The 57,671-nt window shown below is 45.7% G+C and carries 50 protein-coding genes (1 of these 50 running past the window's edge); 21 read left to right on the top strand and 29 right to left on the bottom strand.

The window, feature by feature from the left end; all coding sequences use genetic code 11:
* On the top strand, positions 1 to 940 hold the end of the coding sequence (locus MHN09_RS05680) for a hybrid sensor histidine kinase/response regulator (RefSeq protein WP_014975470.1). Its footprint begins 2,189 nt before the window's first position; only the last 940 of its 3,129 coding nucleotides appear in the window; its start codon lies off the left edge, out of view; it ends in the stop codon at positions 938 to 940.
* Positions 941 to 969: 29 nt separating this feature from the next.
* On the opposite strand, the gene MHN09_RS05675 is transcribed toward MHN09_RS05680, so the two are convergent.
* From MHN09_RS05675 to MHN09_RS05665, 3 genes are all read right to left on the bottom strand, one after another.
* Complete coding sequence (locus tag MHN09_RS05675) at positions 970 to 1,665, bottom strand: DUF2982 domain-containing protein (RefSeq protein WP_014948013.1); 696 nt, start codon at positions 1,663 to 1,665, stop codon at positions 970 to 972.
* A gap of 165 nt (positions 1,666 to 1,830) precedes the next feature.
* Positions 1,831 to 4,977, bottom strand: coding sequence for an efflux RND transporter permease subunit (locus MHN09_RS05670; RefSeq protein WP_239239553.1), 3,147 nt, complete (start codon positions 4,975 to 4,977; stop codon positions 1,831 to 1,833).
* Positions 4,977 to 6,116 carry an efflux RND transporter periplasmic adaptor subunit gene (locus tag MHN09_RS05665; RefSeq protein WP_014975468.1) on the bottom strand — a complete coding sequence of 380 codons (1,140 nt, stop codon included), beginning with the start codon at positions 6,114 to 6,116 and terminating at the stop codon, positions 4,977 to 4,979. Before MHN09_RS05665 ends, MHN09_RS05670 begins: the two co-directional genes overlap by 1 nt.
* Before the next feature lie 129 nt (positions 6,117 to 6,245).
* Between MHN09_RS05665 and MHN09_RS05660 the strand changes: the two genes are divergently transcribed.
* The 4 genes from MHN09_RS05660 to MHN09_RS05645 all read left to right on the top strand — a co-directional run bounded on the left by MHN09_RS05660 (position 6,246) and on the right by MHN09_RS05645 (position 10,583).
* Positions 6,246 to 6,893, top strand: coding sequence for a TetR/AcrR family transcriptional regulator (locus MHN09_RS05660; RefSeq protein WP_014975467.1), 648 nt, complete (start codon positions 6,246 to 6,248; stop codon positions 6,891 to 6,893).
* Between the two features lie 163 nt (positions 6,894 to 7,056).
* A complete protein-coding gene (locus MHN09_RS05655; RefSeq protein WP_239239550.1) occupies positions 7,057 to 8,070 on the top strand; it encodes an aspartate carbamoyltransferase in 1,014 nt (337 codons plus the stop codon).
* 4 nt (positions 8,071 to 8,074) lie between these two features.
* Positions 8,075 to 9,355 (top strand): glutamate-1-semialdehyde 2,1-aminomutase, encoded by a 1,281-nt coding sequence (hemL, locus tag MHN09_RS05650; protein WP_239239547.1) that lies wholly within the window; start codon positions 8,075 to 8,077, stop codon positions 9,353 to 9,355.
* 154 nt (positions 9,356 to 9,509) lie between these two features.
* On the top strand, positions 9,510 to 10,583 hold the full coding sequence (locus MHN09_RS05645) for an adenylate/guanylate cyclase domain-containing protein (RefSeq protein WP_239239544.1): 1,074 nt from the start codon (positions 9,510 to 9,512) through the stop codon (positions 10,581 to 10,583).
* A 28-nt stretch (positions 10,584 to 10,611) separates the two neighbouring features.
* Here MHN09_RS05645 and MHN09_RS05640 read toward each other — a convergent pair whose 3' ends face one another.
* The 4 genes from MHN09_RS05640 to glnK form a co-directional block, all read right to left on the bottom strand.
* Positions 10,612 to 11,538 carry a Dyp-type peroxidase gene (locus MHN09_RS05640; protein WP_014948006.1) on the bottom strand — a complete coding sequence of 309 codons (927 nt, stop codon included), beginning with the start codon at positions 11,536 to 11,538 and terminating at the stop codon, positions 10,612 to 10,614.
* 184 nt (positions 11,539 to 11,722) lie between these two features.
* Complete coding sequence (gene ggt, locus MHN09_RS05635) at positions 11,723 to 13,414, bottom strand: gamma-glutamyltransferase (RefSeq protein WP_239239541.1); 1,692 nt, start codon at positions 13,412 to 13,414, stop codon at positions 11,723 to 11,725.
* A 221-nt stretch (positions 13,415 to 13,635) separates the two neighbouring features.
* The gene (locus MHN09_RS05630; RefSeq protein ID WP_014948004.1) at positions 13,636 to 14,883 is read right to left on the bottom strand and encodes an ammonium transporter; all 1,248 of its coding nucleotides are present in this window, start codon (positions 14,881 to 14,883) and stop codon (positions 13,636 to 13,638) included.
* Between the two features lie 32 nt (positions 14,884 to 14,915).
* Positions 14,916 to 15,254 carry a P-II family nitrogen regulator gene (glnK, locus tag MHN09_RS05625; RefSeq protein ID WP_012516988.1) on the bottom strand — a complete coding sequence of 113 codons (339 nt, stop codon included), beginning with the start codon at positions 15,252 to 15,254 and terminating at the stop codon, positions 14,916 to 14,918.
* Between the two features lie 242 nt (positions 15,255 to 15,496).
* Here glnK and MHN09_RS05620 point away from each other — a divergent pair, with 242 nt between their 5' ends.
* A complete protein-coding gene (locus MHN09_RS05620; protein WP_239239538.1) occupies positions 15,497 to 16,351 on the top strand; it encodes a hypothetical protein in 855 nt (284 codons plus the stop codon).
* Positions 16,352 to 16,388: 37 nt separating this feature from the next.
* On the opposite strand, the gene MHN09_RS05615 is transcribed toward MHN09_RS05620, so the two are convergent.
* A complete protein-coding gene (locus MHN09_RS05615) occupies positions 16,389 to 17,108 on the bottom strand; it encodes an AraC family transcriptional regulator (protein WP_239239535.1) in 720 nt (239 codons plus the stop codon).
* Between the two features lie 228 nt (positions 17,109 to 17,336).
* Here MHN09_RS05615 and MHN09_RS05610 point away from each other — a divergent pair, with 228 nt between their 5' ends.
* The 3 genes from MHN09_RS05610 (at position 17,337) to MHN09_RS05600 (ending at position 20,773) form a co-directional block, all read left to right on the top strand.
* Positions 17,337 to 18,980 (top strand): endonuclease, encoded by a 1,644-nt coding sequence (locus MHN09_RS05610; RefSeq protein WP_069943606.1) that lies wholly within the window; start codon positions 17,337 to 17,339, stop codon positions 18,978 to 18,980.
* Between the two features lie 212 nt (positions 18,981 to 19,192).
* On the top strand, positions 19,193 to 20,116 hold the full coding sequence (locus tag MHN09_RS05605; RefSeq protein ID WP_014948000.1) for a DUF808 domain-containing protein: 924 nt from the start codon (positions 19,193 to 19,195) through the stop codon (positions 20,114 to 20,116).
* Positions 20,117 to 20,488: 372 nt separating this feature from the next.
* Complete coding sequence (locus tag MHN09_RS05600; protein WP_014975460.1) at positions 20,489 to 20,773, top strand: hypothetical protein; 285 nt, start codon at positions 20,489 to 20,491, stop codon at positions 20,771 to 20,773.
* A gap of 267 nt (positions 20,774 to 21,040) precedes the next feature.
* On the opposite strand, the gene mrcB is transcribed toward MHN09_RS05600, so the two are convergent.
* The gene (mrcB, locus tag MHN09_RS05595) at positions 21,041 to 23,392 is read right to left on the bottom strand and encodes a penicillin-binding protein 1B (protein ID WP_014975459.1); all 2,352 of its coding nucleotides are present in this window, start codon (positions 23,390 to 23,392) and stop codon (positions 21,041 to 21,043) included.
* Between the two features lie 267 nt (positions 23,393 to 23,659).
* On the opposite strand from mrcB, the gene MHN09_RS05590 reads away from it, so the two are divergent.
* A complete protein-coding gene (locus MHN09_RS05590; protein ID WP_039225117.1) occupies positions 23,660 to 24,943 on the top strand; it encodes a lytic murein transglycosylase in 1,284 nt (427 codons plus the stop codon).
* Between the two features lie 88 nt (positions 24,944 to 25,031).
* Here MHN09_RS05590 and MHN09_RS05585 read toward each other — a convergent pair whose 3' ends face one another.
* Positions 25,032 to 25,844: a DUF4198 domain-containing protein gene (locus tag MHN09_RS05585; protein WP_039225118.1), complete on the bottom strand. Its 813-nt coding sequence runs from the start codon at positions 25,842 to 25,844 to the stop codon at positions 25,032 to 25,034.
* A 194-nt stretch (positions 25,845 to 26,038) separates the two neighbouring features.
* Positions 26,039 to 28,735, bottom strand: coding sequence for an ATP-dependent helicase HrpB (gene hrpB, locus MHN09_RS05580; RefSeq protein WP_343300027.1), 2,697 nt, complete (start codon positions 28,733 to 28,735; stop codon positions 26,039 to 26,041).
* A 156-nt stretch (positions 28,736 to 28,891) separates the two neighbouring features.
* On the opposite strand from hrpB, the gene thpR reads away from it, so the two are divergent.
* Both thpR and purU read left to right on the top strand, forming a co-directional pair.
* Positions 28,892 to 29,545 carry an RNA 2',3'-cyclic phosphodiesterase gene (gene thpR, locus MHN09_RS05575; RefSeq protein WP_168463228.1) on the top strand — a complete coding sequence of 218 codons (654 nt, stop codon included), beginning with the start codon at positions 28,892 to 28,894 and terminating at the stop codon, positions 29,543 to 29,545.
* 185 nt (positions 29,546 to 29,730) lie between these two features.
* A complete protein-coding gene (purU, locus tag MHN09_RS05570) occupies positions 29,731 to 30,585 on the top strand; it encodes a formyltetrahydrofolate deformylase (RefSeq protein WP_014947992.1) in 855 nt (284 codons plus the stop codon).
* 111 nt (positions 30,586 to 30,696) lie between these two features.
* Here purU and MHN09_RS05565 read toward each other — a convergent pair whose 3' ends face one another.
* Positions 30,697 to 31,137, bottom strand: coding sequence for a hypothetical protein (locus MHN09_RS05565; RefSeq protein ID WP_168463229.1), 441 nt, complete (start codon positions 31,135 to 31,137; stop codon positions 30,697 to 30,699).
* A 148-nt stretch (positions 31,138 to 31,285) separates the two neighbouring features.
* On the bottom strand, positions 31,286 to 31,804 hold the full coding sequence (locus MHN09_RS05560) for a YgjV family protein (RefSeq protein WP_014947990.1): 519 nt from the start codon (positions 31,802 to 31,804) through the stop codon (positions 31,286 to 31,288).
* Between MHN09_RS05560 and MHN09_RS05555 the strand changes: the two genes are divergently transcribed.
* From MHN09_RS05555 to MHN09_RS05545, 3 genes are all read left to right on the top strand, one after another.
* Positions 31,803 to 31,988: a hypothetical protein gene (locus tag MHN09_RS05555; RefSeq protein WP_014975451.1), complete on the top strand. Its 186-nt coding sequence runs from the start codon at positions 31,803 to 31,805 to the stop codon at positions 31,986 to 31,988. The two genes, MHN09_RS05560 and MHN09_RS05555, sit on opposite strands and share 2 nt — an antisense overlap.
* A gap of 69 nt (positions 31,989 to 32,057) precedes the next feature.
* Complete coding sequence (locus tag MHN09_RS05550) at positions 32,058 to 34,247, top strand: M3 family metallopeptidase (RefSeq protein WP_039225122.1); 2,190 nt, start codon at positions 32,058 to 32,060, stop codon at positions 34,245 to 34,247.
* Between the two features lie 408 nt (positions 34,248 to 34,655).
* Positions 34,656 to 36,566, top strand: a complete 1,911-nt coding sequence (locus MHN09_RS05545) for a methyl-accepting chemotaxis protein (RefSeq protein WP_239239529.1) — start codon at positions 34,656 to 34,658, stop codon at positions 36,564 to 36,566.
* Between the two features lie 58 nt (positions 36,567 to 36,624).
* Here MHN09_RS05545 and MHN09_RS05540 read toward each other — a convergent pair whose 3' ends face one another.
* Entirely contained in the window at positions 36,625 to 37,158 is a 534-nt protein-coding gene (locus MHN09_RS05540) for a hypothetical protein (RefSeq protein WP_239239526.1), read from the bottom strand.
* A 312-nt stretch (positions 37,159 to 37,470) separates the two neighbouring features.
* Entirely contained in the window at positions 37,471 to 38,322 is an 852-nt protein-coding gene (locus MHN09_RS05535; protein ID WP_014975448.1) for a hypothetical protein, read from the bottom strand.
* Between the two features lie 209 nt (positions 38,323 to 38,531).
* On the opposite strand from MHN09_RS05535, the gene MHN09_RS05530 reads away from it, so the two are divergent.
* Entirely contained in the window at positions 38,532 to 40,349 is a 1,818-nt protein-coding gene (locus MHN09_RS05530) for a sodium:proton antiporter (RefSeq protein WP_239239524.1), read from the top strand.
* 294 nt (positions 40,350 to 40,643) lie between these two features.
* On the opposite strand, the gene MHN09_RS05525 is transcribed toward MHN09_RS05530, so the two are convergent.
* Positions 40,644 to 41,954, bottom strand: coding sequence for a 3-deoxy-D-manno-octulosonic acid transferase (locus MHN09_RS05525; RefSeq protein ID WP_239239519.1), 1,311 nt, complete (start codon positions 41,952 to 41,954; stop codon positions 40,644 to 40,646).
* A 396-nt stretch (positions 41,955 to 42,350) separates the two neighbouring features.
* On the opposite strand from MHN09_RS05525, the gene MHN09_RS05520 reads away from it, so the two are divergent.
* Positions 42,351 to 43,460, top strand: coding sequence for a glycosyltransferase family 4 protein (locus MHN09_RS05520; protein WP_239239516.1), 1,110 nt, complete (start codon positions 42,351 to 42,353; stop codon positions 43,458 to 43,460).
* Positions 43,461 to 43,541: 81 nt separating this feature from the next.
* On the opposite strand, the gene rpsQ is transcribed toward MHN09_RS05520, so the two are convergent.
* The 11 genes from rpsQ to rpsJ are packed head-to-tail and all read right to left on the bottom strand — an operon-like array spanning position 43,542 to position 48,480.
* Positions 43,542 to 43,799: a 30S ribosomal protein S17 gene (rpsQ, locus tag MHN09_RS05515; protein ID WP_014975444.1), complete on the bottom strand. Its 258-nt coding sequence runs from the start codon at positions 43,797 to 43,799 to the stop codon at positions 43,542 to 43,544.
* Entirely contained in the window at positions 43,799 to 43,990 is a 192-nt protein-coding gene (rpmC, locus tag MHN09_RS05510; protein WP_014947980.1) for a 50S ribosomal protein L29, read from the bottom strand. Before rpmC ends, rpsQ begins: the two co-directional genes overlap by 1 nt.
* The gene (gene rplP / locus MHN09_RS05505; RefSeq protein WP_014997065.1) at positions 43,990 to 44,400 is read right to left on the bottom strand and encodes a 50S ribosomal protein L16; all 411 of its coding nucleotides are present in this window, start codon (positions 44,398 to 44,400) and stop codon (positions 43,990 to 43,992) included. Before rplP ends, rpmC begins: the two co-directional genes overlap by 1 nt.
* Before the next feature lie 2 nt (positions 44,401 to 44,402).
* On the bottom strand, positions 44,403 to 45,107 hold the full coding sequence (rpsC, locus tag MHN09_RS05500; RefSeq protein WP_014947978.1) for a 30S ribosomal protein S3: 705 nt from the start codon (positions 45,105 to 45,107) through the stop codon (positions 44,403 to 44,405).
* 9 nt (positions 45,108 to 45,116) lie between these two features.
* Positions 45,117 to 45,449, bottom strand: coding sequence for a 50S ribosomal protein L22 (rplV, locus tag MHN09_RS05495; protein WP_014947977.1), 333 nt, complete (start codon positions 45,447 to 45,449; stop codon positions 45,117 to 45,119).
* An 11-nt stretch (positions 45,450 to 45,460) separates the two neighbouring features.
* Positions 45,461 to 45,736 carry a 30S ribosomal protein S19 gene (gene rpsS / locus MHN09_RS05490; RefSeq protein WP_012516961.1) on the bottom strand — a complete coding sequence of 92 codons (276 nt, stop codon included), beginning with the start codon at positions 45,734 to 45,736 and terminating at the stop codon, positions 45,461 to 45,463.
* A gap of 15 nt (positions 45,737 to 45,751) precedes the next feature.
* Positions 45,752 to 46,576 carry a 50S ribosomal protein L2 gene (gene rplB / locus MHN09_RS05485; RefSeq protein WP_014947976.1) on the bottom strand — a complete coding sequence of 275 codons (825 nt, stop codon included), beginning with the start codon at positions 46,574 to 46,576 and terminating at the stop codon, positions 45,752 to 45,754.
* A gap of 14 nt (positions 46,577 to 46,590) precedes the next feature.
* The gene (gene rplW, locus MHN09_RS05480; RefSeq protein ID WP_012516959.1) at positions 46,591 to 46,890 is read right to left on the bottom strand and encodes a 50S ribosomal protein L23; all 300 of its coding nucleotides are present in this window, start codon (positions 46,888 to 46,890) and stop codon (positions 46,591 to 46,593) included.
* Complete coding sequence (rplD, locus tag MHN09_RS05475; protein WP_012516958.1) at positions 46,887 to 47,492, bottom strand: 50S ribosomal protein L4; 606 nt, start codon at positions 47,490 to 47,492, stop codon at positions 46,887 to 46,889. The genes rplW and rplD overlap by 4 nt, the downstream gene beginning before the upstream one ends.
* 19 nt (positions 47,493 to 47,511) lie before the next feature.
* The gene (gene rplC / locus MHN09_RS05470; RefSeq protein ID WP_014947975.1) at positions 47,512 to 48,150 is read right to left on the bottom strand and encodes a 50S ribosomal protein L3; all 639 of its coding nucleotides are present in this window, start codon (positions 48,148 to 48,150) and stop codon (positions 47,512 to 47,514) included.
* 18 nt (positions 48,151 to 48,168) lie between these two features.
* Positions 48,169 to 48,480: a 30S ribosomal protein S10 gene (rpsJ, locus tag MHN09_RS05465; protein WP_010179497.1), complete on the bottom strand. Its 312-nt coding sequence runs from the start codon at positions 48,478 to 48,480 to the stop codon at positions 48,169 to 48,171.
* A gap of 430 nt (positions 48,481 to 48,910) precedes the next feature.
* Here rpsJ and MHN09_RS05460 point away from each other — a divergent pair, with 430 nt between their 5' ends.
* Both MHN09_RS05460 and MHN09_RS05455 read left to right on the top strand, forming a co-directional pair.
* The gene (locus MHN09_RS05460; protein WP_080986449.1) at positions 48,911 to 51,127 is read left to right on the top strand and encodes a GspE/PulE family protein; all 2,217 of its coding nucleotides are present in this window, start codon (positions 48,911 to 48,913) and stop codon (positions 51,125 to 51,127) included.
* Between the two features lie 109 nt (positions 51,128 to 51,236).
* Positions 51,237 to 51,731: a sel1 repeat family protein gene (locus MHN09_RS05455; RefSeq protein WP_014947973.1), complete on the top strand. Its 495-nt coding sequence runs from the start codon at positions 51,237 to 51,239 to the stop codon at positions 51,729 to 51,731.
* A 61-nt stretch (positions 51,732 to 51,792) separates the two neighbouring features.
* On the opposite strand, the gene acnA is transcribed toward MHN09_RS05455, so the two are convergent.
* A complete protein-coding gene (gene acnA / locus MHN09_RS05450) occupies positions 51,793 to 54,510 on the bottom strand; it encodes an aconitate hydratase AcnA (protein ID WP_239239513.1) in 2,718 nt (905 codons plus the stop codon).
* A 450-nt stretch (positions 54,511 to 54,960) separates the two neighbouring features.
* Between acnA and MHN09_RS05445 the strand changes: the two genes are divergently transcribed.
* A complete protein-coding gene (locus tag MHN09_RS05445) occupies positions 54,961 to 55,422 on the top strand; it encodes a cupin domain-containing protein (RefSeq protein ID WP_014947971.1) in 462 nt (153 codons plus the stop codon).
* A 177-nt stretch (positions 55,423 to 55,599) separates the two neighbouring features.
* Positions 55,600 to 56,346 (top strand): 2,3-diphosphoglycerate-dependent phosphoglycerate mutase, encoded by a 747-nt coding sequence (gpmA, locus tag MHN09_RS05440; RefSeq protein ID WP_014947970.1) that lies wholly within the window; start codon positions 55,600 to 55,602, stop codon positions 56,344 to 56,346.
* Positions 56,347 to 56,412: 66 nt separating this feature from the next.
* On the opposite strand, the gene MHN09_RS05435 is transcribed toward gpmA, so the two are convergent.
* A complete protein-coding gene (locus MHN09_RS05435; protein ID WP_049588570.1) occupies positions 56,413 to 57,414 on the bottom strand; it encodes a branched-chain amino acid aminotransferase in 1,002 nt (333 codons plus the stop codon).
* Between the last annotated feature and the right edge of the window lie 257 nt (positions 57,415 to 57,671).

Raw genomic sequence — 57,671 nt, 5'->3', positions numbered from 1 at the left:
GGATACCTATTTAAGTCGTTTTGTACAGTTCCCTGCGCAAAAGCGCATACTTTGGTATTCCGGCCCTGAACCTTTTGCCCAATACCCAAGCCTGTCGCAACATTTCCATTCACAAGCGCGTATGCCGATGACGCTTACCAAGTTAGATAGCCTGGTGCACCACCATACAACGCCAGCTAAAAATGCGATGCAAGAGAAAATAGGCACGCTACCAAAAGCTAAAATTCTTGCCGTTGATGACATGGAAATGAATCTTAAACTGCTGCATACGTGGCTCGATCATTCTCCTGTCGAGCTAACCACAACGATCAGTGGACAAGACGCCGTCAATCAGTGCCAGACTCAAGAGTTTGACTTAATTCTCATGGACGTGCAGATGCCAGGCATGGACGGACTGCAGGCCACCCGAGAAATTCGTAAATCACCGTTGAATATGGGTACCCCAATAGTGGCAGTGACAGCCCACGCGTTTAAAGAAGAGCAAGAAAGATTGCTTGCCTCTGGCATGGACGATTACTTACCTAAGCCTATTGAGGTTGAGCTACTTATTACGCTTATCAATTCGTGGTGCCACAATGTTGAGCCCGGTGAAATCGTCTTTCCCTCTATCGACTGGCAGCTAGCACTTAAACGAGCGAATCAAAATCAAGATACAGCAAAAGAAATGTTAGACAGTTTTATTGCGTTACTGCCCGAAACTATCGAGACACTTTCGGCGCTTTGGGACGATCAAGATTACAATGGGCTTAAGACCGAAGTTCACAAACTACACGGTGCGTGTTGCTATACAGGTCTGCCGCGCATGCAGCATTTAGCCAACGAAACAGAGAGCTCACTTAAACTTGGTCAGCACAAGCTAGTCGAGGAAAACTTACCAGCCCTTATTGCCGAAGCCAAGAAAGTGCTTAACGAGAGTAAATTGAAGGACAGCCGCAGCTAGGCAAATAAAGTCTAATTGCTACGATGAGCTTAGCTGGCTTCAGAAGACTGCCTAGCTTTCTGGCACTGAGCAATAAGTCCTGCAAACTCGCTGGCATCCCTATCTAGCTCTGAGCTCGCGATAAAAATATCATACCCAAGGCGCTTTCTTAGCTCTACCATACGATGTGCCAGCATAGCTTTAATGCCTTTAATGATGGTCCCGTCTTCCATAACGTACTGCTTATCGTCAAACATAGATTGCTCATAACAGCTTCCAGAGGCGCAATTCTCATCTGTGTTCTGCATTAGCAATGGCCGCTGCTCCATTAACAAGTGCGTTGCAAGCCGTGGTGAAATCGTATTGAGGAAATCCGTGTAACTTTTGATTTTGAAACCGATGGTTTCAAGGGGAATATGCTCCAGCCCATGACGAACACGGGGGCAATCTGCGCGCAGCAGGTTATCCCAGTGAATACGCCAACTGCCCAGACGGTGGCGATAAGTAATATAGTCTTTGGCTATTTCCAAACTATAGTCGGGCTCACGAATTTTGAAGTACCCTACGAGCAAGCACACTAACGCGGCACTGGTGATGAAAATCCCCGCTAAGAACAGCCAATCGGGAAGAAAGGCTAACCACAGTGCCGCAACACACAAACCGATACAGCCCAGCACCAGGCTGGTAATACCGTTACTTTTCGAGGCTGCTCGGATATAGATTGGTTCGACACTAGTACCAGACATAAAAATACACCACCAACATGATTACGGCCCAAACGATATAAAGTCTCATGCGTTTACACTTAACGCAGTCGGTTTGCCACCAACGCAAAAGAGGATTTGATTTTCGCATACGCTAAGTAAGCCAAATTTATACGTGGGTTAAAAAGGGATAGTTTAACCGTAAAATTATGCCAATGTGTGATTTCTATAACGGTATCGTTGAAAAGCAGCCACTACAGTTGGCGTAAAGACTAACGACAAGATTACCGAGAATCCTACTCCACCAGCCAGCACCACGGCCAACGGCGGCCAAAAGCTACCTTCACTGAACAATAGCAAAGGAATCAATCCACCTACCGTTGTGAAAGTAGTCGATAAAATATGGCGGCTACAGCTCATGGTTTCTTCAACAATGGCTTTCGTGTCTCCCTGCTTTGCTTTGGGGTTCGCGTTGATAGCGGCAATGACCACTATAGATCCGTTGATTGCTACGCCAATAAGGCCAGCACAACCTAGCAGCGGATTAAACCCAACCGGCAATCCAGATATCCAAAGACTGAACATACCCAGCCCTACAGAAAGTATTGCCACTAATCCGATTACACCCGCCATGCGCAAGCTGGTAAAAGTCAGAATGAGCGTGGTTACCATAAGAACCAACAGCACCGGCGCATAGGTCGCTAATTTACCTAATGCTTGCTGCTGTTCATCAGCGTCTCCCGCTAAATGAATACGATATCCTTCGGGAAGAATTAATCGACTTTCGAGCAGATCTCGCAAATGATTACTTGCATCAATGGCCGGGACACCAGGAAGCAAAAACGCCTGAATACGGTTGAGCCTTTCGCCATCAAGGCGCGTAATACTGCTGGTTGCAGGCTGAAGCGTTAAGTTTGTTACAGCAGCAAGTGGCGACCAAGAAATAGCATTGTCTCCTGCAACCGGAATTGGCATGGCGTCTACGCCCGTTACATTTTGTCTATACGCCTCGTCTAGCCTTACGCGTACAGGAATTTCTTCTGTGCTTTCCAAAACAGAACCACCAGTAATACCTGAAAAGTTTATCTGCATTTGATTGGCAAGCTCGGAAAGCGTAAGCCCCAAGTAAGACAGGTTATCGCTGTCCGCGTTTATTTTAAGCTCGGGTTCTCCCATTGAAACGCTGGTTATAGACTGAGAAATGCCGTCGACTTCAGACATTAACATGCGTACTTTGTCGCCTAGGTCGTTCAACACATTCAGATCAGGGCCGAAAATCTCTACCTCAACAGGCGCCGCAATAGGCGGACCCTGCCCAAAGGCTCGCACTACAATTTGTACTTCTGGATACGCGCTATCAAGCTCTTGTTGTAGTTTGCCCACTAGCGCAACAGCGTCATCCACTGTATCTGTCGACACCACAGCATTTGCGAAATAAGGCATGTTGTCACGTGTCATCATCTGGTTGTAGTACACCGAAGGCGCAGAGCCCCCGACTAACCAACTTACTTGTTTCACGCCTTGCTCACTGCGAATAGCACTATCTATTTTTTTAACATAGCTCGTTGTGTTGTCGATGCTGCTCCCTTCTTTGGTCCACAGGTACACTTCGAACTGGTCTCTATCTGCACTTGGGAAAAACACATTGGCCAAGGTGCCCGACAATACAAAACCCGATAAACAAAGGATAGCAATAACCGGTAACACCAAAATTGGCTGTTTAACCCATCTACCCAATTGCTTTTTAAAAGCGAGACTGAGCTCTGGCGCTTGTAACCCCACTTTCCACCACGCCTTCGATGCTATTTCATGTTGCGAACTATTGTCGTGCTTTGGCAAAAATCGGGCAGCGAGGGCTGCAATGATAGTAAGAGAAATAAACAGCGAGCCAATAAGTGCCATCACCACGCTAATGGCAATCGGGCCAACAAAGTCACCAATGTTTCCATCTAAAAGAAAGATGGGCATAAAGCCTAAAATGGTCGTCAGCGTTGAAGCCAGCAGCGGTACAAATAGATGTGAAACGCTTTTGGCCATAGCACCTACTCGCGTTAAATTAGGATCTTGTAAATTAATGCGAATTTCATCGGTAATAACAATGGCATTATCGATTAGTAAACCAATGGCGATGATCATGCCAAAGATAGACATTTGGTGAATTTGCTCGTCGTAAAAACTTAAAGAGAACAGGGCAAAAGCGGCGCATAAGGGAAGTGCCAGGCCCACAATCCACGCAGCACGAAACCCCATGAAAAGTAGAATAACCATCATGACCACGGCGCACCCCATAAGCAGGTTCATCGATAAGTCAGCAAGGCGAGTAGCGGTATATTCGTTTTGCTCAAATGCAACGGTCGCGGTTAAGGTTCCGCTGAAGTCTTTATTGAACTGTTCCACTACTGCTAATGCATTTTCTGTCCATACATCAGAACGCAGTGAGGGCTGCATACGCGCTGCCACAAAGATAGACTCTTCACCATTTAGAAATGCCACTTCGTTGCGAGGGGTAGTGAAACTGCGCTCAACTGTAGCGACGTCTTCTACCCGTAAGTAGCGGCCTTGCTCGTTAACTAAGGGAATTGAAGCAATCATGTTCACGCCATTTAAGCCCTCTCCCACTGTAAAGCGCAAATTACTTTGCTGGGAGTTAAGCATACCCGCAGGTAATTTGGGGTCGGCGCGGCTTATCAAATTGCTTACTTGCTGTAAGGTAAGACCCGTTGCAGCAAGCTTAATAGGGTCGATATTGACGCTAATTTCTTCCTGCGGTGCGCCGTATACACGCACTAGCTCAGTGCCGTTAACGTTTCGCAGCCTGTCTGTAAGTTCTTGGGCTAAACGCGCGGTGAGTGTAATAGGGGTATTTTCAAAGTGGTCTGCTCGCACAGATAGCAATAAAGTGAACGCTGTCGCGCCGCGCTTTTCATCGAAAACTGGCGCCATTGCACCTTCAGGGAATGACTCAGCGGCAGCGCCAATGGCGTCGCGAATTTCGCTGAATAATTGTTCGTTACTTGAATTGTTTATCCAGTCTTGCGTTTCTATAAGGATAATGGAGATACCAGCACGCGACGTGGACTTCACTTCCTTTATTTCAAATATTTCTCTAAGCCTGTCTTCAAGCACATCACTAACCAAAGCCTCTACCCGTTCCGCCGATGCGCCTGGGTATTGAGTGATGATTAATGCGTTTCGCGTATCTATTCGCGGGTCTTCAATACGCGGCAGAGAGCCTAATGCTGACAACCCTGCTGTGACTAGCACCAGAAGACTCAGTATGAGTAAATGCCCTCGTCGGTAAAATAAGGTATACCATGGATAAGATTTATCTGAGCCGAAGTTAAATGACTTCATTAGCGTGCCCCAGCTTGATGTTGACTGGGGATTGATACCATTTGGCCAGGTGCGAGTTTGTGTGTACCTTCGCTTACGTAAACCTCTCCATCTTTAAGCGCTCCGCGCACAAACGCGTTGTTTCCGTCGGTATATACAACTTCCACTACACGGGCTTCAAGGGTGGCGTTTTGCTCGTTTGATAAAACAAATACACGCCACAAACCGCGCAAGCCGTTGCTTAGCGCGTTAACCGGCAGCCAACTTCCGGTCTCAGAGTGAGAACGAAAGCCAGACAAAATGGCCATGTCACCGGGGCGTACCCGCTCATTACTATTTAATGTCACTAAAATATCAATGGTTCGCGTTTGCACGTTGCGAACAGGTAAGCGTTGCGTAACAGTACCCGCCACATCAATATCCCCGACGCTAACCAGCACCGGCTCATTAAGGTCAAACTGATCCACAACATCGGCAGGTACCGCGAAACGTGCCTGATAATTCTCTATGCCCGTAATTCCAAACACGGGGGTTCCAGCGCTAACTACACTGCCTTCATCAAAAAATCGTCGATTGACTACGCCATCGAAGGGAGAAATAAGGGTCGTTTTTTCTATTTCTACATTCAGTGATTCAAGGGCGGCCTGCATTTCACTAACTTGGGCCTTAGCGACATTGAGACTTGCCTTGGTTTCGTCTAGTCGCTGCGCTGATTCTAGCTTTTTCTCAACCAACGACGTGGTTCTTTCGCTGTTTACTCTAGCAAGTTCAAGGTCGGCGTTCGCACGCTCAAGTGAGGCTTGAAGCTCACGTTTTCTGGCGTTGAGACGCTGAATATCTTGACGGGCTAGAACATCTCCCTTGCTTACTACATCGCCCTCTTCAACAAGTAATGTATTGACTTGCCCTGCCATATCGAATGAAAGCGAAGTGGCCCGCGGGGATTCGATTAGCCCAAAAACATTGATTGGAGTTTCAAAGCCCGATTGAATTTTGACTGTTCCAGTGGACACTGCAACGGGAACTCTTGCCTCTGGCGTTTGTGTCGCATTGCCAAGACCTGCTGTCATCAAAAGAATGACCAACGCTGCAGTAAAAACGGCAATAGCGATAATAAGTGAGAGTTTGCCACTTTTAGAAGGCGTCGTTGCAGCAGTCATAACATTTCCTTTAACCAGTTTAGCGTTTGCTCTGGGCTATATTTGCATACTTATTGTGCTATGCTAGTATATAAATACTAGACCGTCCAGTTTGATATTTAAATATTCGTCAATAAAGTGAGAACGAACGTGGCTACCACTCGAAAGCAAGGCCGACCTAAAAGCGAAGAGAAATACCATCTTATATTGCATGCAGCGTCTTGCCTGTTCTTAAAAGAGGGTTTTGCCAACACATCTATGGACACTGTGGCTAAAGCCTCAGGAGTGTCTAAACAAACGGTCTATTCTCATTTCGAAGGAAAAGATGCTCTCTTTAAAGCAGCAATCTCATCGAAATGCAGATCATACCAACTCGACACCCAGCAACTTATCGACGCCACTTCAGGCTCACTCTCACTATTAGAATGTTTACGAAAAGTTGGCTGTCAGTTTGTGCGACTATTACAAGATCCTGAAGCCATTGCTATCTTTCGAGTAATTATAGCTGAAGCGGTAAATAGCCCTCATGTGGCAACACTTTTTTATCAGGCTGGGCCCGAAGCTTCCCTATCTACATTGAGTGATGTCATAGAGAAGTTCGGAGAAGGTAGCTTAAGCCGTGATATCGCCCAACAGCTGGCAGTAGATTATTGCGCCCTGCTTAAGGGGGAATATCACACCATGATGCTGTGCGGCATACAGTCTCCGCTTCAAGACGAAGCGATTACAGCCCACGTAAATAGCGCAGCTGAAAAGATCCTTTTACTCTTTACCCATTATACTCAGCAACACAATTAGCCGACATATGCGCACATGCACACTTGCATTTTGATTTTTGGAAAGTCCTTTTCAATAAAACGCCAAACTGAGAAAAACGTAAGGCAAGATTAACGTTGCGCTAATGACTTAACCCCAGCGGTATTATAAACTAGCGCCGTTTTCGTTGATGATTGAGAAGCGCATGTCTGACTTTACCGGTAACCACATTCTTTCGGTTAATCAATTCGATCGCGAGGCCATTGAGAAAGTGTTCTCAGTTGCCAATTCCATGCAACCCTATGCCAAACGACAAAAGCGCACAACCGTGCTAGATGGCGCCATTCTCGGTAACCTTTTCTTTGAGCCAAGTACCCGTACGCGAGTTAGCTTTGGTACCGCATTCAACCTTTTAGGTGGTGAAGTTAGAGAAACCACCGGCATGTCAAGCTCTGCGCTGGCTAAAGGTGAGTCGTTGTACGACACAGCCCGTGTGCTGAGCGGCTATTCCGACATTATTGCAATGCGACATCCTGCGGCGGGTTCAGTGGCAGAATTTGCCGAAGGTAGTCGTGTACCTGTTATCAACGGTGGTGATGGTGCAAACGAACACCCAACCCAAGCACTGTTGGACTTGTTCACGATTAAACGTGAACTGGAATACAATGGTCACGGCATTGACGGCTTACACATCGCCATGATTGGTGATTTGCGTTACGGCCGAACAGTACACTCTTTATCTCGCTTGTTATGTTTGTTTAAAAACATTCGCTTTACGCTCATTTCGCCAAAAGAGCTGGCCATGCCTCAGCCCATCGTAGACGCCATCGAAAATGCGGGGCACCAGCTTACGATTACCGATACCCTTGAAGGGAATATGGATGCGGACATATGCTATCAAACACGCATTCAGGAAGAGCGCTTTCCTTCTCAAGAAGAAGCCAACAAATACCGAGGTAAGTTCCGCCTTAATCAGTCGATTTACACGAAACACTTTCAGTCGAAGACCGTTATCATGCATCCACTTCCACGAGATTCACGTATGGAAGCCAACGAATTAGATAACGATCTAAACCTCAATCCAAACCTCGCCATTTTTAGACAAACCGACAATGGTGTACTTGTCAGAATGGCATTGTTTGCGCTTACTCTGGGTGTAGAAAACCTTCTCACTAAGTACGAGCGTGACGTGGTTTGGTACAGCAATAAGAGTAAGTAATTACATGCAAAAATCTGAAGCCCTATTTACCCGCGCCCAAAAAACCATTCCTGGTGGCGTAAATTCACCCGTTCGCGCTTTTAAAGCGGTAGGCGGTACACCTCGCTTCATCACGAACGCTGATGGCGCTTACATGTGGGATGCGGATGGTAAGCAATATATTGACTATATTCAGTCTTGGGGCCCTATGGTTCTAGGTCACAATAACGCCCAAATTCGCGAAGCGGTTATTGAAGCGTCATATAACGGCCTGTCTTTCGGTGCACCTACCGAAGCTGAAGTGATCATGGCTGAGTTGGTTAGCGAACTGGTTCCATCTATGGAAATGGTACGCATGGTGAACTCTGGTACAGAGGCCACCATGTCAGCTATTCGCCTGGCTCGCGGCTACACCAGCAGAAACAAAATTGTTAAGTTTGAAGGTTGCTACCACGGGCACGCCGACTCTCTGCTAGTGAAAGCGGGCTCAGGTGCCCTAACCTTAGGTGTACCAAGTTCACCAGGTGTTCCAGCAAATGTTGCTGAGCATACGCTTACCGTTGAATACAACAACCTAGACAGCGTAAAAGAAATCTTCGAAGCCCATGGCGATGATATTGCGTGCATTATCGTTGAACCTGTCGCAGGTAACATGAACTGTATCCCTCCTGTGGAAGGCTTCCTTGAAGGACTTCGCGCTATTTGTGACCAATATGGCAGCGTATTGATTTTTGATGAAGTAATGACAGGCTTCCGCGTATCTCGCGGCGGGGCGCAAGAGCGTTATAACATCAAACCAGACCTGACTTGCTTGGGTAAAGTCATTGGCGGCGGCATGCCAGTGGGCTGTTTTGGTGGCCGTCGTGACATTATTACTCACATAGCACCGACAGGGCCAATTTACCAAGCGGGTACGCTTTCTGGTAACCCGGTAGCAATGGCTGCAGGTCTTGCTGCTTTAACGCAAATAAAGCAGCCTGGACTTTACGATTCAATTTTCGAAAATACGCAAACACTAGTGGATGGTTTCCAAGCCCTTGCTGACAAACACAATATTAGTCTAACTACTAATATTGCCGGCAGTATGTTTGGGATATTCTTTACTGACGTAGAGAAAGTCACGAACTACAAGCAAGCAATTAACTGTAATACCGAGCAATTCAACAAGTTCTATCACGGTATGCTAGAGCAAGGCGTTTACTTAGCACCTGCATCTTATGAAGCGGGCTTTGTTTCTAAAGCGCATGACGCTGCAGTCATTGAGCAAACCCTTGCTGCAGCAGATAAAGTGTTCTCAACGCTTTAAGTTAATTCCTTTCTGGTAATTTTTGCACTAATACGCCCACCGTGGCGTATTAGTGCCTCTTCTTCATTGCTTCTCTCATACGTAACGCTTGAATTCCTCGCGGGCTAGATTATTAGCCTTCATTTAAAAGCAGTTTATAGGTGTGGTGTTATCAATGGATTGGCAGTTTGGCGCTATTTGCGCACTTTTTCTCTACAGTGTCGCTATCACAACTTTGCACGTAAGGCGCAGCCGTCGGTTTGCATACAGAGCTAGCCAATTTAAACGTCGGCGTCATGTCTCCACCACTGTCGCAAAAAACGACGATGAAACGCACTTTCACACAGCTGCCGATGAGGCCCAAAGGCTTACACAAACCTTTCAAAAATTCATTCCAAAGCAGTTTGTGGAGCACATTTCGAATTCTGACGTAGACGCGCTGGGTCTTGGCTATGCAGCAGAAAACGACGTTGCGATTATGTTTTGCGATATCAGAGGCTTTACTGGTTTTTCTGAACGTATTACGCCACAAGAGTTGATGAACTTTCTTAATTCTTATTTCACCAGAATGAACGATCCTATTCATCAAAATCACGGTTTTATTGATAAGTTCATGGGCGACGCCATTATGGCGCTGTTCGATCATCGCGAAGGATCTTCACAACAAAAAGCTATGGATGCGGTTAATGCTGCGCTCGACTTACGCAAAGCGCTGACAATATATAACGGCCATAGAAAGAACAGTAACTACGAACCAATTAATATGGGAATAGGTATCCACTTTGGCCCTGTTATTATGGGTACGGTAGGTTCAGAAGATAGGATGGATACCACCGTCATTGGCGATAGCGTAAACATTGCTTCTCGCTTAGAAGCTTTAACCCCCAAATACGAGGCGGATATTATCGTAAGTGCCCAAGTTCTTCAGACCATAGGGTCTGGCTTCCCAATTAAAACCCGCTTGCTTGACTGGGTAAGAGTGAAAGGACGAAAAGCGCCAATTGAAATATACGAGGTGTTAAGCCACCTTTCAGAGAGTGAGCAGGAAAAGAAGTTGGCGGTTCAGACCAAGATTGCCGCAGGTATCGCATGCCGTATAAATCAGCAGTGGGACGAGGCCATTTCTTTTTTTGAGACCGCTGTCGCTATGAGCCCAAACGATTCGCTAGCGCATCATCACATAGATGTTTGTCGAATTTACAAAAGCGTCGATTTTAAGGAGGATTGGGATGGTGCGCTAGTCTACTAATCCCAATGGCCATAAGCGACGGTTAAATTTAGGACTCAGATAACTTAGCCTGCTGGCGAATAAAATTAATGGATGGCGCGAAAAACGCAGCACCTGTTTCAGCACTGGTAAAGTCCAGCCATCTGTCATAATCGCCTTCACCGTTGCCGTATATTTGGCTGTGGAGCATCTGTTTAAATGGCCGCGCACTGGCACTACAGCTTACGAAGAATAAGCCTTGAGAGGCCATATCACCGTATGGCATGCCTTGCTTAATTAGCCTTGGTTCGTCGCCATCGGGCGCAACAGTGCTTGCCCTAACACAGTGCGAAGATTCAGACTGTTCGCTACTTACCAAATTGTGCTCTTGCGTGGTGCCCATCACTTGTTCTTGCTGACGGCTTGAAAGACTATTCCAACGCCTTAAATCATGGCGATAGCGTTGTATGTGAACATAGCTGCCACCGCTAAAGTCAGGGTCATCTTCGCCAATAATCCCGACTTGTCTGCGCTTCATTCCACGTGGATTATCTGCGCCATAAAGAAAACCATTGAGGTCACGGCCATCTAAGTACCTAAACCCTCTTATCTGCTCCACCAGTTCTACATGAATACGCAACAAATCCATCACTTCAATGCCAACCGCATGGCAAATATCCAGCCTATCAGCGCGAATTTGAATGAAGAGATCGCAAGGCATGGTGGGGGCACTTCTATCGTCACACTGCATATCAGGAAAAGGGGCAAGCTCAACAGGTATCAAACCGGGGTATACCTCAGCCCAGTAACCGGTGCCAATAGCGACAACCCCGGTTACCATGGCTTCGTAGTGCTCATTCTCAAAATGCTCGAATATATCCAGCACGCGAGATAGTTTGGCGCGTACGGCTTGGCTATCGTCATCAATGACGTTCAGTAGTAAATACTGTGCATGTAAATTTGGCTCAGCGCAGAGGCCTTTTTGTGGTTGTGTCATTGCCGCTCTTGTTGTTATTAACGCCTTGTTCTGACGTTTCGCTGCTGGCGATCATTCGCCGCGCTTTGTTGTGCGAACCTTATCGTAAAGTGTAGCGGCTGCTTCAAACTTTGAAACCCTTTAAAGCGAAGCAGCAAACGGGGGAACAAATTAACTCCGCCGCCTATTATTTACACTAGTGTGCTTAATAGCCCGCGGCTTGTCCATCTTTTCGCGTTTCTGAAGCGCCAAAATAGACACCTTTCTGCTCGTCCCAAGCGATGGCCTGATAGCCACCGAACGCGCCTACCACGCGTTGAAGCTTATGCCCCCGCTCCATGAGTTCTCGCTGAACGGTTTCACTGAACGCTGATTCTAAGCTCACATAGCCACCATCAGTCATCAACGCGCCCGTTGGGCTACTCGACCCACTGTGCAGTATGCGTGGAGCATCCCCCGCTTCCTGCAAATTCATTCCGAAGTCGAGAATGTTTACAATAATTTGCGCATGCATTTGAGGCTGAGTTCCACCGCCCATCACGCCAAAGCTCATCACTGGCTTACCGTTTCTTGTTACAAAAGCCGGGATAATGGTGTGAAATGGACGCTTTCCCGGGCGATATTCATTAAAGTGCCCTTCTTCAAGGGTAAACATCTCACCTCTATTTTGAAGAATAAAACCTAGCCCTGGAGGTGTCATGCCTGAGCCCATTCCGCGGTAGTTACTTTGAATTAAGGACACCATATTGCCCTCTTTATCAGCAACGGTCAGATAAATGGTATCCCCTTCATAAATACCCGCATCAACGCGATTCGCTGCGCGTTCATTATCTATGAGCTTCTGGCGCTTAGCGGCATACTCTTTCGAAATTAGCCAGTCGACTGGAATATCGTTGAAGTCTGGATCCGCATAGAACTTAGCGCGATCTTCGAAGGCGAGCTTCTTGGCTTCAACAAAGGTATGGATGTAGTCTGCTGAGTTAAACCCCATTCCTTCGATATCATAGTGCTCAAGCACATTGAGAATCTGTAGTGCCGCTATGCCTTGTCCGTTGGGCGGAAGTTCCCACACATCATACCCGCGATAGTTAGCAGAAACGGGCTCTACCCACTCCGAGGTATGTGACGACAAATCCTGGTATGACAAAAAGCCGCCTTGAGACTTCATGTAAGCATCGATAGTGCGTGCGATATCGCCCTTATAAAAAGCATCTCGCCCGCCTGTTGCAATCTTTTCATAGGTCACGGCTAAGCCAGGGTTTTTAAAAACATCGCCTTTTTGCGGTACTTTCCCGTCGATAAGAAAAGTCTCTGCGAAGCCGTCATAATGACCTATTCGCTCTTGATTCATCTGCCAGTAATAGGCAATGACTTCTGAAACAGGAAACCCCTCACGGGCATATTTGATAGATGGGGTAAGCAGCGCAGACATGGGCAGCTTGCCAAATTTTTCGTGTAGTGCAAACCAGCCATCTACAGCGCCAGGGACAGAAACGGGTAGCGGACCAAATTTTGGAATTTGATGCAAGCCACGCTCGGCAAACACCGCTTTGGTTAACTGTCTGGGTGAACGGCCAGAAGCGTTTAAGCCGACTAGCTTTTCTTCTTTTGCATCCCACACAATGGCAAATAGGTCGCCGCCAATACCGCTGCCTGTAGGCTCAACTAAACCTAACATGGCATTGGCTGCAATAGCTGCATCAACTGCACTGCCGCCTTGTTTTAAAATATCCAATGCCACTTGCGTAGCTAATGGTTGGCTTGTTGCTGCCATGCCGTTCTTTGCAATAACTTCTGAGCGACTTGCAAAGGGTTGCCCCGTTATTCTGTCATAGCCCAAACAGCTGATACTAAAGAAAGCCAGTATCAAAGGTAGAAGTCGCACACTTGCAGTCATAACCGTCCTTTTACTAAAACGTTGCCGATAATAAATCTAGCGTTAGTTTATCGATTCATAGTGTAGCGTTATTGTCACATTACGCCTAGGCTCTTTTCCTAAGCTCAATAATGGTCTTAAAACACATTGCATGAAACGAAAAAAGCCCCGCATTAGCGGGGCTTAAACGAAGTAATAAGGCATTATTGTTATTGTTGTTTCGTTGCCTAATCGAGACTCTCTTACGAACGGCTGCTTGTGAAGTCTGGGTATGCTTCCAGACCACATTCGCTCATGTCTACGCCGTCGAATTCTTCTTCTTCGCTCACACGTACACCCATAACCGCTTTAATCACTAGCCATACCACTAGGCTCACTACGAATACCCATACAAAGATAGTCGCTGCACCAATTAGCTGACCAGAGATGCTTGAACCATCGTTAGTGAAAGGTACAAGGATAAGACCTAGAAGACCTACCACGCCGTGAACTGAAATTGCGCCCACTGGATCGTCAATCTTAAGCTTGTCTAGTGCAACAATGCTAAGCACTACTAAAATACCACCAAGGCCGCCGAACAAAGTAGCTTGTAATGGTGTAGGTGTTGAAGGCTCTGCTGTAATAGCCACAAGACCGGCTAGTGCACCGTTAAGTACCATAGTTAGGTCAGCTTTACCGAATAGAATGCGTGCTACGATAAGTGCAGCAATTGCACCACCAGCAGCTGCAGCATTTGTGTTCATAAATACAATCGCTACTGAGTTTGCACTTTCAACAGTTGCAGTAGCCAGTACTGAACCGCCGTTGAAGCCAAACCAACCCATCCACAGGATAAATGTACCTAAAGTTGCAAGCGGTAAGTTAGCACCTGGAATCGCGTTTACTTTACCGTCAGCGGTGTATTTACCCTTACGAGCACCAAGCACAAGAACACCTGCAAGAGCAGCAGCTGCACCAGCCATGTGAACAATACCTGAACCTGCAAAGTCAGAGAATCCAAGGTCGCCAAGCGTATACATACCGAATACTGCTTCGCCGCCCCATGTCCAAGCACCTTCCATTGGATAGATGAAGCCCGTCATAACAACTGCGAACGCTAGGAATGCCCAAAGCTTCATACGCTCAGCTACCGCACCAGATACGATAGACATTGCTGTTGCAACAAATACTACTTGGAAGAAGAAGTCAGCAGAAGGAGCATATGTTGCTGGCTCTTCAGCGACACCTGTTGCGCCATCAGCCATGATACCGCTTAGGAATGGACCCCAGTCGCCGCCACCGTACATAATGCCGTAACCGCAAATCATGTACATAGTGCAAGCGATAGCGAATAGCGCCACGTTTTTAGTTAGAATTTCTGTGGTGTTTTTCGCTCGAACAAGACCTGCTTCAAGCATCGCAAAACCTGCAGCCATCCACATAACCAGTGCACCGCAGATTAGAAAATAAAAGGTATCTAGCGCATACCCAAGTTCAAAAGTGATTTCCATTATGGTTTTCTCCGCAAATATATCGTTGTGGCTTACAGCGCGTCGCTATCCGACTCACCAGTTCGAATACGAACGGCGTGTTCAAGGTCGTAAACAAACACCTTGCCGTCTCCAATTTTGCCTGTTTTGGCAGCGCCAACGATGGCTTCTACCAGGCGCTCTACTTGATCATCCTGAACAGCAATTTCCAGTTTGACTTTAGGTAGAAAATCCACCTGATATTCCGCTCCGCGGTAAAGTTCAGTGTGTCCTTTTTGACGTCCAAAGCCCTTCACTTCGGTCACGGTCAAACCGTCGATACCGATTTCTGAAATGGCTTCACGAACATCATCTAGCTTGAACGGCTTGATGATCGCTGTGACTAGTTTCATGAGTTGCTCCCAGTTTGTTTTGGTTATTCTGTGATTTATGGTCGTGTTTCCAACTATGGGAAGATAAACCAAGAGCCATGCCACAAATAATTAGCCAAATAAATCAAATACATACAAGCAAACGCTTCATGAACGCACAAAAATAATGCACACTAATGGTGCACTGTTAAAAATTTGCCCAATTTTGAAGCGGTATGAGGTTGCGGTAAGGTGAGAGGACTAAAAAGTGCGATGAAATTAGGATGGAACTATTCGATAGGGCCCATGGTCTGTTGTTTACTATGACGACTATCACCCCATCTTTCTTTGCGCCTGAGCGCAGCATTGAACACCATTCCGTTGCAAAGAAAACGGCGTGGCGCCCACTATTAATTTCGGGCTGTGCACATGTGTTTGGGATCATCGTAGTGGTCATACTTTCTCAAATGGGCATCAACAACCAAAAAGCACGAGTAAATGTTTTGGAGCGAACGCCGGAGATAAGCGCCAGACTGTACTATCCCCCCGTTCCACGCCCTCCTGCCCAAGCTAAACCACAAGAAACTAAACCAATCGATGTTTCCCCTAAAAGGCAAGAAATTGAGTTGAAGCCTGACGCAACCAAAGCGACTGAAGCACTTGATAGTAAGAATGAAATTGTAGAAAGCCCTGCGCCCAAGCAGCAGAAAAATGCTGAGCCCGATACACAGCAGGTATCCATTGAAAGTAAGCCGACTAATACACTGCCGTCGCCCACTTTATCAAAAGACGCAAATCGGCGCGCAGGCTCGTTGAATCTATCGGTAAAAGATGGCGCAGCCCTCTACTTTGAAAAGTATCACAGTGACAAAGTCGCTGAAGACGCAGAACAGGCAGCAAAAGCATTTCAAGAGCGTAAAAATAGTCCTGTGCTTAGCGGGCCAAGCACACAGCAAATACAAGCTAATGAAAATCGACGCCCTTCAAAACGCGTAAACTGTAGCAGTACGACCAATAAAACTTTGGCGATATTGAGTGGAATTGCTGGTGGAACCTTAGAATGCACCAAAATGGACGACCACAAACGTTTTATAGACGCTAGAGTCAATAAACTCCCTAAAGACGAAGAGCGAAACTAGCCGCGCCTTTTAACTATTTACCGTCACATCAGGATAGTTATTTTCTTTTGAAAAACTTAGGGGGTTGCCCGAAATACGCTTTGAACCGGCGACTGAATGCTGCAACATCTTCATACCCTGTTAGCTGAGCTATACCCAACATTGGTGTATCGGTATTTCTAAGTAGTGCTTTGGCCTTTTCCATCCTCACTTTTACAAGGTAATCTCGTAAACTATGCCCGGTGGCTTCTTTAAAGCGTGTTTTGAATTGCGTTGTTCCCATGCAGGCTATCCGTGCTAACTCCACCTGTGTAAAGCCTCGGGCAAGGTCGCGATGAATATGGCTTAATACAGGAGTCATTCGCTTATCCATGCTGCATCCTTTCAAGGATGTTTCTAGCAAGGTTAAAAATAGCGCCAGTATTTCTTCATGGCCTTGGTCAGCAAACTGGCTAATTTGAATCTCTACAAACGATAAAAACGCCTGTAATGCTGACGTTACCTGAAATATTGGGTGTAACCTGTCATTTAAATTAACTGGCACATACTCCAAGTCCGCCACAATAAATTTTGACAGTTCGTTAGCACTAAAATAATGGACCTCATTCGGCGCTATGCATACGCCTTCGCCTACGCCGACTCGCCCGCTAAAATTATCGATTTCTATCAAGATATGTCCGTTGATGGGCAGCACTAACTGAAAGTAGTTGTGTTTATGGCGGCACGTTTGCTTCGTATATGAGCGTACGGATAGCGATGGAATTGGGCTGTCAGTCATTTTATTGCTCCCAACAGTCCATAATAGGTAGTACTGATCTTTTGCCTAACTCACCGTTTATTTGCATCTATTTCCTTGCCGTTAACTCAGTACTCTCTGCCGTTAGATTAAGCACTTTTATTCATTTTGTCACAAATACGTGCAATATTTGATACGCCTAGGAAGGCGTCGAACACTACATTTAAGGAACAAATATACATTTAAAATAAAGACAATAACGGAAAATAAATGAATATAAACTTACGTCAAATAGTCGGCTTGGCAGGTGCGTTGTTACCCGCTATCGCCATGGGTCAGGTCTCCAATGGAGACTTTGAAACATGGACGTCTGGCGCACCTAATTCATGGTCAACTATCGACTCCGGCATTAGTGTAGCTGAAAACTCTGTCTACTCATTCTCGGGAAGCAAGTCTGCTGCAGTTACCGTCAATACGACAACGCAAGGTTCAACTGACTTCCGTCAGACAATCAATGTAACCGCCGGTCAAAATTATGAATTTTCAGTGAGGCTATATCACACTGAAGGTGCTGTAAAAGCACGCCTATATGTAGACGGTTATCAAGGTTATTCTGACAACTCATTAACTGGAAACTGGCAACAGCTTACTTTCTCTTATTCCGCTACAGCGTCAAAAGAGATTGAGGTGGGGTTACGCTTTTATGATCAGACGGGCTTTGATGGGTCAGAAACCGTCTATGTAGACGCATTCGAGCCGACTACGCTTGGGTCAGGTGGCAATAACGGCGGTGGAAGCGCGTGTGCTAGCCATTCAGGTGTTTTGAACTTAACTACCGACAATTACGGCAGTGAAACCAGTTGGCAAATAACTAACGCAAACAACCAAGTTGAAGCCTCTGGCAGCAGCTACGCTAGCAACCAAAGTTATACTGAAGCGGTTTGCCTTACTGATGGAGAATATACCTTTACCATTAGTGATGCCTATGGCGATGGAATCTGCTGCTCCTATGGCTCTGGCAGCTATAACTTGCTAATAGAGGGCGTGTCTGTAGCTAATGGCGGCTCTTTCGGCGCGAGTGAAAGCACCAGCTTTAGCGTTGGCACAACGAGTGGCGGTGGCAGTGGTGGTGGTTCATCAGAACTCACTGGTTACTATGCAAGTGCCAACGGTCTGTCAGGCTATACGTTAAAAACCGAGCTTTACAACATTATCAAAAATCATAATACACAAAGCTATGGCGACCTTTGGACATTCTATATTTCATACACAAGCGACAGCTACTATGAAAATGACGGCTCCATTTTGGACATGTATTCAGAAAACCCAAATGGTAGTGACGCTTACAGCTACACGGCTGGTTCTGACCAGTGTGGCAGCTATAGTGGAGAAGGCAGTTGCTATAACCGCGAACACGCCTTCCCGCGCAGCTGGTTTGGCGGTGCAGTCTCGCCTATGAATACTGATGTTCATCACGTTTTTGCAACCGACGGCTACGTTAACGGTCGCCGAAGTAGCTATCCGTACGGTGATGTCGCAAGTGCTACTTATACGTCATCGAATGGTTCCAAACTGGGCGCGGGCTCTTCTGCTTCTGGTTATACAGGCACCGTTTTTGAGCCCATCGACGAGTTCAAAGGTGACTTCGCTAGAGCGTATTTCTACATGGCGACACGTTATGAAAACGTCATTGCAAATTGGGAAACGAATAGCACCTATGGCGACGCAGTGTTGAATGGTACGAGTGATCAAGTATTTGAAAGCTGGTTCTTAACTCTGCTTTTAAGCTGGCATTCTCAAGACCCTGTAAGCCAAAAGGAAATCGATAGGAATGACGCTGCCTTCAATTTCCAGAACAATCGAAACCCTTTTGTTGATCATCCAGAACTGGTAAACAACATTTGGGGTAATTAACTTCAACATGAGAAGAGCACGAGCGTGCTCTTCTCAACTCACACTTCCTCTGAGTTCGCCTTTTCTGTTGGTGATAGCCCTGAAAATTGCCTAAAACGAATTGTGATTTATCGGCATTATTCCTAATTGTATATCACCCATGTTTTAAGTACGCTAAGCTGCTATTTACTGGGGATTACTCTAACTGTAATACATAACAAAGGATATTCGACGTGGCCGCAGCTAACTTACTTGCCCTACTTGATGATATAGCAACGTTAATGGACGACATCGCAACCATGTCGAAAGTCGCTGCGCAAAAAACAGCGGGCGTTTTGGGCGACGATTTAGCGGTAAACGCCGACCAGGTCCAAGGCGTTAAAGCAGACCGAGAGCTACCTGTTGTATGGGCAGTAGCAAAAGGCTCACTTATTAATAAAGCAATATTGGTTCCTGCGGCATTAGCCATCAGTGCTTTTGTGCCCTCTCTTATAACCGTCCTTTTGGTACTGGGCGGGTTATATTTATGTTTTGAAGGTGCAGAAAAACTGCTGCACAAATATCTTCCCCACGAAGATGAAGAAAAAACACGAGAAGCCAGAATAGAAGCGCTTACCCACGAAGATGTGGATATGGTAGCGTTTGAGAAAGATAAAATTAAAGGCGCTATACGCACTGACTTTATACTGTCTGCTGAAATTATTGTAATTGCATTAGGCACAGTGACCGATGCAACACTTACTACGCAAATTGGTGTACTGGTAGCACTAAGCTTAGCGATTACCCTTGGCGTTTATGGGCTGGTAGCGGCACTAGTTAAAATGGACGACGTTGGGCTTTACATGCTTCGCAAGTCGTTAACAGGTTCAATGAACACCCTTCAACGATTTATTGGCAGAGCGTTATTAGTTGCCGCCCCCGCATTAATGAAAACCCTTGCGGTTGTAGGCACTGTTGCTATGTTTTTAGTCGGTGGTGGCATCCTCACCCACAGCATTGGCTTTTTGCACGTTATTACCGACTGGTTTACCGCACTTATCCCAGACGCATCGCTGGTTATGTCTATACTTGCTGATGGTGTTGTTGGTATTGCTGCTGGTGTGATCATTGCGCTAGTAGTGACAATGGTTTCACAATTTAGAAGTAAAGCGTCCTAGACCTATTCACTCTTTTATACATTGGCGGCGCCGCTCTTCTTTATAGACCTGCGCCCCTATTTCTGACCTTTCTCATGGTCACCAGTGTCGCTGCGCAAGTGTTAAAAAATTTGCGTTAGTCATTTTGACCACCTCTACATTAAATTCGCTAAATTTTAGTATTTATTTAATTCCTCAATTCCACCTTTATTTTTTACTAAAAGTTAAAATTCATTAAATTCATATGCTTACCTTATTTTTACGAGTTGGCACATCCCTCGCTATAAACTAATTGTTAATTGATAACGACTTATTATCGAAACCTTTAGCAACATGATAGCTGCCACGCAGTATGTTCAAGTGCAGTGTCTAACTTAATTTTTGGAGATTACTATGTTTATCGGTCGCAAAACTTTCACTGCACTAACTTTAGCAACTAGCGTATTGGGCGCATCAGCGTTCGCTGACGACACTCAGAACAACATTGTTTCGCATACAGATTTCATCGTTGAAAGCGCCATGCATGACGTAAAGCAGAACTTGGACCTAGGCGTGACTTATGACGTGTTAACTGCAAGCCATACGTTTGAGCCAGAAGTAGAAGAAGCAAATGCATTGGTTGCTGACATCACTATTACGCCGATTGAGCCTATCAGCTCAGACGATAACGACGCATAAGGAGAATGCACATGTTAACCGCCGCAACCCTATTTATGGTGGTACTCGGACCGGTTATTGCGTTTGGAGTCAGTGCGCTGGTGTTTTCAACAGCGCGCCTATTCCTTCAGAAAGGTCACTGAAAACGCAATAAAAACAAATAGGAACCTAACCGACTACCGCTAAAAGATTTGCCTTCCCTGGGCCTTTTACTCCAGAGGGAGATAGAAAGCACGGACTGTATCCCAGCCAAGTGATTGTGTTTTCTATCTTCTTACTGGAGTTTTTTTATCCGAATATCCGTTCCCACCAGCTTTTATCATCCTTGTCGCTGTCTTTGTCTACAGGACGGCCTGAACAATCTTGTTGAGGTGGAGGAAGCACATCCAAAATAGCCGGTACGCTTAAACTCCCAGCACATCCTGCAACCACAACCGCGCCGGTCTTGGCGTCAAAATGTGCAATGCCTAAGCCTTTTGGGAAACGCCTTGATAATGACTTGGGTGACTGAGATTTCATGTAGTTTATAAAGACGGGCAAGGCCCCTCCTGCACCGGTCAAATTAACCGGTTGGTTGTCATCATTGCCTACCCAAACCGTAACCACATTGTTTCTATCGAAGCCACTAAACCAGCTATCGCGGTAATCGTCTGTGGTGCCCGTTTTGCCAGCCATATTCACATTCCCAAAATTCCAACCGATGCGCTTCGCAGTACCTTCGGTGGTTACTTTATACAAGGCATAGTTGAGCAAATAGGTTGCTGCTTCATCGGTGCGCTGAGCAAAAAACTCCGCCTTTTTCCAAAGCAGCGCGTTATCTGCTGTTACTACAGAAGTCACCGTATGAAGAGGTATGTAACGCCCATCATTTGATAAGGTCTGGTACATTTGGTTTGTACTAAATGGTGTCAATTCAAAAGCACCAAGGGTCAACGACGGTACTTTATCTACGGGGGTGGTTACCCCTAATCGCTCTATCGTATCGGCTAGCGCATCAAGCCCTATCTGCATGCCTAGATTAACGGTTGGTATATTTAAAGACTCGACTAGCCCTTGAAGTAACGGTACCTGCCCTCTGAACTCTTTATCGTAGTTTTGCGGCGACCACGTTTTTCCATTTCGACTTTCAAGGGTAATGGGCTCGTCTTTAAGCGGCGTTGCCAAGTTAAATTGGGTTGGGTCTTCTAGTGCAGTTAAGTAAACCGCAGGTTTAATCAACGAGCCTATAGGGCGTTTTGCGTCTAGTGCTCGGTTAAAGCCTTTGAACGCAAAGTCTTTTCCGCCAACGATAGCGCGTACTTCACCACTTGCACTATCTGTGACTACCATTGCGCCCTGTAATGGCACTTTCCTGTCTTTTTGCAAACCGTCTAGCGTACCCGACAATGCACTTTCAGCGCGGCGCTGGGCTACGATATCAAGTGTTGTAAACACTTTTACGCCCGAATCTCTTAAGCTAGGCTCAGCCAGAATTTCATTGAGTTCCCGACGAACCTGCTCCATGAAAGCAGGGTGTTTACCGCTTGCTAAGCTAGCCCCACTGGCGAGCCCTAACGGCATATTCACAAAACGTTCGTAGTCTTGACGACTAATTTCATTTTCATCAAACAGCATGCGCAACACTAAATCACGACGCTCTTTCGTGCGCTCAGCATATTTGCGTGGGTTGTAATAAGATGGGCCTTTAATAATAGCAACCAACGTGGCTATTTCGGGCGTACTTAGCTCGTTAGCTGGTCGGTCAAAATAGAAATAGCTGGCAAGTCCAAAACCATGTACGGCCATATCGCCATTTTGCCCCAAAAACACTTCGTTTAAGTACGCTTCAATAATTTCTGACTTGCTGTAACGGGCATCAATGATCACCGCCATAATGGCTTCTTTTGCCTTACGCACAATGGAGCGCTCACGGGTTAAAAACATGTTTTTAACCAGCTGCTGCGTTAGCGTACTGCCGCCTTGAACCGTTCGTCCGGCTGCAATGTTTGCCATTAGAGCCCGCAATATTGAAAGCGGCGCAACGCCATGGTGATTATAAAAATTGCGGTCTTCCACCAGGGTTAGCGCTTTTGGCAACATTTCAGGAATGGTGTCTAACGTTACCAGCATACGGTCTTCTTGAGACCCGCTTGTCATGCGCGTTACTAACCAGGGTTCTAGCTTTGCAGAACCATACGGGCGGCCTTGCGACTTGTCATAAATTTCCCCAATACGTGCACCTTCCCACGTGATCACTAAATGACGCAGAGGCTCTGCGCCTTCTGGAAACTGAAACGCACGGCGCTGCACAGTCAGCACCTTATTTTGATAGCTATATTCACCGCTACTGTCGGCAAAGGTTACCTTGCGGTAGCCCAGCAAATTGAGCTCATCAATGACTTCTTGGGGCGTTATCTCTTCACCTTTGCTGATTTCCAACGGACGGGCGAAGATCTGCGCGGGAACTTCCCATTTATTTCCAGAGAACGCATGCTTAATTTGGGCGTCAAGGTAGAAGGCATACGCCCCAAGCACAACCAAACCAATAAGAGTGACTCGCCAAAACAGTTTGAAAAACCACGAGCGCTTGGCCGAGCCTTTGCCATTGCTTGATGCTTTACTTTTTGAAGATGGATTGTCTTTTGTCTGTCTTTTTGCCACGTGAAAACGCCATGAAGATCATTGAGGATGACATCGCACATATTGCGATATGGATTTAACGAACGCCTTTAAAACGTTAGTTTTAATAGTATCAACATTACCATTCGGGCCGCCTCTCAACAACTGTTTCCAAATATGCACACTCCGAATTTGTATACTTCTGAAACGTCCCATGGCGCTAATATGTTGAAGGACTAAAATGAATTTTACTCGCGTTTCACGGTCACAATGCGATAGCATGCTGGCAAGTAACACAGGAACCGTACTATGCGCTTAGCTTCATTTAAGTCTTCTTTTTTCTCTACTCGTTCGCCTAAAGGGGCCAAGTCTTACGCCTCATTTTTTCGACCGTCACTTCGCACGTCTATGGCTCTGCTTCTCGCGGGTGCGACAATGAATACAGCGCTAGCCAATGAACAATTCGCTAGCTGCACCGCAGCGCTTGCTGATAAAGCCAAGCAGGAAGGGGTTAGCCAGCAGACTATCGATGATGTGTTTCCTCGTCTTGTTCACCAAGACCGTGTGATTGAGCTAGACCGAAGCCAACCAGAATTTGTACAAACCTTTCCTGGCTACTTCAGCAAGCGCGTTACCGACTGGCGTACCGAAAAAGGTAAAGAGATGTATGCAAAGCACGACAAGCTTTTGCATAAGCTAAGTGAAAAATACGGCGTGCCTCCTCATTATCTGCTTGCTTTTTGGGGGCTAGAAACAAACTTTGGCTCTTACAAAGGCAAAATGCCGGTACTCGATTCGCTTGCCACTTTAGCTTGTGATAAGCGACGAAGCACCTACTTCACCCAAGAGTTTCTTGTTGCTGTGAAATTGATGGAGCGAGAGAAGCTGCAAAAAGAAGACATGATTGGCTCGTGGGCCGGTGCCATGGGGCACACCCAATTTATGCCTTCGGCCTATACCCACTACGCTATTGATGGCGATGGCGACGGACAAATAAATTTGTGGGCAAGTGAAGAAGATGCGTTGTCTTCTGCGGCAAACTTTCTTGCCAACTTGGGTTGGGAGCGCAGCTTCCGCTGGGGTCGTGAAGTGCAACTGCCTGAGAACTTTGACTATCAAGAGTCAGGCTATAAAAATAGAAAACCTCTCAGTGAATGGCACGCCCAAGGCGTGAAAAAAGCTGATGGTTCTGAGCTGGGCGAAGGCGATACTACCGCCTATGTTATTGTGCCAGCTGGTCACAACGGACCCGCCTTTATCGCCTACAAAAACTTCCGCGTTATTATGCGCTGGAACAACTCAGAGTTTTATGCCATTGCCGTGGGTGTATTAGCCGACCGCATCGCTGGCGCGTCTGGCATTAAAGCCACGTTACCTGATCTACCTGCGTACAATCGCAAAGATATTATTGCCCTTCAAAGCAAGCTGAATGATTTGGGCTTTGATGTGGGTAAGCCTGACGGCATTATTGGCCCCGCTACCCGTGAAGGCATTCGTAATTACCAAATTAGTAACAACATGATTGCGGATGGGTTCCCAGGACTTGAAGTGATGGCTGCACTTAATATCGACCTTGAAACGACGACTTCTTAAATTTGATATATGCTGCGCCATTTCTGGCGCGCATTCACTGTTTGGTATTTTCAGTGGCCTACAAGGTGTAAACCACTCACTTTGTTGGTTACTGAAAGTACTCAAACGTTAGGCTTGAAAAATAGGTTTCGAAATCTGCAGCCGAGCTATTTGTAAGTGGGACTCCCCAAACTGTATTCAGAATTACAGGTCCTTCGACGTCAAATTTAAATGTCGCCTTGCCCTCACTATCCGTTTTAACCGCTTGCTCTTTAGCGCTGTGATCAACCAAGGAATACGCATCGATAAGCGCGTTACTCAAAGGCTTACCTTTAAATAATACCTGAACAGATAGCGTGTTTCCTGCAAGCTTGTAAGGATGTTCAAGAGGCACTATTTCCAATGTGTGGCCAATGGGTTTTAATACGTTGTTCGTTACCGCATCGCCAACTTGCACAATGGTTTTCGCCTTTCTAGAGTACAGCTCTTTGCCGGCGATATCGTTTTGTCCCCTCGCCTCGCGGTGCGCCAATACCTCAGTTAAGCCTTCTTCTTTTGCATACTGATTAAACTTCTTCGCTTTTAATGTGCTTGTGGCGTGATAGCTTTCAAACCCTATGACGTGAGTACCGGATGGGAGCTTGGTTGTTTTTGCCATGCCCGGCAGCATTGAGGTTTTAGGTACAACACTGGCAGCCATATCAGTTACACCGTCAAAAGAGTAGGTGCGCAACGCGACTATTCTATCCCATGCAAGGTTCCAATGAGAGGTATCTTCCTTATGACCCACTTTAAACTGCAATGCCAGCGAATTCGGTTCTTGAGAACGATATGCTGTGGGTTCTAGCCAAAAATCGTGAGCTTGAACGTTAATTGAAGTAGCAAATAAAAAAGCAGCAGTGGCAATACAAGATAGTTTCATTGCGTAGTTTAACCTGTAAATAAGAGTGAGGTTTCATACTCCAACTTAGCGCAAGTTTCAGCGCACGACCACTGTCGTAAAAAACATACTGTGTACGAAACTGGCATATAGGAAAATGGCATATAGATACTACTTTTGTTTAAAATAAACAAAAATCACCTGAAAACGATGGTTCGTGTAGTCGTATCAGCGCGCTACATATGCTTTTTTGTTTTGCTGGTCGGCGATGCATTTGCGGGGTCATCTGGCCAAAAGTGCTTTGGATAGCGCCCCTTCATTTCTTTTTGTATTTCCTTATAACTGCCATGCCAAAAGGCGGCTAAATCACTGGTGGTTTGTAATGGCCTACCTGCTGGCGACAGCAGCTCACATACAACGGTAATTCGCCCACCCGCTATCGTTAATGGCGTGCCTTGAGAATATAACTCTGGCATTTTGACCGACAGCACCACATCTCCATTATCGCGATAATCCAGGCTAGCCTCTCTGCCGGTTGGAATAGTCACGTGAGTTGGCAAGAGTGTGGCTAATGCATCTTGCTGAGGCCAAGAAAGACCATTATTCAAGGCTGTTTTCCACGGTAACTGCTTAAGGTTTTTGATGTTTTTACAGTTTTTTAAGAGGGGCGCTAAACTGTCTTTGGCCTCGTGCACGAGAGCGTTCAATGACAACGGCCACGGCTCGGGCTCATCGAAGGCTTTGTCTTGTGGCAAATTGAGCTTCCCAGCCATTGCCACTCTTCGCCACCATTGCCAGTCTGCGTCAGAAAGCGGCCAGCTTGATAGAGGAAGTGCATCAAGATAGGCGAACCATGCGTTGCATAACGCATCATCCCAGAATGCTTTTTCACGACTTTTTTCCTGTCCAGAAACCGGTGTGCTATTTAACGTTATCTCATAAAAGCCCGTACTTACTCTGGCTTCCATTACCCCAGTATCGCTGTTAAGAATAACGCTGCGCTTTTCTTTGAACGCGTCAGGAAAGGCTAAACGCAACCAGCTTTCAGGCACTGACTGTGCCAAGCGTATTGCCACCGTGCTTTTTATCAGCTGCCCATCAAGCACCGCCAGCCATGGTCCATCGCCATTTTCGCTCTCATTAAAAATGGACGCACTGCCAGCGGCAGTGAGCTCTGCACCTTTGCCACTTGCCAGTTTGTATTCGACTATACCGGTCTTAGGCTTACCATTTGTTGTATTCGAGCTCTCTGCCGATTTATCTGACGCACTGCGCCTATAGCCCACCTGCAAAGGAAATGCGATAGCGATACAAAGCCCAAGGGCTTGCTCGTCTAGTTCGTTAATATCAGGCTTAAAGCGTTGTGCTTTTCCATCATTATTTTGCACGTAGCGCGCATAACGGGTAGCTTGCTGTGTAAGCTGACTGCGCGTGTTGCTATTGGCGTGGAGCAGCGCATCCATGACATTTGTTGCGCCACCTACACTGATATTACTCTCGCTAAGAGCCACAACAAAGGGAGCAGCGTGACGAAGCGCGTCGTTGTCATCAGCACAAAGCCCATCAATCCCTTGTTTAACGGTGAGTAATAAATGGGATAAGTGAGGTTGACAAGGTAACTGGGCCAACGCTCTTCCATAGGGAGTAATACTGGATTGTGAGATAGCATTAACGCGCTGAAGCTTTTGTTGTGCAACCTGTTGCTGCGCTTGTGTAGGCTTCGTCAACAATGCCAAGGTATCTGGGCTACTGCCCCAGGCTAAGGTATCAAGCAAAAAGCTACTTAAGTCTTCCTTTTCAATTTGCGCCGCATTGTGTTTGGCCAAACGCTCGAAGCTGCTTTTGCTACACAAACGATAGCAGGTTCCGGCCATTACACGCCCCGCGCGCCCCGCTCTTTGAATGGCGGATGCTTGCGAAATGCGCTGCTGGGTAAGCGCAGTTATGTCACTGGACGGATGATACTGAGCACTGTTTTCCCATAGGCTATCAATAACCACCGTCACGCCTTCAATGGTAAGACTCGTTTCAGCAATATTGGTAGATAATATGATTTTTCGTCTGCCTTGCGGGTCTGGCGTAATAGCGGCTTGTTGCACAGATTTACTTAACGCTCCATAGAGCATGTGAACGGCTATGCCCGCACTCTCAGCAACGCCTTTTATATCCTTAGCAACGGCATTAATGCTTCCTCGCCCAGGTAGGAAAACCAAAATATCACCGTCGTGTTCGCCTACTGCCTGCTTTATGATATTGCAGGTTTTGGGTACTAACTCATGCGCCTGCACATCTTGTGTGTAGCGAATGTCAACGGGAAACATGCGCCCTTGCGTATTCAAGTTTACTACTGGCAGTACGCTATGCGCATTTAGCAACATTTGAAGGGGTGCTACATCCAAGGTAGCCGACATTACAACTAATCGTAAGTCATCGCGAAGCCCCGACTGTACTTCAAGCGCTAGTGCCAAACCGAAGTCACTGTGAATACTGCGTTCATGAAATTCATCGAAGACAATAGCAGCTACTCCAGCAAGCTCAGGATCTTGCTGAATCATGCGAGTCAGCACCCCTTCGGTTATGATCTCAAGCCGAGTGGCAGACGATGTTTTCGACTCCCCCTTAATGCGATAGCCAACCGTTTCGCCCACATTTTCATTTAATTGCCCAGCTAAATAGTCCGCAAGGTTTCTCACCACCACGCGCCGTGGCTGCATAAGTAATATTTTTCCTTTAAGCGATGATTTCAGCAGTGACAAAGGAAGTACGGTGGACTTTCCCGCGCCCGGAGGAGCCCCTATGATGACGTTGCTAGCGGCTACAGCTTCTTCAAGCGGCGTAACGAGTTCATAAGCGGGTAAGTGAGAAAACGGCTGTAACATAAAGGGCATAAAGGTGTTATAAGTTGATGGGTATAGTGTACCTGATTTGAGCAATGCACCCGAACATCACTGCTATTTTTTTAAATTTGGCAAATAGCTCAATACTTGCGTCTTGTTTTGGAAATCGCAGGTAGCGCCATGATAAACTTAGGTTTGTATGGACATTAACGTGATGTACAAGCTAAAGGGCAAATTGGAAGGAGGAAAGCTATGCGAAGCTTTATTGGTTTAGATCTTAGCGCCACAGAAAAACTTGCTCTAGATAGCTGGCGCCAACAGGCATTGCCTGAAGTTATGCCCCGTCAATGGGTAAAAAGCGAGTATACCCGCTCTCGAAAGTCTACCAATGCGCGCTACGACAACACCAATAGCCAAGGGCCCGCGCAACCGTACGCAGTGCCGGCGGCGAACTTCCACATAACGCTTAGCTTTTTAGGTGAGATAAATCATCGGCAGCACGAAGCGTTGGTGTATGAACTCGATCAGCTTGTGAGCGAACCCTTTTCTCTAACCCTCGATGCGACGGGATTATGGAACGGTCCTAAGATACTCTTCGCTTCGCCGGCAGATGCGCCAAAGGCGCTAGGTGAACTCGCCAAATTGTCGCGAAAAGCAGCCCGCAAGTCGGCAATAGAGGTAGAAAGCAGAGAATATAAGCCTCACGTTACGCTTGTTAGAAAGGCTACGTCGAGCTTGCCTCTTCCCCTTTACAGCCCCAATGTAGACGTTCACGTTTCGGCATTTCACCTTTTTGAGTCTGTCTCTACACCGCAGGGGGTAACCTACCCTATCCGCCAGTCTTGGCCGTTGAAACACAATATGTCGGTAAGAGAAAAGCTGCGCCGAGGCATAACCGACGAGTAAAGGCAAACGCAATACCGTGCTGACTTGGGTAAACTGATGGCCATTTGACTCGCACCTTTTCAGCTTAAGACCTCGTGTGATTATGAGTTATAGCAATTTAAGCTGGTTTAAAGTATCGCGTCGCCTTTACAACGCATGGCGGCACAGGTAAAAAGAAAGCCTGTTTTTTTATTCAAACTGCCCAAATGCAACAAACATTTAGATTAGTAATAGACTGCCCAGACCAAATTGGGCTCGTTGCCAGCGTGTCGCAATTTTTGGCCGACCATAACGCTACCATCGTTGAAGCAAGCCATCACACTGACTTACAAACCGGCCGCTTTTTCATGCGCCATGAAATTAGCACCGACTCGCTAAAGTTAGATCATCAAAGCTTTGTTAAAGAATTCACCCCGCTTGCTAACGAATATCAGATGAACTGGAAGCTAAGCGACTCCAGCAAAAAACAGCGCGTCGCTCTGCTTGCCAGCCTTGAGTCTCACTGTTTAGTTGACCTGCTTCACCGCTGGCACACAGGCGAACTACACTGTGATATTCCGGTTATTATTGGTAACCACCCGCAAATGAAACAGTTTGCAGACTGGTACAAAGTCCCTTTCCATTGGGTAGACTTTAAAGCGTTAGGGAAAGAAGCCGCTTTTGCGCAAATCACGACCTTACTTCAAGAATACAAAATTGATTTGACCGTGCTTGCCCGCTTTATGCAGATTTTACCTGATACGCTTTGCCAAGAACTGCAAGGTAAAGCCATTAACATTCACCACAGCTTCTTGCCGAGCTTTGCAGGTGCTAAGCCTTACCAGCAAGCCTATGATCGCGGCGTAAAGCTAATCGGCGCAACCTGTCACTACGTAACTAAAGATTTAGATGAAGGCCCTATTATTGAGCAAAGCGTTAAGCGTATTAGTCACAGCGACAGTGCAGCTGATATGGTGCGTAAGGGTAAAGATTGTGAAGTAACGGCATTAGCTCATGGCGTGCGCTACCACTTAGAAGACCGCGTGATTATTCATAGAAATAAGACCGTGGTGTTTGCGTAAGTCTTTACAGTGATAAATTAAAAAAGCTCGCGAGTAAACATTACTTTCGGGCTTCTCTTTACACTGTTTTTCGCTCTACACTTTTTTTGCTTTACACTTTTTTCGCTTTATTTAGACATTCTTTTTTACGTTGTTAAATCCATCATCACCTAGCACCACTTGAAGTCTCGCTTTTATTACGGCTTCCTTATGAGGATAGTGAAAGTCAAACCCTTTACCGTTGCCGCTTTCCAAAATGACTCCAAGGTAATGGTGAGAAAAATTAAGCGCATAGATAGTATTGGCGTTCACCCTGAGGGGCTGGCGATCAAGTCCCTGTAAAAAATGAAACACCACAAAATCACCATCTTTTTCTATCAATTTTTCAATGGGATATCTATTACCGAAGCGCCTGCTTCTTAAATAAGAGAAAAAGCCTATACATAGCCCAACACTACCTAGGATAGCCGCTAGTTTAACTTCACCTTCTGCAGTGATATTTAAAATAAAAAGAGCCAGTAGAAACACTGGAACACCAAGAAATAGTGCCTTGTCGATGGGTTTGCGTTGCATCGTCTTCCCTGTGAAAGTTTGATTCCCTTTAAAGACGCAATAAATCACAAAGCGGCTATGGTTTCAATACAAGCAACGGTTTCAGTACGTCCACATTCTTGTCATTAGGTTAGTCCAGTTATCGGTCTGACATGAACTATTTTATGCTTCAAACAGGGCTGGTACGCATGGCACGTCTTAGCTTCATGTAATACCACAGGTTCGAGGCTGCAAACAGGGCTTCAGTAATGGCTAATCCCCACGTTTGCGTAATTATTCCGTACGCAGTGAAGTTGATGGAGCCAATGATCATGCATACCCTTAAACCCGCTTCCTTGCAGTGAAGTTCACCAAACCGGTATGCCATAAAAGTTAACACCGGCATAGCTTCAACTAACGATGTTTTACCGGTTAGGTTATTCACCGTCAGCACAATAACCATCATAGAGATTAATGTAATGTAGGTTGCCACAGGAGACAGAAGTTTTTGTTTTATTAAACGATAACTGGTACTCAGCCCCGCCACCGTAATTACTACAGCTCCTCCCCACGCTTGCTCGAAAACCAAAAGTGAGCCAATAGCAATACATAACCCTAAATTCAGTAGCAGTAATTTACGTTCAGTGTTCGACCAAAAGGAGGCCAAAGCGAATGCAACGGGAAACGCGTGAAGAAGTAATTCAAACATGATGATCACAGTAAAAAAGTCAGTGGTTTACGAGCTGCGGAAGACAGCTATTCAGAACGCGCGCAGTGTAATTTCCAACCAGCATAAAGCCAATCAAAATTTGACCAATTTCGACGAATTGCATATCAGCGCGATTTCTCTTCAAACCGCTGTGCTGCAAGGAATTACGTTAAAGAGCATTTAACTTATTTTTACATTATCTTAAGATGGTTTTTGTCATAAAACGTATAGATAAAAACAGACAGGAAAACTCATGGGTAAATTTAAATCATCACTCACCGCTATGGCGGTTGTGGTTGCACTCGGTGCATGTTCAGAACAAAAAGCACCTGAGACCACCAGCACAGATGTACAAAATACAGCGACATCTCAACAAGCACAGTTTGATAACGTGCTGCTTCAAGAGTTTAAAGGCCCGTACGGTGGCGTGCCTGCTTTCGATAAAATGAATTTGGAAGATTTGAAGCCTGCGCTAGAAAAAGCCATGGAACTGAATCTTAAAGAGATCGAAGCCATCGCAAATAACGAAGCGCCACCAACCTTTGAAAACGTCATTGTTGAAATGGAGCGTGCAGGTGCAGAGCTTGGTCGCGTATTCACGTATTACGGCATTTGGAGCTCAAACAAGTCTAGCCCTGAATTCCGCGAAATTCAGGCCGAGATGTCACCAAAACTATCAGCTTTCTTCACTCAAATTACGCAAAATGAAAAACTCTTTGAAAGAGTGAAAACGGTGTACGAGTCTGATGAACTGAAATCGCTCACGCCAGAAGAACAGCGTATTACGTGGATGACTTACAACAGCTTCGCGCGCAACGGTGCAACGTTAGATGGCGAAGCGAAAAAGCGCTATGCTGAAATTAACCAAGAACTTGCTACTCTGCACACCAAGTTTTCTAACAACGTGCTAGCAGACGAAGAAAACTACGTTACTTATATTACTGAAGACCAGCTTGACGGCCTACCCGCTTCGTTTGTAAAGGCAGCTAAAGCGGCAGCAGAGTCTCGCGGCGAAGAAGGTAAGTATGCGATTACCAATACGCGTTCGTCTATGGACCCGTTCTTGACCTACTCAACCAATCGTGAGCTTCGCGAAAAAGTATGGCGTACTTACTACAACCGCGGTGACAATGCCGACGAGTTTGATAACAATGACATTATCAAGCGCATCCTAACCCTTCGAGATGAGCGCGTTGAGCTGTTAGGTTACGAAAATTACGCACAGTGGCGTTTAGAAGATCGTATGGCGAAGAATCCAGAAAACGCCATGGATCTGATGATGAAAGTATGGCCTGCCGCTATTGCTCGCGTTGAAGAAGAAGTGGCCGACATGCAGGCCATTGCCGATGAAGAAGGTGCAGACATTACTATTGCGCCATGGGACTACCGCTTCTATGCAGAAAAAGTGCGCCAAGCGAAGTACGACCTAGATTCAAACGAAGTAAAGCAGTACTTACAGCTTGATAAGCTGCGCGAAGCGATGTTTTACGTTGCAGGTCGCTTGTTCAACTTCAACTTCACACCTGTTGAAGAAGGCAAAGTACCCGTTTTCCACGAAGACGTGAAAGTATGGGAAGTAACTGACAAAGACAGCGGTGAGCATATCGGTCTTTGGTACCTTGACCCATTCTCACGCCAAGGTAAACGCTCTGGTGCTTGGGCAACGACGTATCGCTCTTACACCACGTTCGATGGTAAGAAGACCGTATTGTCTTCAAACAACTCGAACTTCGTGAAAGGTGCTGATGGCGAAGCTACACTTATTTCGTGGGATGATGCTGAAACCTACTTCCATGAATTTGGTCATGCCCTTCACTTCTTAGCGTCTGACGTAGAATACCCGTCTTCGCATTCTGGCGTACGCGATTACACTGAGTTCCAGTCTCAGTTATTAGAGCGCTGGTTGACCACCGATGAGGTAATCAACAACTATCTGGTTCACCATGAAACAGGCGAGCCAATTCCAGCAGAACTAGTTGAAAAGATTAAGAAGGCCTCAACCTTTAATGAAGGCTTCAAAACCACTGAGTACATGGCTTCTGCCATTATGGACCTGAAGTATCATACTACCGATCCTAGCAAGATTGACCCTGATACTTTTGAGCGTGAAGAGCTTAAGAAGCTTGGTATGCCAGAAGAAATCGTTATGCGTCACCGTTCACCTCACTTCGGTCACGTGTTCTCGGGTGAAGGTTATGCTGCGGCCTATTACGGCTACATGTGGGCAGAAGTTCTTACAGCTGACGCAGCAGAAGCCTTTATGGAAGCACCGGGTGGTTTCTACGATAAAGAAGTAGGCGATCGCTTAGTGAAATATCTATTCGCCGTACGTAACGCAATGGATCCAGCTGAAGCATATCGCAAGTTTCGTGGTCGTGACGCCAAGGTAGACGCATTGATGCGTGACCGTGGTTTCCCTATTCCTAAGGAAAGCAAAGAGTAAGTTAACGCACTTACCCTTCCTAGGTCCTGTTGTTATTCGCTGTACATCAAAGAGCAACAGGCCCTAGCTGTGGCTAATTAAATATTTAGCTTCAGTACGCCATTGGCCCTCTTGTTTTCTTCGTAAAGCAGAGGGCTTTTTTATAACTGACGTTTTTGTAAAGCCTCATCTTTCTATTGACCTATTGGTCAATTATGCTTCACAATCTCTTTGCCCTAGCAAAAAGTATAAACCTTGCAGGGAAAAGGTCGATAACTTGTCTGCGCTTTAAAAATAACAATAGCACTAGCGTAAGAATCAGAGAGTAGTACTGACCCGCCTAGGACTCATTATCAGACGTTGCTGTGCCTGCAATGCCACGTCACCCTTGATCATAAATTTCAGCATTAACTTACGTGGTCGAAAGTCATGACTTTCAGTATAAAACAAAAACTCATTATTTCTCTTATTGTGGCGGTGCTCGCTGCTGCTATTCTTGTAGGTTCTATTAGCCAATGGATTGCCCGTGACCTCGTTAAAGAGAACATGGAAGAACTTCAGCTTCCTTCATTACTTAAACAGGTTGGTAACCGAGTGGACAGGGAAGCAAATGTAATGCTTACCGTTGCTCACGGCATTGCTTCTAACCCCGACATTCTTGCCTGGTCGTCGGCAGGCGCAGATAGCGCTGGCGAACGCCGTCTCCTTAGCTATTTAAGTAATATCGTTGAATTTAACGATTTAACGGTAGCCTCATTTGTAGACAGAACCACCTACAAATATTGGAACCAAGATGGTTTCTTGCGGGTGCTACAAAACGATGAATTTGATGGGTGGTTTTTCGCTTACAAAAATAGCGGCGAACCAATTTCACTAAGCCTATACAACGAACCGGGTCAAGGTTACCGACTTTTTGCGAATTACCAGCAAGTAAACGGCAGAGGTATGTCGGGTGTCGCTAAATCGGTCGATGAGCTGCTAGATATCATCAATGCGGTGAAAATTGCGCAAACCGGCTTTGTCTTTCTTGTTGACGGAAACGGCACCATTATCGCGCATCCCAATACCGAGTTATTAGGAAAGGCTAAGTTAGCGTCCATAAGCGATTCAAGCACATCAGGGCGACTACTCAATCGTCAGGGCTTTGCTATGGCCACCAGCGACGCGGCAGGCGACACGCAACTGTTTGCCAGTACCTATGTGGAAAAAGCCGGCTGGTACGTGGTTGCACAAGTACCTGAGCATGAGCTCTACGCATCGCTAAATGCAGGCAGCCGCCAGATTATTATTTGGGCTTTGGTGATAGCAGGCGCTTTCGCACTTATTGGTATTTGGCTAGCAGGCACGCTTACCAAGCCACTTGAATCACTGGCCGATGTTTTCCAGCAGCTTGGCAGAGGACAAGGTGACTTACGCTCTCGTATTCCTATGCCAGAACAAAAGGAAATTGCCCGATTAGTGGAAGGGTTCAATAACTTTATTGATCACCTTCACGGCACCATTTCGCAAGTGGCGAAAACAAGTCACGCACTAAAGGCGTCAGCACAAGATGTTGCGAAGCAGTCTCATCAAACAGAAAACTCTACCAAGAGCCAGCGCGATCAAACCTTACAGGCGGCAGCCGCGCTAACAGAGATGGGCAGTACGGTAAATGAAGTAGCCCAGTCAGCTACCCATGCTGCGCAAAATGCAAATCTAGCTACAACTAATTCCGCTCACGGTCGAGAAATTACCCAACGTGCAGTACACGCGATAAACGGTCTCTCGGGTCAAATTCAAGATGTGTCTCGGGTTATTCAATCGCTAGATGAACACACCGCAGCCATTGGCGGTATCCTCGATACAATTCGAGGTATTTCAGAGCAAACCAATTTACTTGCGTTAAATGCTGCTATAGAAGCAGCTCGGGCTGGCGATCACGGCCGAGGCTTCTCAGTCGTTGCTGATGAGGTGCGAACACTTGCACAACGTGCCGCTCAAGCGACTGATGAAATACAGGTGAAGATCGATAAGTTCCAGCAAGACTCTAAATCTGCCGTTTCGCAAATGGAGTCAAGTCGCGCACGCACAACCGATGTGGTAACCGCAACCAATGAAATAGACAAACTGCTTCAAGATATCGCCGAAGAGATTGCTCACATTAATGATGTGAACACGCAAGTAGCGACGGCTACGGAAGAGCAAGCTACGGTGGTTGAAGATATCAGTCGAAACATTAATGACATTAGTGCATCAAGTGAAGAAACCCTGAATGCGACTAAGATATTGGTTAGCGTGAGTGACAAGCTCGACGAACTGGCACAAGAGCTATCGTCTGAAGTGAGCAGATTTAAGCTTTAAGTTTACTTAAACCCTATTACGTACAAATCGTTGAGATAAAAACCTTATGCGCCATTATTTAGAAAGTGATGGCGTATTCTACTTTTACTTGATTGTCACGGCTGGAGCGCCATGGCAATTGCATTGATGCTCCTTCACTTTCCCACGACTCTCTCATAGCACCAACAGTAAGAAGGTGCTTGTCTTCATTGAATGGAATTTCTACGTAAAGGCCAGCTGATGTGCTAGTAGGCAGACGAATTGTGTCGGCAACCGGTATACTCATCTCATGACGGGGGCGTACTTTATGACTTAACCCCAACCGATAATCACCTCTATCCCACCAGCTAACTACTTCAAATTCATGACTTCTGACACGCTGTGACAAAACTCCGTAGTCAAGCAGACCTTTATTGTAATGCACAATGGCTTCGACGTTGAACATAGGTGCCAGTTTTTGGCTGAACGCTAATTGATACTGCTTCTGCTTACAGCCTTTGAATTTAATCTTATTTTTGGTGAGGGTCAAAGAGAAGGTATCGTCGCTGTCCGAATATTTGTTGAGCCATTGCTGAGCCTTTTCAACCACAGAGGCATTAGCTGCATCTGCCATTAATAGACATGGGCAAACACACATTGCTAAAAAGGACTGGTTTAAACGTCTCATTTTTCGCTGCCTCTCAAATTGTGGTTGGCTACAACTTATTCGATCACAATTTCAGTATAGACAGGAATGTAGGCAGTTGGGTATTAGCCATTTTACTAACATCGACTAAAAGATAACTTTAAAAGAACAGCGGCTGACAATGAAAGGGCGCTTATTCACAATCGTGAATAAGCTTGGGGGGATTGGCTGCCAGACTTCAATCAGCTCGCTTTTTTATGGCGTTGCTCGTTACGGCGTTACCTGTTTTGGCGCTATTTGTTATGGCATTACTCTGGCGCTAGACAACGATGCTTTGCGCCCTTCCGTAGCTTCTTCGCTGAACCAATATGTGCCGCTATTATCCACGCATATGCCTTCAACTTGTTTATATTGCTCAAGCGGCCATACATCAAGAAGGGCAAAGTCGCTTGATACTTGAGCCATGAAAGTAGCAAAGTTTCCAAATGGATCTGATTTATAGCCGGTGATAACAAACCTATTTTGGTGCTGATCGAAGTCTACCCCAGTTACCACGCCCGGCAGTCCATCAATGGAAGCAAACGTACTAATGGTTTGCTCAGCTTCGTCTTCGTTCACTTTATAGATATGGGTTATACCAGTTTTCCAACTTTTAGAAAAAAGAAGCAGGTCATCGCCATGCTTAACCATCGCCTCTGAGTCAAAATCATGTGCATAAGGAATGTTATTCGAAGCGTCGTTACCCTCGTATTTCAACGTAATAGAGGTGATGTCATTCACATTTGAGCGGTTTACTTTATGTATTTCGACCTGCTCTCTTTTGCCTTTATTGTTTCCCACATCCGCAATGTAAAACGATGAAGCGTCAGCGGTTATTGCTTCCCAGTCTTTATTGGTGAGCGGTAAGCGCGTTCGTTCAATAATTTCACCCTGGTAATTTATACGATAAATGATGGGAGCATTACCTGAGTCATTTAATGAGTACATGCCGTCCGTTTCGCAAAATAGACCCGATGTTTCTGAAAGTTCTTCCGGCAACTCAACGATATTTTTTATTTGTAACTGTGCAGAAGGGATGGGATATTGAACTGCGCATGCCGATGCTAGTACAAGCGATGCTGATAAAGCCGCGAATTTAAAGTGAGTGTTCAATGAAAGGCTCCGAAAAGAACGATAAGTGACGAATAATATCAAACCTACCACTCTCTAACATGCATTTTAGTGCGCTAAATAAGGTCTATTGGTCTAAACTTTTAGCCCAAGCGTATATCGCTATAAACATAGGTTGGCCTAAAGTCTCTGTATGACAAATGTTTAGGCTGATATACCATGGAATAATATCAAAACGTTAAGGACTCACTTTGTCAGACCCGCTTCTTTCACTCGTTGCAGTTGGATTGCTGTCAATTACCTGCCAATACTTAGCCTATAAGGTTAGGCTCCCTGCTATTTTACCGTTGTTAATTGTCGGTATTGTGGTTGGCCCTGTTTTTGGCGTGCTCAACGCGGACGACTTATTCGGTGATTTGCTGTTTCCTGTCGTTTCTCTCTCTGTTGCCATTATTCTTTTTGAAGGGTCACTGACGCTGAAGTTCAGCGACATCGCGGGTCATGGGAACATGGTTCGAAACCTTTGCTCTGTGGGCGTGGTTGTAACCTGGCTTGTCGCAGCCACTGCTGCTCACTACAGTCTTGATCTTACTTGGCAGCTATCCTTCCTATTCGGAGCCATTGTTACCGTAACAGGCCCCACGGTTATAGTGCCCATGCTCAGAACCGTGCGACCGAAAACGAATTTGGCCAATATCTTACGCTGGGAAGGGATTGTCATAGACCCTATTGGCGCTCTGCTCGCCGTACTGGTTTTCGAGTTTATCGTTGCATCGCAAGAAACCGCCATTACCCATACGCTAATAGCGTTTGGCAAAACCATTGGAATTGGCTCCGTACTTGGTCTCGCTTCTGGCTATCTGCTTGGCCTGTCTATTCGCAAAGACTGGATACCGCACTATTTGCTTAACACCGCAGTGTTAACCGTTATTCTGGGTGTGTTTGCAGCGTCTAATTATGTTGCGCTCGAGTCTGGCCTTTTGGCGGTTACCATATCTGGTATGGTACTGGCCAATATGAAGGACGTAGACGTAGAAGACATTCTTGAGTTTAAGGAAACCCTGAGTGTTTTACTTATTTCAGGCTTATTTATTCTGCTTGCCACGCGTTTGAACTTACAATCGGTAGTGGATGTAGGTTGGGGCTCCATTGTAGTGCTTGCCGCCATTATGTTTGTGGCTCGGCCTTTGTCCGTATTGGCGTCCTCCGTCGGTACCGGACTCAAGTTAAACGAATTAGCCTTGCTAAGCTGGATTGCACCTCGCGGTATTGTTGCAGCGGCGGTATCAGCCCTTTTCTCTTTAAAGCTTGAAGAAATTGGCTATGAAGGCGCGGGTATTATCGTTCCTATTGTCTTTATGGTGATTATTGCAACAGTGGTAGTACAGAGCCTTACTTCACGCACTGTTGCGTCGCTACTTAAGGTGAGAGCGCCTGCGCCAACTGGCTATCTGATTTTCGGTGGCAGTAAATTCAACCGCGCCTTAGCGACGGAAATGATAAATCAAAAGCTAGACGTTACCATTGCAGATACTAACTGGGACGCAATAAGAGAAGCGCGTATGAAGGATATCCCAGTATATTTTGGCAACCCAATGTCTGACCATGCAGCGCGACATCTTGATCTGAATACATTCGGTACCGTGCTGATTATGTCGCCTTATAAACAGCTTAACCCACTTATTGCTTATCACTTTGAATACACGATGGGCAAAGACAAAGTATGGGCGCTGACAAATAACGAACAATCTACGCGACCAAGTCACCAAGTTAGCGAACAATACGCGAAAAAACTTACTCTGTTCGATGAAGGCGTTACTTATGGGTATTTAGCATCGGCCATTGCCCGTGACTCAATGGTGAAAACCACCCGTTTATCTGAAGAGTTTACTTACGAGCAGTACATAAAACAGTATGGTGAGCGCGCTACACCTCTCATTGCGATCAACGCTGAAGGTAAGAGCTATACTTTTATCAACGGTAACAGTATTCAGCCTAAAGCAGGATGGCGTGTGATTAGCTTGATTGAACCAGAACGAAAAGAAGAAAAAGTAGAAGTGCAAAAGTAAGAAAACCTCCTGCCCACCGGCAGGAGGTCTCTCCCTGGAAAACGCGCAACGCAGTGCCCTTTTTAAAAGGTGCATATTTATTTGGATTTTACTGTTGTTACGCTGTCGCACACTTTATAGCAAGCAGCGAACCAACTTTGACAATCCTTGTATAATCAAATAGATAGCTAAAAACCAAGTCCCTATTCATTATCTTTTAGCTGTCACAGCGCCTAATTTGGTGCATCAGACGCACAAATGCGGGGTTCCTTTTTTGTTCAATAACAACGAGTTGCTGTTTTTGACTGACGGCATTTAACGAATACTGCGATGTATACACGCTAAAGTAGAATCTAACGCGCCGCTGTTATCCTGTAGTACCTTTTTACCGGCCATTCCCGCTTTTTCAGCTTTACTGGGTGATTCAAGCCATTCTTGCACCGTTGAAGAAACGCGAGAAGCATCTTCTACAATGCTTAATGCGCCACATTCTTTTAAATAGTCGCAGATAACAGGGTTATTATAGGTGTGTGGCCCCATCATTATTGGCAACGAGAATGCTGCCGGCTCAAGGGCATTATGGCCGCCTCTATCGGCAATAGAGCCGCCAACAAAGGCAAATGTTGCTACCGCATAAGCATGATTTAACTTACCCATTTCATCCAACAGGATAACGTTCACATCGTCTGGAACGTTATCCACCTCTGAACTTTTGACGAAGTTCAAATTATGCCTTTCAAGTAATTTTGCTACGGCTTCAAAACGTTCTGGATGGCGAGGGACAATAATCACCCGTAGTTGAGGGTTCTCGTTCCATAAAACCTTTGCAGATTCAACGATAACGCTCTCTTCAGGTTCGTGCGTGCTGCCTGCAACTAGTATTGGCCTTGCACCCTTAGCTAACCCAAGAAAATGTGCAGAAGAGCTCGCTGTATTTGCGGCTTGATCAAACTTAATATTATTCGTGAGGGTTAGCTTATCTTGTGCAACACCAAGCCATGCATAATTATCATAGTCTCTCTGCCCTTGAGCACATACGTGAGATAGCTTAGCCAACATAGGGTTAAATAGTTGTCCGATTTTTTTATAACGTTTAGCCGAGCGCTCAGTCATGCGAGCATTTATTACCATAACGGGAATATTGCGCTTCCAGCACACGTGAATAAGGTTTGGCCATAGTTCAACTTCTGTAATCATTACTGCTTTGGGCTTAATGCGTTTCAGCATTGAAGACATAGTCAGCGACAAATCATAAGGCAGATAGAAATGGTGAACGGTGTCTTTGAATATATCTCGAACGCGAGCAGAGCCTGTAGATGTGGTTGTAGTAACGGTTATTTGCGCGTCTGGCTCGTGTTGCATTATTCGCTTTATTACGCATGAAGCAGCCACGACTTCCCCCACTGAAACACAGTGAAACAAATAGCCATTCTGCTTGAGCGGCTTTGGGACTATACCAAAACGCTCAAATCTCCCTCGATGCGAGTCATCGCTTGCTTTCGTGGCTTTTATCAATAAATGAATAAATGCGAAGGGAATCGCAATCGCCAATACAAGCGAATATCCCCACCGGCAGAGCGTTTCAAGTAGAGTAGGTTTATAGCCACGTGTATTGGCAACAACCATAAATACATCCTTTTTGATACAGATACTTCGACGGCACGACTACAAGTGATCGACTATCGATGTTGAATTATGCTTTTCAAATACGGTGTGCTGGGCACTGCGGAAACACCCACTTCCAGCGTTAAGCAGGTAATTCTAGCTATCTAGTGCCGCAGTTCCCGATAGATTCTTTCGACATTGTAGTGGCTAAATAGCCCGCGTCTAGGGCAAAGCGACCTATACGTAAGTAAATAGTGTATTTGAGAAAGGCAATAATATATTGATCACTCGCTTTATGCGTATAGTGGTGTTTAAACAGCAGGGTGTTACCACAACCATATAAGAAAAGCCGCAAAAAACGGTCTTAAATACAAAAGCAGCGTATACAGAATATTAAATAAATTTTAAGGAAGGCATTTGAGTATACGCGTTCTTCACATTGAACTTGGCATACATCTTCACGGTGGCGCAGAACAAGTTGCATACCTCATCAATGCGTTAGAGCACCATGATGATATATCACTTCACTTGGTTTGCGCTGAAGACAGTGAGATTCGTCATACGGCTTTTGGGCATTGTGAAATGCATACCATTAAGTATGCCGGTGAGTCAGACTTCCTATGTGTAAAGCGTTTACTGGAAGTCGTAAATGGGGTTAACCCAGACATTATTCATGTACACAGCGAACGGGGTTCGGATGTATGGGGTGCCATGCTCGCCAAAATTTCAGGTGTGCCTACGGTTTGCACAAGGCGAATAGATAACCCCGAAACTCACTTTTCATTTTATAAGTACAAACAATTCGATGCAGTTATCAGCGTATCTGAAGGTGTGAGGAAAGTGGTTTCACTACATTGTGAAGGCGTAGAACATCAGCGCGTTATATATCCAGCAGTAGACTTAACAGAGTATTCCCAACGCAAAGATAGCGGTTGGCTGCGACGTACATTCTCTATTCCTGAAGACCATATCGTCATTGCAAACTTCGCTCAGTACACATCTCAAAAAGGGCAAGCGGATATCATTTTGGCTATGCACGATGTATTGAACAAGCATGAAAATGTAACCTGTTTATTGTTTGGCGAGGGAAATCTAAAAGAGAGCTATCAATCACTTATAGAACGCCATAAGCTAGACGAGCATGTGAAGCTTTGCGGTTTTACTAAAGAGGTAGCCAAAATACTCCCTAATGTAGATATTCTGGTTCATCCTTCCTATTCAGAGGGTTTAGGCGATATTTTACTTCAGGCAGGTGCTAATAAATGTGCAGTGTTATCTAGTCCTGTGGGGGGAATACCCGAAGTTATCAAGCATAAGGAGACAGGTGTAATGGTAGCGCCGGGAGATATTGACGGAATTGGGGAGAGCTTAATTAGTCTAATTGAATCCCCTGATGAAAGAGCACAATATGGAGAGGCTTTGTATAAGCTTGTCACAAGTAAATTTGGTATAGAAAGGATGTCCAAAGCCTACGCTGATTTATACAAGACATTGCTGTCTGACAGTGCTGGGCAGGCTCGTGCTTAGTGTGAATCAAGACTGAAAAACGCCAGATACAAAAAAGCCGCTCGAGAGCGGCTTTTTTAAGACTTTGAAAAAAGTTAGCGATTAAACGCCAGCTTTCTCAACAACGTCAACTAGCATCCAAGATTTGCTCTTAGATAGTGGGCGACATTCACGTACTGTTACTACGTCACCTTTATTGCATACGTTGTTTTCGTCGTGGGCGTGAAGCTTAGTAGAGCGCTTGATGAACTTCCCGTAGATAGGGTGCTTAACAAAACGTTCAACTACAACAGTGATAGATTTATCCATCTTGTTGCTAACCACACGACCTTGTACTGTACGAATTTTTTGCTCAGTCATTACGCATCAGCCTTTTGAGTCAGAATGGTTTTAACACGCGCGATGTTACGACGTACTTTTCTCAACTGATCAGTTTTTTCAAGCTGACCTGTTGTGTGCTGCATGCGTAGGTTGAACTGTTCGCGTAGCAGGTTAATCAACTCTGCGTTCAGCTCTTCTACGCTCTTTTCTTTCAGTTCAGTCGCTTTCATTACATCACCGTCCGAGTTACAAAGGTTGTTTTAAATGGCAGTTTAGCCGCTGCCAATTCAAACGCTTCGCGTGCTAGAGCTTCAGGAACACCTTCCATCTCATAAAGAACACGACCAGGCTGAATTTGGCATACCCAGTACTCAACGTTACCTTTACCTTTACCTTGACGCACTTCTAGAGGCTTCTCAGTAATTGGCTTGTCAGGGAAAACTCGAATCCAAATTTTACCTTGACGCTTAACGTGACGAGTCATAGCACGACGCGCTGCTTCGATTTGACGCGCAGTCATTCGACCACGGCCAACTGCTTTAAGGCCGTAAGTACCAAAGGCAACAGTATTACCCGCTGCTAAGCCGCGGTTGCGGCCTTTGTGCATCTTACGGAACTTCATGCGTTTTGGTTGTAACATGATTAGCCCTCTCGCTTAGCGTTGCGGCCTTTCTTCTTAGGTTGAGCAGCTGGTGCTTGCTCTTGAGTTGTAGGTAGACCACCTAGAACTTCACCTTTGAAGATCCATACTTTAACGCCGATGATACCGTAAGTAGTTGACGCTTCAGAGGTTGCGTAATCGATATCCGCACGGAAAGTGTGCAGAGGAACGCGACCTTCACGGTACCATTCAGAACGTGCAATCTCTGCACCGCCCAAACGGCCGCTAACTTCAACTTTGATACCTTTCGCGCCTAGACGCATTGCGTTTTGTACTGCGCGCTTCATAGCACGACGGAACATAACACGACGCTCTAGCTGGCTAGAGATGCTGTCAGCTACTAGCTGGCCATCTAGCTCTGGCTTACGTACTTCAGCGATGTTGATCTGAGCTGGCACGCCGGCTAGCTTAGATACGTAGTTACGCAACTTCTCTACGTCTTCACCTTTCTTACCGATTACAACGCCCGGACGAGCAGTGTGAATAGTCACACGGATGCTCTTAGCAGGACGCTCGATCACGATCTTAGAAAGTGAAGCGTTCTTTAGTTGCTTAGTCAGATACTGACGTACCTGATGATCGTTATACAGGTTGTCTGCATAGTCTGCAGTATTAGCGTACCAGGTAGAAGTCCATGGTTTGCTGATACCCAGGCGTATACCTGTAGGATGTACCTTCTGTCCCATTATCTACTCCTAGTTATCCGCTACAACCACAGTGATGTGACTGCTGCGCTTGAAGATACGATCAGCACGGCCTTTAGCACGTGGCTTGATACGTTTCATAGTTGGACCTTCGTCAACGAAAACTTTAGACACGCGTAATTCGTCGATGTCTGCGCCTTCGTTGTGCTCTGCGTTAGCAATCGCAGATTCCAATACTTTCTTTACTAGCGCTGCGCTTTTCTTCGGGCTGTACGCAAGAAGCTCTAGAGCTTTCTCAACGTGCATTCCGCGAATTTGATCCGCAACCAAGCGTGCCTTTTGAGCCGACGTGCGGGCAAAACGGTGTTTAGCTAATGCTTCCATCTTCCTACCCCTTAACGTTTAGCTTTCTTATCCGCGACATGGCCGCGGTAAGTACGCGTTGGCGCAAATTCGCCCAACTTGTGGCCGACCATTTCGTCACTAATAATGACAGGTACATGTTGGCGACCGTTATGGACCGCAATGGTCAACCCAATCATATCTGGGATGATCATAGAACGACGAGACCAAGTTTTGATTGGTTTACGTTCGTTCTTTTCCACTGCAGCCTCTACCTTCTTCAGCAAGTGAAGGTCAATAAAAGGACCTTTCTTGAGAGAACGTGGCATGGTGAATCCTCGCTATTACTTGTTTCGACGACGTACGATAAGCTTATCAGTACGCTTGTTGCTTCGGGTTTTCTTACCTTTGGTAGGAACACCCCAAGGAGTTACTGGGTGACGACCGCCTGATGTACGACCTTCACCACCACCGTGTGGGTGATCAACCGGGTTCATGGCAACACCACGAACGGTAGGACGAACACCACGCCAGCGTGTAGCACCAGCTTTACCTAGTGAACGAAGCATGTGCTCTGCATTGCCAACTTCACCGATAGTGGCGCGGCAATCAGATAGAACTTTACGCATTTCGCCAGAGCGTAGACGTAGGGTAACGTAGTTTCCGTCACGTGCTAGGATCTGAGCATAAGCACCAGCAGAACGTGCGATTTGCGCACCTTTGCCAGGCTTCATTTCAATTGCGTGTACAACAGTACCTACAGGGATGTTACGCATAGGTAGAGTGTTACCAGACTTGATCGGAGCGTCCGAACCAGACTGGATTGCATCACCTGCTTGCATACCCTTAGGAGCCAGAATGTAACGACGTTCACCGTCTGCGTACAATACTAGTGCAATGTTTGCAGAACGGTTTGGATCGTATTCTAAACGCTCAACTTTAGCTGGAATGCCGTCTTTGTTGCGTTTAAAGTCGATTACACGGTAGTGTTGCTTATGACCACCACCAATGTGACGAGTGGTAATACGACCATTGTTGTTACGACCGCCAGATTTGCTGTTCTTTTCAAGCAAAGGTGCGTACGGTGCACCTTTGTGCAGGTCAGGATTTACGACCTGAACAACGTGACGACGACCGGCAGAAGTTGGCTTAGCTTTCAATAATGGCATTTCTAATCCCCTTCTTACTCAGCACCACCGACAAAGTCGATGTCCTGACCTTCTTTAAGAACCACGTAGGCCTTTTTCCAGTCGCTGCGCTTACCGAAAGACATGCCGTGACGCTTGGTTTTACCCTTAACGTTCACAGTACGAACACCTTCAACTTCAACTTCAAACAGTTTTTCAACTGCAGCTTTGATTTCGGCTTTGTTCGCGTCTTTAGCTACTTTAAATACAACTGTGTTGTTCGCTTCAGCAGCCATTGTAGACTTTTCTGAAACGTGAGGTGCTACTAGCACCTTCAGTAGACGTTCTTCTTTCATGCTAACGCCTCCTCAAGTTGTTTAACCGCATCAGCAGTCATTAGCACTTTTTCAAATGCAATCAAGCTCACTGGGTCGATGCCTGCTACGTCACGTACGTCAACTTTGTACAAGTTGCGCGCCGCTAGGAACAAGTTCTCATCAACTTCAGGAGTAACGATTAGAACGTCATTTAGTTCATATTCGTTAAGTGCAGAAATAAGAGCTTTAGTCTTAGGTGCGTCAACACCGAACTTCTCTACAACAACCAAACGGTCTTGACGGATTAGTTCAGACAGGATGCTCTTGATCGCACCGCGATACATTTTCTTGTTAACTTTTTGGTCAAAGTCACGAGGCTTTGCTGCGAAAGCACGGCCACCGCCAACCCAAATTGGGCTACGGATTGTACCAGCACGAGCACGGCCAGTACCTTTTTGACGCCATGGCTTCTTACCGCCACCACGAACTTCAGCGCGAGTTTTCTGCGCTTTTGTACCCTGACGAGCACCTGCACCGTAAGCTACAACTACCTGGTGTACCAGGGCTTCGTTGAATTCACGTCCAAAGGTCGCTTCGGATACTTCAAGAGCGCTTTGCGCGTCTTTCAATGTTAATTCCATCAGTTCACTCCCCCAGACGTTACGCTTTAACAGCTGGCTTTACGATTACATCGTTGCCAGTTGCGCCAGGTACGGCACCTTTAACTAGGATAAGGCCGTTCTCTACGTCAACACGTACAACTTCCAAAGACTGAGTAGTCACTTGCTTGTTACCAAGCTGACCAGCCATTTTCTTGCCTTTGAATACTTTACCTGGTGATTGGTTTTGACCAATTGAACCAGGAGCACGGTGTGACAAAGAGTTACCGTGTGTCATACGCTGAGAACTGAAGTTCCAGCGCTTGATAGCACCTTGGAAACCTTTACCTTTTGATGTACCAGTTACATCAATTTTCTTAGTGTCGTTAAAGATTTCAACAGTGATTTCACTGCCTACTTCAATATCGGCACCTTCGTTTTCTTCTAGGCGGAATTCTACTAGAGTGCGTCCAGCTTCAACACCAGCTTTAGCAAAGTGACCTGCTTCAGCTTTGTTGATGCGGTTAGCTTTCTTAGTTCCAGCAGTAACCTGAAGAGCGCGATAACCGTCAGTTTCCTCAGTACGAAGCTGAGTAACGCGGTTTGGGGTCGCTTCAATAACAGTCACAGGGATAGACGTACCATCTTCAGTGAAGATGCGAGTCATACCCACTTTACGACCGACTAGACCAATCGCCATTGTTATAACCCTCTCTTATTAGCCCAGGCTGATTTGAACATCAACGCCAGCAGCCAAGTCCAAACGCATCAACGCGTCAACTGTTTTATCAGTTGGCTCGATGATGTCTACCAAACGCTTGTGAGTACGGATTTCATATTGATCACGCGCGTCTTTGTTAACGTGCGGAGAAATCAGAACTGTATAGCGTTCTTTGCGAGTAGGTAGAGGAATAGGACCACTTACCTGAGCACCAGTGCGTTTCGCAGTTTCAACGATTTCAGCCGTAGACTGATCGATCAACTTGTGATCAAACGCTTTCAAACGAATGCGAATTCTTTGATTTGGCATCGATTAAGCTCCAATCGAAAGAACAAAAAAATTCACCCTTTCTCTTCCATTTATTCCGGAAAGAAAGGATGTGCGTAAACCGATGGTTCCCAATCGGAACCCTGTTCTTTTTTCTAGCACGCCAGCAACAGGCTAATCAGTGATGATGAATCCGTTACTTCGGCAACCACCCTAAAAGCAGTGAGGTCGCGGCTAAAAATTACGTGCCCTAATTGGGCAGTGGGCGCGAATTATACAGAAAGGCAGAAGCAATGCAAGAGGCAGTTTGCTTTTTATACACATATTTTTACGCTATACCAGTGTATGTAACTGTCTATAAGTAGTATTGTTGCTTTCGTGGTATAGGTATATCTTGTTACCCCAGCTTAACAGGCACTTGTAATGCCAAATGCATAAAGGACTAGGCGCCAACATTATTAGTAGTGAGAATATGGAAGTAGTGAATAACCAGCAAACTTTTGCACAAATAAAACGCATTTTAAATAACCATTCCACGTTACTGGATGCATATGGCTTATTAGAGCCAATTATCCTCGGTTTGTTTGATGCCCAGCGTATGAGTATTTTTCAACGTCGACGTCAGCATCAAGATTTGGTCGCGAGATTTAAAACGGGTAAAGAGACACTGGAAATAAAAGTGCCAATTAGCCCAATGTCGATTGCTGGTTATGTTGCCCTATCACAAAAGGCTGTGGTTATTGACGACCCGTATAATCCTGCACTACTTCAAAGCATTCACCCTCGCCTGCGCTTCGCTGATAAGTTCGACAAAGACAATGACTTTAAAACCCAGAACATTTTATGCGTACCTATAATGAATGCGGGCGTGTTGATGGGTGTTATCCAAATCATCAACAAAGTCAGTGGTGGTTTTACTGAAGAAGATTTAAAGCTAGGCAATGCCCTTGCACTTATTCTTGGCGACAAGTTCAGATTTGAACTGGGCGGCACAAACAACCCTTTCGATCTACTAGTTCACAAAAGCTTATTAGACGAAGCTACATTAAACGATATTCAAAGTTCTACTCCAGACATTCGCGCTCTTATACAGCGTCTTGTATCGGAACACCGCATCTCTGAAGAAGAAATTGGCAACTCGCTTTCTATTCACTATCAGGTGCCTTTTATTCCTTATTTACCTGATAAGTATCACAGGTTCGAAAATGAAAGCCGTCTGAATGTTTCTTATTTAAAAAGAAACTATGTGGCTGTCATTGCCGATGCCCATGACAAGCCTATCGTGTTGATGGCTGAACCTAATAATGCGGCGCTACTTATGGAAATAGAGAGCGCCATGGGTATTGATAGCTACGAGATAGCTGTCAGCCTACCAAGCTTAATTCTTCAATATTTGGGGGAAAACAGCGGTGGCGGTGGCCCCGGCGAGATGAGTGATATTCTCGACGAGATTGGTACATCAACTGAAGATAACGACGACCAAGTCGATGAGCTGTCGGACGACGCCCCTGCTGTGGTGCGCTTAGTAAGCCGTATTCTGCACGATGCAAAAAGACTCAACGCGTCAGATATTCATATAGACCCAGAGAAAAATGCGCCCACTCGTGTACGTATGCGCGTGGACGGTGTGTGCCGCGACATGAACCAAGTGCCTAATTCGCACCACAGTGCGGTTATTGCACGCATAAAGATAATGTCGAATTTGAACATTGCCGAAAAACGCGTACCTCAGGATGGCAAACTCGCGTTTAGAATGAATGGTCAACTTGTTGAAGTTCGTGTTGCCACCATTCCTACGGTTGCCGGTGAAGGTGTAGTTATGCGTATTCTGGCATCTGGCGGTGCGATGCCTATTGATAAGATGAACTTGGCACCGAACAACCGTGCACGTTTAGAAGAAATGATTAAGAAGCCTCACGGCATTCTTCTCGTTGTTGGGCCAACGGGTTCAGGTAAAACCACCACGCTTCACGCTATATTGGGATATTTAAACACGCCTGAAAAGAAGATTTGGACCGCTGAGGACCCGGTGGAAATCACGCAACCCGGCCTACAACAGGTTCAAGTAAGCCCTAAGATTGGCTTCAACTTTGCTGCGGCCCTGCGCGCATTCTTACGTGCTGACCCTGACATTATTCTTATTGGTGAGATGCGTGATAAAGAAACCGCACATGCGGGGATTGAAGCCTCGTTAACCGGTCACTTAGTACTGTCTACACTGCATACCAACTCAGCCCCTGAAACGATTACCCGTTTACTTGATTTGGGTCTCGACCCTGTGAACTTCTCAGATGCCTGCGTGGGTATACTGGCTCAACGTCTTATTCGAACGCTATGTAGTAGCTGTAAAGAAAAGTACATCGCCACTGAAACCGATATGGCCTTTATTGAGCGCCAGTATGGTCATGCGCACATGGCGGAGCTGAATATTCAGACGCCACTAGAGCTTTACCGCGCTAAAGGCTGCGAAGAATGTGGAAACACGGGTTACAAAGGTAGAACAGGGGTACATGAACTACTAGGTATGACGCCAGAGCTTCGGTCAATGGTGTACAAAGAAGCCAGCGTCGCCGATATGAAGTCTCAGGCTGCTGCTGATGGCATGCGCACCCTCGTTCAAGACGCAATTTTCAAAGTGCTTAAAGGCGACACCGACCTTGCACAAGTCCAAATTATTGGTGGAGATTAATCACTCAACTCTTAAAATTTTTAGTAACGTAAAACAAATACTGTACTTTAAGACGGTTCACTATGAGTGTGAATTGCGTTATAAATTTATCAAAAAGAAGGGATACTACATGAAAAATCTATTAGCAATAGCTGCCGTTTTATCTTCAGTTGTACTTTCAGCCCCTACGTTGGCTCAGTCGCATACTAAGAATCATATTTGGAAATCCGAATATTTATCTACTTTAGAATTGGGCTTGCACGCCCTGAAGGCAGAGAAGTATGAAAAAGCACTGGAGAAGCTGACTGCTTCTGCAAAAATGGGAAATAAAGAAGGCCAATATTACCTCGCGCAAATGTATTTCCAAGGATGGGGGACGCCCGTTAATTATGAAGAAGGCTGGCTCTGGTTGAATGTTGCAATGGAACAAAAAACCGCTGAATGGAACCGTTCTTACCGACAGATAAAGAATGCTTTACCTGAAGACTACATCAATGCTTTAGAGCCTTATGTAGAAGAATATATCTCTCTTTACGGTGCACAAGCCCAAGATTTGAGATGTGAGACACGCGCTGCCATCGGCTCGAATATTAAAGAAGTAATCTGCGAAAAACGCTATTACTAACATCACATGGCATAGCGACTTCTCACTACAGAGAAGTCGCTAACCACTACCCTTATACGTGCTATTTCTTCAAGTATTCTCTTATCACGTAATGCAGAATGCCGCCGTTTTCAAAGTAAGTGAACTCGTTTGATGTATCAATTCTGATATCCATCATAAACGTTGTTGTTTTTCCTTCATCCGACACGGCTTTAACTTCAACCTCAGTCTGCCCACGTTCAACAGCGTTAATAGAAAAAGACTCATTGCCTTTAAGCTCCAAAGAACTCGCGCAATCACCTGACTTAAATTGAAGTGGCAAAATCCCCATTCCAATCAGGTTAGAGCGGTGAATTCTCTCGTAGCTCTCGGCTAATACTGCTTTCACCCCCATCAAAGAAGGGCCTTTAGCTGCCCAATCTCGACTCGAGCCAGTACCGTACTCTTTTCCACCAATTACAATGGCTGGTACGCCGTCATCTTTGTAACGCATGGCAGCATGGAAAATAGACATACTATCGCCACTTGGGAAGTGTGTGGTAGCACTGCCTCTTGTGCCGGGTGCTAATTGGTTTTGAAGACGCACGTTAGCAAACGTACCTCTCATCATAACCTCGTGGTTACCACGACGCGATCCATAAGAGTTAAAGTCTTTAGGCTCAACCCCTTGGGCCTGCAGGTACTCTCCGGCTGGGCTATCTTCTGCGATGGCGCCGGCTGGAGAAATATGGTCGGTAGTAATCGAATCGCCCACCTTAACCAAGCATCGTGCGTTTTCAATTGCAGTTAAAGCCTCAGGCTCTTTACCCATTACTTCAAAGAAAGGTGGATGCTTAATGTAGGTTGATTCTGGCCAGTCGTAGACTGACGTTTTACTTACCTGCAATTCATTCCATTCACCGCTTCCTTTAAATACATCTGCATACTTTTCTTTAAACAAATCACCGGTGACGTTTTCCGCTATATATTGCTGAATTTCGTCTTCGGTAGGCCAGATGTCTTTCAGATATACCGGAGAACCATCACTCGCCTTACCTAACGGCTCTTTAGTGATATCTACATTCATGTTTCCAGCCAACGCGTATGCAACAACCAGTGGTGGTGATGCAAGGTAGTTTGCAGCCACATCAGGATGGATACGCCCTTCAAAGTTGCGGTTACCAGATAAAACTGAGGTAACCGTAAGTTTCGCTTTTCTAATGGCGTCGGTAATGGCATCAGGTAGCGGTCCAGAGTTACCAATACACGTAGTACAGCCGTAGCCAACCAAGTTAAAGCCTAGTGCTTCAAGCGGATCCATCAGACCTGCATCTTCTAGATACTGAGTAACAACCTGCGAACCAGGTGCTAATGAAGTCTTAACCCACGGCTTACGAGTTAGCCCTTTTTCCGCTGCTTTCTTCGCAAGCAAGCCTGCGCCAACGAGTACAGATGGATTTGACGTATTAGTACAGCTGGTGATAGCAGCTATTACAATAGCGCCATCTTCAAGGTTGAACTTGCTTCCTCTGAACTCCACGAACGAGTCGTGTTCTTCGTCCACCTCGTCTGTTGTACCTAACCCCGCTTCCGCGATGAGATCGGTTTCTTCATCAAGCACTTTCACGTCAATTTGCGAACGATGCCACTCTCTAAATGCCTCTGCTGCATTATCGAGGGCAATTCTATCTTGAGGACGCTTAGGTCCAGCAAGTGAAGGAACCACTTCATCTAAGTTAAGTTCAAGGGTCTCATGATACTGGGCATCTTTTGAGTGGTCGTCGTGCCATAAGTGGCTGAACTTTGCATATTCCTCAACAAGGGCAATTTGATCTTCGTCTCGGCCGGTGAGTCGCAGGTAATCTAGCGCAACATCATCAATAGGGAAGATACCGCAAGTAGCACCATATTCGGGCGCCATGTTTGCGATGGTGGCACGGTCTGCCGTAGTAAGATGCTTAAGACCCGGTCCATAGAATTCTACAAACTTTCCAACAACGCCATGTTCACGTAGTTGTTGTGTGATAGTTAGCACCATGTCGGTGGCAGTTACGCCAGCAGGCAACTTACCTGAAAGCCTGAAGCCAACCACTTTTGGTAATAACATTGTTACTGGTTGACCCAGCATCGCCGCTTCTGCTTCAATGCCTCCCACACCCCAGCCTAGTACGCCAAGGCCATTAATCATAGTGGTATGCGAATCTGTTCCTACTAGGGTATCTGGGTAAACCAACGTTTCCCCATCCTGTTCCTTAGTAAACGCGCAACGAGCAAGATACTCTAGGTTAACCTGATGCACGATACCGCGACCAGGGGGAACCACTTTGAAATTGTCAAAGCTAGACTGACCCCATTTTAGAAATTGATAACGCTCTCTATTTCGCTGAATTTCAATGTCGGTATTCTTTTCAAGCGCATCGTCTTCAGCAAAATGATCTACCATTACTGAGTGGTCAATAACCAGCTCTACTGGATTGAGGGGATTAATCGCCTGAGCGTCGCCACCTAAACGATTAACCGCATCGCGCATGGCTGCTAAATCAACAATAGCAGGCACACCCGTAAAATCTTGGAGGATGACGCGTGCGGGAACAAAAGACACTTCGTAATCAACGTGATTATCTGTGTCCCACTTTGCTACTTGCTCAATATCGTTGCTGTTAACAAACTCTTGGTCTTCATGACGAATCAGGTTTTCCAAAAGAATTTTGATACAAAACGGAAGCCTGTCGAGCGCATATTTACTGCCTATACCGTCAAAATTTACCGCCTTGAAGTTTTTGCCGTTTACTTCAAGCTGCGAAAAAGACTTATATGTCATACGCTCACCATCCTTCTTTGCCTGTTCGTGAATATTGTGTACGTTTCAATTTTGCCAACGCAAGAAACGAGCAACGTGTTTTTAGTCGCCTTATTTTCCAATTTGTACGGCCTAAACATGAAAAAAAGTTCACCTACTATTAGTAATGGCATCGCTTTTTTAGCTATTTCTCATTATTGGTTTAAACAGATGGATTATGGAGAAGCGCTGTAACAGCTGGAAAAAGCTGACTAGGGCAGATAGCGCTTATTGATAAGAAAGCTTCGCATATGCACAGAGTACTTGCTGATTAAGATGGTTTACAAATATGCAACATTTCTGTTTTCTTATAACGCACCAAACGGTATGCTTAAAAGAAGGTTAAACATTAAATGTCTTAATACATGCTTAGGAAAGCTTTGAGATATACAAGCATTAGTAGTAAGCAATAAAAATAATAACGAAGTTATCATGACACACCCGCTAGTTAAGAAGTACAACCTTGCACCTCACCCCGAGGGAGGTTTCTATCGTCAAGTTTTCCGTTCTGAAAACGAAACTAAATCGTTTGTGCACAATGCTAGTCGACCCGCGCTTACTCATATTTATTTTCTTCTATTAAAGGGACAAGTTAGTCGTTTTCATCGCGTGTTACATGATGAAGTGTGGAATCACTACGAAGGGGCTCCACTACAACTGTTTCAACTTGAAAAACAACAGTTGTGGGAACGTCGCATTGGTGGGCAAAGCACTGACTATGTAGAAGTTGTTAAAGCAGGGAATTTTCAGGCAGCCGCAACGATGGGTGATTACTCACTTGTTGGTTGTACAGTAGCACCTGGCTTCGACTTCGAAGACTTTAGCTTTATTGAAGAGCCATCGATGCAAGAGTGGATAAAAGTTGCTCATCCAGACCTTACCCGTTTTATATAATAATTCCCAAGTTATAGTGATAAACACACGTCTTACCTGCGATTTTGTACCAGCATAAACTGGATTTTTAAGCGCCAATCAAGGATGATAACAGCAGATTTTTAAATATACGTCTGAACGTCCAATTTCTGGAATTATCTCAGACTATTTCACTCTAACGCCGCAGGTAACCCAACTATGTATAAATTGGTACTTATTCGTCATGGAGAAAGTCAGTGGAACTTGGAAAACCGTTTCACAGGCTGGCACGACGTTGACTTGACCGACACTGGTGTAGCACAAGCAAAGACCGCAGGTCAGCTTCTTAAAGATGCTGGATTTACATTTGATCAGGCTTATACGTCTGTACTTCTTCGCGCAATTAAAACACTTAATATTGCACTTGAAGAGATGGGTCAGCACTATCTTCCAGTTGAGCGTCACTGGCGTCTGAACGAGCGTCACTACGGTGCGTTAACAGGTCTAGACAAAGCAGAGACTGCCGCTAAGCATGGTGAAGAACAGGTTAAAATCTGGCGTCGTAGCTTCGACATCCCACCTCCGGCCGTTGAAGATGATAGCGAGCACTTCCCAGGTCACGATCCGCGTTACAACAATGTAGATGCTGATATTTTGCCACGTGGTGAAAGTCTAAAACTAACTATCGAACGTGTACTACCATACTGGCACGACGTTATTCGTCCAGACATCCAAGCAGGCAAACGCGTAATTATTGCTGCGCACGGCAACAGTCTTCGTGCTCTTGTTAAGTACCTTGATGGTATGTCAGACGAAGAAGTGTTGGGTCTAAACATTCCTACAGGTGTGCCGCTAGTATACGAACTAGATGAAAACCTTAAGCCAATCTCTAAAGAATATCTTGGCGATGCTGACGCTATCAAAGCAATGATGGATGCAGTCGCTAAGCAAGGCAAAGCGAAGTAATCGAGTGCCTTTTTAGAAACGAAAAAGCCTGCGTTCGCAGGCTTTTTTAATGGGTGTCTGATTAGACTAGTTTGGCACTTTCACCAACCAATTGTGAGTGTCTTCGGCCTTACCCCATTGGATATCATTTAACGCTTGTCTTAGCTTCATCGTTACAGGGCCAGCTTCACCGCTACCCACCTGATACTCTTTATCATTGTGAATAAAAGTACCTACCGGCGTAAGTACAGCCGCTGTACCAGATAGTGCTGCTTCAGTGTTCGGTTTAGCTGAACGCTCTAGTAGTTCGTCTACAGTAATATCACGCTCACTCACCTTCATGCCGTGGTCTTTGGCAATTTGAAGAATCGTTGCTCGGGTCACACCGTGTAGGAAGCTAGAATCTAACCCTTTAGTAATGATTTCATCACCATCGATAAGCAGGAAGTTAGCAGCTCCGGTTTCTTGTACATCGCCATTAGGGCAAAACAGAATTTGATCAGCCTGAACTTCTGCACGCGCTTTAAGAATAGGAGGCAACGCACTGGCGTAGTTACCACCGCTTTTTACCATTCCCATGTGCGGCGCACAGCGCATGCCTGTTTCGTCAAGCAACAAGCGAAGTGGCTTCAAACCGCCGGCAAAGTAATCACCAACCGGCGATAACAGGACGTATAGCATAGAACTTGCTGATGGCGCTGCCGCTTTACCGATAGACGCTTCTGTGCCGATATGCGTAGGGCGGATATACATAGAACCTGGAGGCTCTGGAACCTCAGAGGCATATTTTGCAACAATATCGATGATCATCTTTTCGACTTGCGCTTTGTCTATTTCAGGCAAGTTAAGTAGACGGCTACTTTGAGCAAAGCGCTCAATATTCTTATCCATTCTAAAAATGTTGATGCTGCCATCTTCGTGCTTAAATGCTTTCAATCCTTCAAAGCATGTACTTGAGTAATGAAGCACGTGTGCACCAGGGTGCAGCTGAATACTATCTGCACTGACAAATTCGGTGTCAGTCCACTTATCGTTGACAAAGGTAGCAAGTGCCATTTGTGGCATGAATACTGTACCGAATACGGCCATTAGTTTGTCCTATTTACTTCGACTAGAAAAATACTCGACAGAGTTTACCAAAAAACGCTCACTTTGCTAAAAGTAAGTCAGATCTATTAAGGCTTTTATCGAATAAGAATGTCTACAAATACTGACAACACAAAATAATGGGGTCAGAGTATATTTCAAAGATTGGGGTCAGAGTCTGAGGTATCCCCACAAATAATATTGCGATATCAATAAGATAAAAAAGATAGGAACATTCATGACGTTTGGTGATCAGATCA

Origin of the sequence: Alteromonas sp. MmMcT2-5 (assembly GCF_022348315.1) — a bacterium.
GTDB lineage: Bacteria > Pseudomonadota > Gammaproteobacteria > Enterobacterales > Alteromonadaceae > Alteromonas > Alteromonas macleodii.
This window is presented reverse-complemented; position numbering and strand designations above follow the sequence as displayed.

Excerpts from the sequence above, each read along its gene's own strand:
- MHN09_RS05675 (WP_014948013.1), bottom strand. The coding sequence starts at position 1,665 with ATGTCTGGTACTAGTGTCGAACCAATCTATATCCGAGCAGCCTCGAAA.
- MHN09_RS05670 (WP_239239553.1), bottom strand. The coding sequence starts at position 4,977 with ATGAAGTCATTTAACTTCGGCTCAGATAAATCTTATCCATGGTATACC.
- MHN09_RS05665 (WP_014975468.1), bottom strand. The coding sequence starts at position 6,116 with ATGACTGCTGCAACGACGCCTTCTAAAAGTGGCAAACTCTCACTTATT.
- MHN09_RS05655 (WP_239239550.1), top strand. The coding sequence starts at position 7,057 with ATGTCTGACTTTACCGGTAACCACATTCTTTCGGTTAATCAATTCGAT.
- hemL (WP_239239547.1), top strand. The coding sequence starts at position 8,075 with ATGCAAAAATCTGAAGCCCTATTTACCCGCGCCCAAAAAACCATTCCT.
- MHN09_RS05645 (WP_239239544.1), top strand. The coding sequence starts at position 9,510 with ATGGATTGGCAGTTTGGCGCTATTTGCGCACTTTTTCTCTACAGTGTC.
- MHN09_RS05640 (WP_014948006.1), bottom strand. The coding sequence starts at position 11,538 with ATGACACAACCACAAAAAGGCCTCTGCGCTGAGCCAAATTTACATGCA.
- ggt (WP_239239541.1), bottom strand. The coding sequence starts at position 13,414 with ATGACTGCAAGTGTGCGACTTCTACCTTTGATACTGGCTTTCTTTAGT.
- MHN09_RS05630 (WP_014948004.1), bottom strand. The coding sequence starts at position 14,883 with ATGGAAATCACTTTTGAACTTGGGTATGCGCTAGATACCTTTTATTTT.
- glnK (WP_012516988.1), bottom strand. The coding sequence starts at position 15,254 with ATGAAACTAGTCACAGCGATCATCAAGCCGTTCAAGCTAGATGATGTT.
- MHN09_RS05620 (WP_239239538.1), top strand. The coding sequence starts at position 15,497 with ATGGAACTATTCGATAGGGCCCATGGTCTGTTGTTTACTATGACGACT.
- MHN09_RS05615 (WP_239239535.1), bottom strand. The coding sequence starts at position 17,108 with ATGACTGACAGCCCAATTCCATCGCTATCCGTACGCTCATATACGAAG.
- MHN09_RS05610 (WP_069943606.1), top strand. The coding sequence starts at position 17,337 with ATGAATATAAACTTACGTCAAATAGTCGGCTTGGCAGGTGCGTTGTTA.
- MHN09_RS05600 (WP_014975460.1), top strand. The coding sequence starts at position 20,489 with ATGTTTATCGGTCGCAAAACTTTCACTGCACTAACTTTAGCAACTAGC.
- MHN09_RS05590 (WP_039225117.1), top strand. The coding sequence starts at position 23,660 with ATGCGCTTAGCTTCATTTAAGTCTTCTTTTTTCTCTACTCGTTCGCCT.
- MHN09_RS05585 (WP_039225118.1), bottom strand. The coding sequence starts at position 25,844 with ATGAAACTATCTTGTATTGCCACTGCTGCTTTTTTATTTGCTACTTCA.
- thpR (WP_168463228.1), top strand. The coding sequence starts at position 28,892 with ATGCGAAGCTTTATTGGTTTAGATCTTAGCGCCACAGAAAAACTTGCT.
- purU (WP_014947992.1), top strand. The coding sequence starts at position 29,731 with ATGCAACAAACATTTAGATTAGTAATAGACTGCCCAGACCAAATTGGG.
- MHN09_RS05565 (WP_168463229.1), bottom strand. The coding sequence starts at position 31,137 with ATGCAACGCAAACCCATCGACAAGGCACTATTTCTTGGTGTTCCAGTG.
- MHN09_RS05555 (WP_014975451.1), top strand. The coding sequence starts at position 31,803 with ATGATGATCACAGTAAAAAAGTCAGTGGTTTACGAGCTGCGGAAGACA.
- MHN09_RS05560 (WP_014947990.1), bottom strand. The coding sequence starts at position 31,804 with ATGTTTGAATTACTTCTTCACGCGTTTCCCGTTGCATTCGCTTTGGCC.
- MHN09_RS05550 (WP_039225122.1), top strand. The coding sequence starts at position 32,058 with ATGGGTAAATTTAAATCATCACTCACCGCTATGGCGGTTGTGGTTGCA.
- MHN09_RS05545 (WP_239239529.1), top strand. The coding sequence starts at position 34,656 with ATGACTTTCAGTATAAAACAAAAACTCATTATTTCTCTTATTGTGGCG.
- MHN09_RS05540 (WP_239239526.1), bottom strand. The coding sequence starts at position 37,158 with ATGGCAGATGCAGCTAATGCCTCTGTGGTTGAAAAGGCTCAGCAATGG.
- MHN09_RS05525 (WP_239239519.1), bottom strand. The coding sequence starts at position 41,954 with ATGGTTGTTGCCAATACACGTGGCTATAAACCTACTCTACTTGAAACG.
- rpsQ (WP_014975444.1), bottom strand. The coding sequence starts at position 43,799 with ATGACTGAGCAAAAAATTCGTACAGTACAAGGTCGTGTGGTTAGCAAC.
- rpmC (WP_014947980.1), bottom strand. The coding sequence starts at position 43,990 with ATGAAAGCGACTGAACTGAAAGAAAAGAGCGTAGAAGAGCTGAACGCA.
- rplP (WP_014997065.1), bottom strand. The coding sequence starts at position 44,400 with ATGTTACAACCAAAACGCATGAAGTTCCGTAAGATGCACAAAGGCCGC.
- rpsC (WP_014947978.1), bottom strand. The coding sequence starts at position 45,107 with ATGGGACAGAAGGTACATCCTACAGGTATACGCCTGGGTATCAGCAAA.
- rplV (WP_014947977.1), bottom strand. The coding sequence starts at position 45,449 with ATGGAAGCATTAGCTAAACACCGTTTTGCCCGCACGTCGGCTCAAAAG.
- rpsS (WP_012516961.1), bottom strand. The coding sequence starts at position 45,736 with ATGCCACGTTCTCTCAAGAAAGGTCCTTTTATTGACCTTCACTTGCTG.
- rplB (WP_014947976.1), bottom strand. The coding sequence starts at position 46,576 with ATGCCATTATTGAAAGCTAAGCCAACTTCTGCCGGTCGTCGTCACGTT.
- rplW (WP_012516959.1), bottom strand. The coding sequence starts at position 46,890 with ATGAAAGAAGAACGTCTACTGAAGGTGCTAGTAGCACCTCACGTTTCA.
- rplD (WP_012516958.1), bottom strand. The coding sequence starts at position 47,492 with ATGGAATTAACATTGAAAGACGCGCAAAGCGCTCTTGAAGTATCCGAA.
- rplC (WP_014947975.1), bottom strand. The coding sequence starts at position 48,150 with ATGGCGATTGGTCTAGTCGGTCGTAAAGTGGGTATGACTCGCATCTTC.
- rpsJ (WP_010179497.1), bottom strand. The coding sequence starts at position 48,480 with ATGCCAAATCAAAGAATTCGCATTCGTTTGAAAGCGTTTGATCACAAG.
- MHN09_RS05460 (WP_080986449.1), top strand. The coding sequence starts at position 48,911 with ATGGAAGTAGTGAATAACCAGCAAACTTTTGCACAAATAAAACGCATT.
- MHN09_RS05455 (WP_014947973.1), top strand. The coding sequence starts at position 51,237 with ATGAAAAATCTATTAGCAATAGCTGCCGTTTTATCTTCAGTTGTACTT.
- acnA (WP_239239513.1), bottom strand. The coding sequence starts at position 54,510 with ATGACATATAAGTCTTTTTCGCAGCTTGAAGTAAACGGCAAAAACTTC.
- MHN09_RS05445 (WP_014947971.1), top strand. The coding sequence starts at position 54,961 with ATGACACACCCGCTAGTTAAGAAGTACAACCTTGCACCTCACCCCGAG.
- gpmA (WP_014947970.1), top strand. The coding sequence starts at position 55,600 with ATGTATAAATTGGTACTTATTCGTCATGGAGAAAGTCAGTGGAACTTG.
- MHN09_RS05435 (WP_049588570.1), bottom strand. The coding sequence starts at position 57,414 with ATGGCCGTATTCGGTACAGTATTCATGCCACAAATGGCACTTGCTACC.